The organism is Stenotrophomonas sp. YJH_SMC_53 (genome assembly GCF_059369995.1).
The window spans coordinates 1-57,199 of record NZ_JCAFTF010000016.1 but is presented as its reverse complement, the minus strand read 5'-3'; the positions used below and the strand labels follow the sequence as shown (position 1 = coordinate 57,199).

Here is a 57,199-nt window from a genome sequence, read left to right as displayed (position 1 = left end):
CTGCTGCGTACCACCATCGGCAAGGTCGCGCGCAGCCAGGCGCCGGTCTACATCCTCGGTGAATCCGGCGTGGGCAAGGAGCTGGTCGCACGCACCATCCATGCCCAGGGTGCCCGCGCGGCCGGCCCGTTCGTGCCGGTCAACTGCGGCGCCATTCCCGGCGAGCTGATGGAGAGCGAATTCTTCGGCCACCGCAAGGGCAGCTTCAGCGGCGCCCACGCCGACAAGCCCGGGCTGTTCCAGGCCGCGCATGGCGGCACCCTGTTCCTGGACGAAGTGGCCGAGCTGCCACTGCAGATGCAGGTGAAGCTGCTGCGCGCGATCCAGGAAAAGTCGGTGCGTGCGGTCGGCGCCGCCAACGAGGAGCCGGTGGACGTGCGCATCCTCTCGGCCACCCACAAGGACCTGGCCGAGCTGGTCGAGGACGGCCGTTTCCGCCACGACCTCTACTACCGCATCAACGTGATTGAGCTGAGGGTGCCGCCGCTGCGCGAGCGTCGCCAGGACCTGCCGGAACTGGCCGCGTCGGTGCTGGCACGGCTGGCCCGCAGCCATGGCCGCCCGACGCCGTTGCTGGCGCCATCGGCACTGGAAGCACTGGCCCAGTACGCCTTCCCCGGCAACGTGCGTGAACTGGAGAACATCCTGGAGCGTGCACTGGCACTGGCCGAAGAAGACCGCATCGGCGCCGACGACCTGCGCCTGCCGCAACATGCCCCGCGCACGCCCGGCAGCGCAGCACATGCCGAAGCCGTGGCTGACCTGCAGCCCGGCAACGCCGCCCTGCCCTCGTACATCGAACAGCTCGAGCGCAGCGCCATCCAGCGCGCGCTGGAAGAAAACCGCTGGAACAAGACCCGCACCGCCGCGCAGCTGGGCATCACGTTCCGTGCGCTGCGCTACAAGCTGAAGAAGTTGGGCATGGAGTAAGGGCAGGGCCCGACGCGGGCCCGCCAACCTGGTAGTGCCGGCCGCTGGCCGGCAAACTCATGCATCGCGGCATCCACGCATGGCGTGGATCTACTGTAGAGCCGAGCCCATGCTCGGCTGCTCTCCGGGCTACCTCAATCCTTGGTAACGCGGTTGATCTCGGCCAGGCTGGTGATGCCCGCAGCGGCCTTTTTCAACGCCGACTGGCGCAGATCGTTCACCCCGATCTGCTGCGCGGCCTCGGCAATCTGCAACGCATTGCCACCGGCCAGCACGATCGTGGCGATCTCGTCGGTCATCGGCATCACCTGGTAGATACCGGTACGGCCCTTGTAGCCCTCGGTGCACTCATCACAGCCGACCGCTTCGTACAGCTCGATACCCGCGTCCAGCTGCGCCTGGGTGAAGCCTTCGGCCAGCAGCGCATGCTCGGGCAGATTGGCCGGGCGCTTGCAGTTGTTGCACAGCCGCCGCGCCAGGCGCTGGGCGATCACCAGCGTCACCGAGCTGGTGATGTTGTACGGCGCGATGCCCATGTTCATCAGGCGCGCGATGGTCTGGGGTGCATCGTTGGTATGCAGCGTGGACAGCACCATGTGGCCGGTCTGCGCCGCCTTGATCGCGATCTCGGCCGTTTCCAGGTCGCGGATTTCGCCGACCATGATGATGTCCGGATCCTGTCGCAGGAACGAGCGCAGTGCCGCGGCAAAGGTCATGCCGCGCTTGTTGTTCTGCTGCACCTGGTTGACACCGGGCAGGCGGATTTCCACCGGGTCTTCGGCGGTGGAGATGTTGCGCGTCTCGTCGTTGAGGATGCCCAGCGCGGTGTACAGCGACACGGTCTTACCCGAACCGGTCGGGCCGGTCACCAGCACCATGCCGTACGGCTTGTGGATGGCTTCCAGGAACAGTTTCTGCTGGTCCGGCTCGTAACCCAGCTTGTCGATGCCCAGCTTGGCCGCGCTGCCGTCCAGGATACGCAGCACCACCTTCTCGCCGAACAGGGTCGGCAGGGTGCTCACGCGGAAGTCGATCTGCTTGGTCTTGGACAGGTTGAGCTTGATGCGTCCGTCCTGCGGCACGCGCTTCTCGGCGATGTCCAGCTGCGCCATCACCTTCAGGCGCGCGGCAATGCGCTGGTTCAACTTCACCGGCGCGCGCGCGACCATCTTCAGCAGGCCATCGATGCGCAGGCGCACGCGGTAGTCGTCTTCATAGGGCTCGAAGTGGATGTCCGAGGCGCCCTTGCGGATCGCGTCCACCAGCACCTTGTTGACGAACTTCACCACCGGGGTGTCATCACCCTTGGCATCGATGCCGGAGTCGCCGCCCCCGGAAATGTCCTCGTCACCGCCGGACACATCCAGGTTGCCAATGCCATCGTCGTCACCGCCCAGCGCGTCGCCCAGCGTGTCATGGCTGGCATGCCACTGCTCGAGCGTGCGGCGGATCTGGTCCTCATCCACCAGGATCGGCTCCACCACCAGATTGGTGTGGAACTTGATCTCGTCCAGCGAATGGGTCGGGTTGCTGGTGCCCACGAACAGCTTGCCGCCGCGCTTGAACAGTGGCAGCACGTTGTGCTTGCGCAGCAGCTCCTCGCTGACCAGGCTCATCGCGTTCTGGCTGGCGTCGAACGTGGACACGTCGAACAGCGGCATGCCGAACTCGACCGCATTGGCGGCCGCCAACTGTGCCGCCCCGACCACCTTGTTCTGCGCGAACCAGGTCGGCAGCGGCTGGCGGGCCGCAGCGGCCTTGGCCATGGCGTCGCGGGCGGAAGCCTCGTCCAGCGCACCATCCTGGACCAGGCGACGGGCCAGGCCGGTGATGCCGACGAGATTGGCGGTGGTTACGGCGTTCATATGGATCCTTGGCTCATCATGGGTCAGGCAGTGCGGCGCGCCTTCCAGGGGCACCGCACAGGGCAGCAGAACCTGCCGCGACCCGCTGGCCGACGACGACGCCAATCCTTCAGCATGACTGCCTCGCCCGGCACTCCCAGCCCGGCAGGCACGATCCTGACTCCCCCGGGGATGATAGCCCCGTCAACGGCCCGCCAACATCCCATTGGCAGGCCGAAGTGTGATCAACAGCCGGTTGGGCGATAGCGCGCTTCGAAGGCGCTGCCGTCGCAGGTCCAGGTGCCGTCGGCTGCGCGGCGGAGGATGAGATCTTTGCCGTTGATGGCAGGGCCACCAATGACGGTACAGCCTATGCTGGCCACGCCACTGGCCGCCAGCTCTGCCGAGACTTCCGAACAACGCGGAGAAGGCCTCAAACCCACATAAGTTGCGTCGATCAACGAACTGTCCCGACTATCCTGCACTGTCGTTTCAATTGTCGTCTTGCCCGGACGGATGTCGGCGAAAGCTGCCGACAACTGCGCCCTCGCGACATAGTCCTGATAGATCGGCAATGCAATTGCCGCGAGGATCGCAATGATCGCGACGACGATCATCAGCTCAATCAAAGAAAACCCACGCTCCCGGCTCATATGGAACACTCCCCAATGGTTCCAGACCTGCTTCAGCGAATCTGACTGCCCAAGCAGTCAGGCCCCAAAAAAGAGGCCCCGACGAGCGGGGCCTCTGATCAACCAATGCAGTTCACATTAGCCGGTGACGCAGCCGCTCGGGATGTACTTCTTGTCCGCTGCGGTGATATCGGTCTTGCAGGCCCAGGTGCCGTCGGCAGCACGTTCCACGCGGATCTTCTTGCCGATGATCTTGGTGTTGCCCTTCAGGGTGCACTCGATCGAGCCGGTCTCGGTCAGAGCGGTGATCGGGGTGATGGTGCAGCGATCGGAGTCCTTCAGACCCAGCTCGGCAATATTGGCGACAGTGGTCTTGCCTTCGTTCAAGGCAACTTCGTACTGGGTCTTGCCGGGGGTGATTTCAGCCAGGCCAGCAGTGACCTGCGACTTGGCCACATAGTCCTGGTACATCGGCAGGGCAATGGCGGCCAGGATGGCGATGATCGCAACGACGATCATCAGTTCGATAAGGGTGAAGCCCTTCTGGTTCTTCATTTGGTACATCCCCAAGATAGTGGTGGTTGATTTCAGAGCACAGGATCGGTCTGGCCAGCGGCCAGCTGAGCGGGTCCTGCCCCCTGCGGGTGGATCAACGCAGGTTGCGTGCCAACCCCGGCACGCCTCCCCCTGGATTTCCCCGCGCCCATGATGGCAGCTATTTCACGGATGGGAACCCCCCGGATGCGAATCTGCGATGGACGCGGCAATGTGACGCAGTGCGTCACCTTTGGTCGGCACCCGGCACGAATTCGCATCATCGCCCCCCTGGCAACTGCCCAGACGGGCATGAACCCGCTACCATCGACGGCTAGACGCCCGCCTGGGGATGGCGGGTCTTGGGGAGCCTATATGTCTGTCAGTCGCAGTGCGATCAAGAAGGAGCCCGTGGCGCGCAGCACCACGGAACTGCAGCCGTTTGTCTGGGTGGGGACCGACAAGCGCGGCGTGAAGATGAAAGGGGAGCAGGCCGCGAAGAATGCGAACCTGCTGCGGGCTGAGTTGCGCCGCCAAGGCATTACGCCAGGCACGGTCAAACTCAAGCCCAAACCGTTGTTCGGCGGCTCCGGCAGCCGAATCTCGCCGAAGGACATCGCGTTCTTCAGCCGGCAGATGGCCACCATGATGAAGTCCGGTGTGCCTATCGTGAGTTCGCTGGAAATCATCGCCAGCGGGCACAAGAACCCGCGCATGAAGAAGATGGTGGACGGCCTGCGAACCGATATCGAGGGCGGATCATCCCTGTACGAGGCTGTCAGCAAGCACCCGGTACAGTTCGACGAGCTCTACCGCAATCTGGTCAAGGCCGGCGAAGGTGCCGGCGTGCTGGAGACAGTGCTGGACACTGTCGCCAACTATAAAGAGAACATCGAAGCCCTGAAGGGCAAGATCAAGAAGGCGATGTTCTATCCGGCCATGGTGCTGGCGGTCGCACTTCTGGTGAGCGGCATCCTGCTGGTCTGGGTGGTGCCGCAGTTCGAGGACGTGTTCAAGGGCTTCGGCGCGGACCTGCCCGCCTTCACCCAGATGATCGTCAATCTGTCCCGCTTCATGGTCTCGTGGTGGTGGCTGATCCTGCTGGTCATCATCGGTTCGATCGTCGGCTTCATCGCGGCCTACAAGCGATCACCCAAGATGCAGCACGGCATGGACCGACTGGTGCTCAAGATGCCGGTCATCGGTCAGATCATGCACAACAGCTCGATCGCGCGCTTTGCCCGTACCACCGCCGTCACCTTCAAGGCCGGCGTGCCCTTGGTGGAAGCCCTGGGCATCGTGGCCGGCGCCACCGGCAATACGGTTTACGAGCATGCCGTATTGCGCATGCGCGATGACGTTTCGGTCGGTTACCCGGTCAACATGGCCATGAAGCAGACCGCCCTGTTCCCGCACATGGTCATCCAGATGACCGGCATCGGCGAAGAGGCCGGTGCCCTGGACGCCATGCTGTTCAAGGTGGCCGAGTACTATGAGCAGGAGGTCAACAATGCCGTTGACGCCCTGAGCAGCCTGCTGGAGCCGATCATCATGGTGATCATTGGTACCATCGTCGGCGGCATGGTCATCGGCATGTACCTGCCGATCTTCAAGCTCGCTTCCGTCGTCGGATAATCACTACATGGCATTTCTCGACCAGCATCCCGGCCTCGGCTACCCCGCCGCGGCCGCCCTGGGGCTGCTGCTGGGCAGTTTCCTCAACGTCGTCATCCTGCGCCTGCCCAAGCGGCTGGAGTGGCAGTGGAAGCGCGATGCGCGGGAGGTCCTGGAGGAACCGGACTTCTACGAGCCCCCACCACCGGGGATCGTGGTCGAGCCCTCGCACTGCCCGCACTGCAAGCACAAGCTGAGCTGGTACGAGAACATCCCGCTGTTCAGCTGGATCATCCAAGGCGGCAAATGCCGCCACTGCAAGGCGCCGATCTCGCTGCAGTACCCGCTGGTCGAGGCCCTGACCTCGGTGCTGGTGCTGGCCTGCGTCTGGCAGTTCGGCTTCGGCTGGCAGGGCTTTGGCGCCATCGTGCTGACCTGCTTCCTGATCGCTTTGTCCGGCATCGACCTGCGCACCCAGCTGCTGCCCGACCAGTTGACCCTACCCCTGATGTGGCTGGGCCTGATAGGCAACATCGACAACCTGTACATGCCGGCCAAGCCTGCATTGGTCGGCGCGGCGGTGGGCTATCTGTCGCTGTGGATGGTCTGGTGGCTGTTCAAGCAGCTGACCGGCAAGGAAGGCATGGGCCACGGCGATTTCAAGCTGCTGGCCGCCCTCGGCGCCTGGTGCGGGCTGAAGGGCATCCTGCCGATCATCCTGCTGTCGTCGGTGCTGGGCGCCATCATCGGCTCGATCTGGCTGTACACCCGGGGCCGTGACCGCGCCACGCCGATTCCGTTCGGCCCCTACCTGGCCATTGCGGGTTGGCTGTACTTCATGTGGGGCGCGCCCGTGGTCGAGCAGTACCTGGTGTTGAGCGGACTGCGCTGAGGGGAATCCCCATGAGCCGGTATGTGGTGGGCCTGACCGGTGGCATTGCCGCCGGCAAGAGCGAGGTGACCCGGCGCTTCGAGGCGCTGGGCATCGTGGTGGCCGACGCCGATCTGGCCGCCCGCGCGGTGGTTGCTGCCGGCAGCCCTGCCCTGGGCCGCATCGCCGAGCGCTTCGGCGCCGACATGCTGCAGGGGGATGGCAGCCTGGACCGGGCGCGCCTGCGTGCCCACGTATTTGCCGACCCGGCCGAACGGACCGCGCTGGAAGCGATCACCCATCCGGCCATCCGCCTTCTGATGCAACAGCAGTGCGAGCAGGCCACCAGCCCCTACGCGATTGCCGCCATTCCGCTACTGACCGAGGTCGGTGGGCGGACCGCCTACCCGTGGCTGGACCGGGTGCTGCTGGTGGATGCACCCGAAGCCGTGCAGCACGCCCGGCTGATGCAGCGCGACGGCATCGACGCCGCACTGGCCGACAAGATGATCGCCGCCCAAGCCAGCCGCACGCAGCGGTTGGCACTGGCCGATGATGTGGTGGTCAACGATGGCCATCCGGAGGACCTGCAGGTGCAGGTGGAAGCGCTGCATGAGCGGTATCTGGGGTTGGCTGGGGGCTGAGGCCTGGCTGCCGGCCAGCGGCCGGCACTACCGAAGCGCATCGCCCCATGGCGTGGATCCACTGTAGAGCCGAGCCTATGCTCGGCTTGATGATCGCAGCCGAACTGCCTTGCCTCTGCTTCAACTCAATCTAATCGAACAACATCACTGCGGCGTGGGCCTCGATCACGACTATCCCATTCCGCAGGTATAACCAGCAGACCCCTCGCTTTTCGTCGACGATGCAGCTCGCAACATTTCCAAGACGTTCGCTCCACTCCATTGTGGTTTCATCAAACCTCACGGTGCACGACTTGACGCCCTCGAAGCAGACAGACACGGGAATGCGCTCAGGCACCTCTGGCAAGCAGATCACATCTGTATCCGTCAGCACCAACAGCTGAGCTGAAAACTGCTTGCTGCCTACGGAATAGCTCAATCCCGTCAAGACAGCGAAACTCAGCCGCCCGGCAGCAACTCCATCGAGTCGTGTTCCAGAGGCCGCGGAAACGCTGGGTCGTGGAGAATGTCCAGACAGCGCAGGGAGCTCCGACCTAAGTGGACTGCCCCCCGCCTCCAGCATGCCTCCGGCCAGATAAAGCCGAAGCACGCCAGCGCAGTCTTCCCCATCCAAAAGGCCATCCTGAATGTTCCCGGGCCAAGCGTTGTCCGACAGCTCTTGACTGTCAAACAGCAGGAAGAACGATTGAAGGTTACGGCAACCAATGTCAGCCAAGGCCCCTTCCTGGAGGTCGCCACATACGCCAACAGTCCGTACCCGGCAGGATCTATCCAAGATCGACACCTGCACTGACTCGAGAGACGAGTCATGAAGTCCCGCCGCCTCCAATGGATTTCGAACCACCAACTCAGCCTCCAATAAGCCACCGGAAAATGCGCTCAACACTATCAGTGCGCCATCGGCTGCGGCTGCTTTTGAACCTAGGGTCCACTCAAACCTGTCGAATCCATCGCTTCGACGGATCAACCGCTCATTCAGATGAGCCTCGTCGCCTTCCCTGCACCCCAATCATTCGTTCAGTCACTTCGATCCGCTGGCGGCAGTATGGGCTGATGTGCTCCTGGATCAGGTCGTAGCTGCAAACCAATCAAGTGCAGTCGGTGAACATAAGACAATTGTTCGAACGCAGCCAGATTGGCTCACCGGGGTGACCGCTTCAACAAGGGACTCCTTCGTGCCCCTCCATCCGGCGGGTCATTGCAGCCCAGACCTACATCCCCAATCAATCAGGAAATCACCGGCCGCCACGAATAAGCAGAGCCACATCTTGATCAAAGAAGACGCTTTGGGCGATGTACTTCCTGACATCACCCGCCATTACCTGATCAGGATCCAGAAAGGAAAGCTCAACCAACTTCATCAGCAAATCCTTACTTGGCGACTGCCTCAACCACCAATGGAAGACACTGTTCCTATCGTGTTCGGAGGCGCTCTCCATCCCAGGCTGATATGAAGCCATGAGCGGATCGATCAACTCCGCTGGCAACAAGTCGTACTCCCGCCACTTGGCCGGGAATTCCATCATTTCCAGATACGCACTTTTATCCACAAATCACCCCCAATAGGGCGGACCAACACACTCGATAAGCTCCTCACACAACGCTGGACACGATCGACATGCACCCGCAAGGAACGTGCACCAACCGTTTGCATGGGGATCGTCTCAATCATGCACTGCCCGCACGCAAGGGAAGCCGCATATCAAGCAAAGCATGCAAATCCAAGCCCCCTGCTCTATGACTCAGGAACTCCTGATCGCCCGCGCTCGATCAAAGTGAAGTCGTGCTCAGCATCTGGACAGTGCAGCAGATCGAATCCAGGCGCTCGCAACAATGCACCTCGGCCGAGGTGCCGCCATTCTTCCGCAGAGAAGCCAACTGCATAAGCCTCATCATCGATCACGCCAACCACGATCCCGCGCGTTCCGCCCCCAAGATCAACGGTGTCGCCAAGCAGTACCTTTTCCCCATCCGGGTAGTTCATAGGAAGCACCCAGGGAAGTCCATGAATGTCGACGAGATCAGAGCGGGCTTCGAGCTCAAGCATGCCTTCGGATAGCGCCACACGGGGTGGTCGATTCGGATTTCCAACTGTCGGCCACCAACAGGACCGCGCTAGGCATACGGATCGAAATCCAATGAGACTCCACCAGACGCCATCCGTCTGATCACGTCACACGAAAGGTTGAAACCCGGCCACACCCCGCGCTGACTCGATAGGCGTACTCCCACCTGTAGCGCCCACAGCTTTGCCTCTCCCTTCACCTTCTCAAGGCCGCACTGCAACGCTTCATGAACTCCCCCTTGGATGTCACCAGTTCTGTATTGCTGGCGCTCGACTCTGGAAAGGATGACTTCTTCACCACTTACAGGAGAGTCACCCACGAGGACGACAACCAGCTCAGGTCGCGTAGATGGAGCAATTTCCCCCTCCAATTCCAATCCATCTGCGCCGCCGTCTCCAGTCAACTCGGGATCAAAATTCAATGAGGCAGATATAGATGCCATCTTTTCAAGGGTTGCGGAAGAGAGATTTAGACACGCCCTATCCCCCTCGCCTGCCCGAACTCGCACGATGATCTCAGGAGCCTGATGGGTCGACTCAGCCAGGGTTGCCGCACCGCGACATTCAATGACTTTCCTGATCAGAACGTCCGCAGCACCCAGCTCATTCACTTCGCGCGACAGCTGCGCCATCAAGTCACAGCTCGCACAGCCAGTTACCGAAGCCGTCAATTTCACTTCAATCTCAGGATGCATCACTTCCACCGATGATTGGCAACTTCCACGAATAGAGCAGCGGATTATACGAACACCAGAATGATGCAATCGAAGCTTCGCTGCGGACCGAGCCGCTTGCAATGCGCGAAAGCCCTTTCGCGCATGACTTGGATTTCCTGAGACATTCCATTCACTCATCTCTATCGACGTCGGCGTCCCTTCTTCCGCCTACGCCTTTCCGCGAGTCCTTTTCCGTGCCAAACCACAACGGAAACAAAAATGAACATCACTCCCGCAACAATCCAGGAAAAGCCCATCAATTTGTTATAGACCGACTGGCCGAACAAACGGATCAAGGCGCTATACAGACCACAGTTCGCTCGGCAAGGCCCTGTCCCAATCAATGCATCGTCCATGACTGCAACGCCATAGACGACCATCAATAGACCCACAAGAAAGCCGAATATCCGCAGGACCACCACTTATCTGCGCCCCTTCCAATTGATTAACGTGTCGCGCACTACCTCAATGATATCGGCAGACTCGACCTCGGGCCTTGATAGAAGTGGCGGATACGGATTTGTATAGTAGACGCTCGCACAAGAGCAGCCGCGCGCATGAACCTGCGCCACAGTTGGATCAGACGGAAATCCGCCCACCATTACGTCGCCACTGGTACAGCGGTCCTGAGATGCCCTGCAAATTTCAACGGCACAATACTGGGTGTAGTCATGCTCACTCACAAGACTTGCCGCGTTCTCCAATGACCCCACGTCCTCAGGCGAAAGCCCCCGTGAATAGATGGGCGAGGAGAGTGAGTTCGATTGAACCGCTCTTACTTGCGCACGAAGCGCCTGCCTTCTCTGTGCTGAGTTCCCGCCCCCATGTCTATTCATGTTCGGCGGGGCTCCGCCTCTCAGCCCCAGTGGGTCCACTAGTGACATCGGATCTCCTTCGACATAGGAAAACGTTGACAACCCACCCCATAGTCCAATGGGATCACTCTGCAGATATCGTCCCGTTTCAGAATCATAGTCGCGGCGGTAGTTGTAGAAGAGTCCATTTGCATCCGTGGTCTGTTGCCCAGGAAAGCGCAGCGCCAGTTCGAACGCCACACCATCGCCATCCGGATCAGCACTCGGAATCTGGTTGCCGAACACCTCGCTCTTGTTGCTCCACTCCCAGACCGCCACATCACGCGCCGGGTCGATCACCACGCGCGGCGTGCCCAGATGATCCGGCTGGACGTAGGCTAGGTCCGGCACGCCGGTAGCCGGCATGCTGATCAGCGCCACCGGATAGTTTTCCAGCCAGATGGCTTGCTGCTGTGCCTGGCCCGTGGCCGAATAGTTGCCCAGCCACTTCCCCGCTTCGTCATACAGGGTGATCTGAGCAGCGCCACCGGCTGGGGTGCGCAGCACGCGCTCACCGCGATGGTTATAACCGTAGCTTTCCAGTACGGCATCGTCCTGCTTCACCGCATTCATGCGGTTGGCATCGTTGTAGGTGAACATCTTGCTGCCGATGCTGGTGGTGTTACCCGCTGCGTCATGGCTACGTGCCTCGCCATCCACCGCGGTCAACCGGTGGCTGGTTGCTGGATAGGTGTAGCTGGCGGTGCCTGCCGAGGTGGTCAGCGCGGTCCGATTACCGGTGGCGTCATAGGCATAGGTTTCAATCGGCGTGCCGGTTGCACCATCCCGGGTCTGAGTCAGGCGGCCCAGCGCATCGTATCCATATCGCGCCAGCGTGGTCGTCCCGGTGCCGTCCTTGACTTCAACAATATTCCCATCCGCGTCGTAGCCGAATCCGATGGACAAGCCTCCGGGCGCCGCGTCATACACACGGGTCGGACGGTAATCGGCATCCAACTCCCGAAGCAGATGGCGGCCGTTACCGTACGCCCAACCCGTCATCGGGCCAAACGGTGCGTACGTGATGTTGGTAACGACCACCTTCCGAGCCTGCCCTGGAAGCGTCAGTCCTACCTCACTGGCACGGCCCAGACTGTCGTAGGCATAGTCGGTGATACTGCCATCCGGATAGGTCAACCGCTCCAGCCTCCCCGCCTTGGTGTAGGAGTAGCGCAGAGTCAAACCAACCCCATCGACCGTCTGTACCTTGCGTACCAACTGACCGAAACGGTCATAGCAGTATGCCGTACTGCCACCCGCATGCAGCACCTGACCCACGCGCCCCTCGCCGAAGCGCTCACCAGCCGGGCAAACCGCAGGGGCAGCATCATAGGCGTAGACCACATCAAGATTCGGGTCCGCATAAGTGATGCTCTTGAGGCGATTGATCACATCGTAGCTGTAGGACGCTTTCACACCACGCGCATCAGTGCGCGTGGTGCGGTTGCCCATGGCATCCACCGTAAAGGCATCAGTGCCAGTATCCGGGCTGAGCTGGCCTTGAGGAGTGCCAAATCCATCGTATACGTACCGTGTCGCAAGCCCCTTGGGATCGACGACCTGCTCTACCTGCCCGTTGGCGGAATAGGCATAGCGGACTTCGGCATTGATCCCACCCGCGTCTTGAATCTGCACTTTGGGGCGATCTGCACCATCGTAGGTACTCATTGAGATGACACCCAGCGGACTCTCGGTCTCCAGCACGTTGCCATTGGCATCATGACGGAAGAGGAAAGGCTGTCCGTCAGCACCCGCCTGTCGGGTCATCTGGCTATGGGTGTCGAACTGACGATCCCCGAACCGCTTCAACGCACCACTACTGTCCCGGACCTCTTCGCGGATACGGTTGCCTGCAGCATCCAAGGTATACGAAACACGATTGCCAGCGGCATCCTCGATGGCCACCAGTCGATCGGCCGTGTCATAGACCATGCGAACCCACACACCATCTGGCCCGGTGACACGAGTCCGCTTGCCAGTAGAGCTGTACTCGTAAAGGCTGATGCGATCATTGGCCGGCACATCGCCCTTGAGCGTCTCCGTCAGAACGCGCCCCATCGAATCGAACAACCGCTCGACTACGGAACCATCGATGCCACGGATCTGAACCGGGTTACCGAGCGCGTCATACTCCAGCAACTCGGTGCGCTGACCCAACGCATTGACGATTGCCCGCAGGTCGCCCTTGCGATGGGAACATGCGCCCCCTGCGTCACAGCCCGGATCATTTGCGCCGAAGTACTCAAACTGCGTGACATTGCCCGCCGGATCCTTGATCGAGCGCTGAAGGCCCACGAGGGGGCATAGCATTGCATTGGCGGCCACATCTGCATCCGTGCAATACGCACGTGCCGTCTGCCGGACATTGCCAGGCGCAACGGGTAGGGAGCCACACACGTAATCCGTGCTCTGCGTTGCATCGTACTGGCATGAATAGAGAGCACGCCCCGCTGTATCCAGCACTTCTCTATCAAGCGAAACGAGCTGTTCATCGCCAGCGTTCTTCTGGCTCACACGTTGTTCAATCACCCTGTTGCCCGAATCACGGACCGTCCGCGTCACCCGCCCCAATGATTCCTCTGTCGTCGTCAGCACCTGCGAAACCGGGCCGCTGCTGGAGTCGGCGTAGGCGTACGAAGTGCGATTCCCCAGCGCGTCCTGCGTATAGGAGGGGCGGCCATATGGCGTGAAACCGAACGACTTGCTCCCCTTGGAATCTGTGGTTTGGGTGATCTGCCGGAACTTCTCACCGCCAATGAAGTTCTGACGTACCTCACCCAAGCTGTTCACGGTCGTCGCCGAGCCATCATTGTTGTAGCTGATGGTGATGGCATCCACAGACTGCCCCGCCGACCAGAGATGGCTCCCCGTGACCTTGGCCTTCTCGTTGTACGAGAACGTTGCGTAACGCGCGCCGCCTTCGACGATGCCAGTCAACAGGTTACGCCCCGCCGCCGGGGCGAGCCCAGGCTCCGCGTACAGATATTGTCGAGAGGTGCCATCGGGCCTCACGACCCTTGTGAGGTTATCGAAGTCATCGTAGGTGTATGAAGCCGCTGAGCCGTCGGGGAGCGTAATTGAGATCAGCCTGCCACGTTCGTAGGCGAAGACCAGCGACCGGCCCAACCCATCAACGGCTCGATGCAGCCTGCCATTCACATCGTAGCTGAGCGACACTCCGTTCTTTGGATCCGGGTCGCCGATCGCAATCAAACGCCCCTGCGCGGTGAAGCGCCGCGTTGAACCTGACTCCTCAACGAGCTCGAATTCACCGCCAGGGAGCTTCTTGAGCGTTTCCGCAGAAGCGCGCTCACCACGTCCGGATGAGTAGGCTTCCAGATAGCCTCGCTCCGTGAAGCGTCCCTCCCCATAGGAGGACGTGAATGAACCCATATAGGAATGCGACCAGTTGGTACCCACATCTGGCGAAATTTGAATCTGCCCCAGCGAGTGATAGGAGCGAACGAAGTCCTTCCCGGCAAACTGGAAGTCCACCTCAAATCGCGCCTTATCACCCGTTGCAGGAAAACAGGGATTGCAGTTGCCTGGAGTCGACTCAGTCTGAGTGACGTTGTAGATGTAGATGGATTCATGTGCATCAACGGCCCGGCATACATTTGGCCAATCAATGAGCGTTGAATTCGGATTGTACTGAGGATGCCCACCATCGATGACCCGATAGCCAACTGGACAGTCAAAGTACTGAAATCTCCCGATACTGTTCTTCCTCTGATCAGGCACTCCAGTACCCCAGCCAGGACAGTAGACCTCATAGTGCAGTTCACGCGGGCTGGCGAGAGAGTAAAAAACTGCAGTCCCGTAGCCGTAGTGGGACGTTATGCTCGAGTACGGTTGCAGGTGTTCGCCTGACACTCCACGACTGACATGCGTACACTCCGGGAACAGTGACTGCATATATGCCATATAGCCACTGACCATCTCGTCTTCACTCTTGCAGTGGCTTTTTCCATGCCCTGCGGCGGCAGCTTGGCAGTAGCCCAGCTCTGGGCCGTCATTGCCCAGACCATAGCCAGGCTCGTACCAAACTTCAGGCTGCCGATCAGGTGCTTGGTAGAGAATTCTAAGCACATCACCAGTGGCGGGAGACCAACTGTCCCGAATGGTCCTTTCTTTGCGAAGTGCACTTCCGTACCGCGACTTCGACCGCATCAGAGACTCCGCTGCACCAATGTTGTCGAAGCAGCTCCCCTGATAACAGTATCTGGTTTCGGAAGGCGGCGTCTGCGCAAATGCGGCCCCGACAAACAGCATTACGCCAAAGCAGACGAAACTGCACAACGAAAAATAGAATCTGAACATATGCTCCAATCCCTGGACTAAAAAGGCCTACAGAAATACTGAATTCGTGCGATTGAGCTGGCCGCAGTGCAACTTGCGTCCCAACTGCTACCTCGGCCCCAGATGCCGACGGCCTTTCTGGACGTAGCAAGAGCGTAACGCGTCCGGAGGCCGTTCCCCCAACTTATACGTACCAGATCTCAACCGCCCAGCCCAGCCGCGCGCAGCGCTTGGCACTGGCCGATGATCTGGTGGTCAACGATGGACATCCCGAGGACCTGCAGGCGCAGGTGGAACAGCTGCATGAGCGCTATCTCGGGTTGGCTGGGAGCTGAGGCCGGGTTGCCGGCCAGCGGCCGGCACTACCGAACAGCATCCACGCATGGCGTGGATCTACCCGGCGCCAGCGCGGAACTGCTGCAGAGCCAAGCCCATGCTCGGCTGCGATCATCAAGCCGAGCATGGGCTCGGCTCTACAAAGCGTTCTGCATCCACGCATTGCGTGGACCTACTCCAGCTGCAGGCGGGCATAGCGGGCCAGTTCTCGTGCGCCAAGCAGCAATCCATCTACGACATCCGGGCTGAGCTGCTGTTGGGCACCGCCCTGTTCGCGGGCCGCCTCGGCGGCGTGCAGCACCTGCATGAGTGCATTCAAGCCGGCCAGGGTGCGGCTGAGGCCGGCCATGGTGGCCGCCTGTGCCGGGCTGAGGCCCTGTGCTTCCAATCGCCGCCCGTCGGCTGCATCGCGACCGTCCATGCGGGCCAGCAACGCAGGCAGCAGATCCTTGGGATCATCGAGCAGGACTTCGATGCGCTCGGCGACGTCGGCCGGCAGCAGGTCGGCGGCTTCGCCGATCAGGGCGTGCAGCTGGGGGAACAAGGGGCGTGCGGACATGGTGAATCTCCTCGCAGACGGCAGGCCACCCGCTGATGCAAGGTGGCGGACGGTGCGGGTTGGCGTACCGGAGACCCAACAACTCAAGCGCGAGGAAAAAGACTCCAGCGGATTCTGATGAATCCCCACGCACCATCCGCCGAAACAAGGCAGCCGATGCATTTTCCGTGATGAGCCGCAGCACACCCGGAGCGCTTGAGTTGAAGGTTTTTTTCAGGACGCCAATCCCGGCCAGGGCACCTGCCCCGGCCGACCCATCTGGCCATCACGTAGCGCTGTGATCTGTAAGGAAATTCTCAAGCCGCAGTTGAGGGTACGAATGCGTGCATGCGGACACGCACGTGGCGTGGCGGCGATCACGGTGATGTCGTGTTGGGCTTCTGGCCCATCACGACTGCAAAGCTAATTTGATGGCACAAGCGACACAGGGCGCAACACGAACCCGGTGTAGAGCCGAGCCAATGCTCGGCTCCGGGAAGCCACCGCAGCCGAGCGCGGGCTCGGCTCTACAAACGTGGAGCACCCACCAGAGTAAAGCCCCTTACAACGGCTTCGGCGAGAACGTCAGGGTGGCGATCACGCCGCGCTCGCCACCGGGGCGCACGCTCACCTGCCAGCCATACAGATCGCACAGGCGGCTGACGATCGACAGGCCGATGCCGCCGCCCTGCGAATGGCCGGCATGCGTGCCGCGATAGCCGCGCTGGAACAGCTTGGCGGCATCCTCTTCGCTCAGCCCCGGTCCGCTGTCGGTCACCGACACTGAATTGCTGCCGACAAAGACGCGCACTTCGCCATCCTGCGAGTACTTCACCGCGTTGCCGATCAGGTTGCCCAGCGCCACCGACAACGCGGCTTCCGGCGCATCGATCACCAGGTTGCGCTCGCCTTCCAGTGCCAGTTCCAAGGGCTTGCCGCCCAGCTGTGCACGGTGGGCGTCCAGCAGCTGTTCGGCTACGCGGGCGACGTTACTGGTGCCCTGCCCGCGTTCGTTGCGCGACAGCAGCAGCAGTGCGCCGATCAGGTCGCTGCACTGCTGTTCGGCGCGCTGGATGCGCTGCAGACGCTGCAGCACCTTCTCATCCAGGCCGGGCCGGGTCAGCAGCAGCTCGGTGGCGCCACGGATCACCGCCAGCGGCGTGCGCAGCTCGTGGCTGACGTCGGCATTGAACTCACGGTCGCGCTGCACCACTTCGGTCAGCCGCGACGAATAATCATCCAGCGCCTGCGCCAGCTGCCCCACTTCGTCATCGGGGAAACGTGGCGCCAGCGGCTCGGGCTCGCTCGTGCCGCCGCGATAGGCACGCAGCCGCGCGGCCAGGTCCGAAACCGGCTTCATCACCTTCGAGGCCGACCACCAGCCCAGCACCAGCGACAACAGGCTGAACACCAGCACCGACAGTACCAGCGCGCGGTTGAGCTGCTGCCCGCCGCGCACGCTGTCGGTCATGTCGTAGGCCAGAAATGCCCAGGCGTCGGGCGTCTTGCGCACGGCCAGCTTGTACGAATAGCGCTGGCCGCGCTCATCCACGCCGCCCATGTTGTACAGGCCATCCTTGAACTCGTACCAGTCTGGCTCTTCCTCGCGCAGCGCCTCGAACTTGTCAGGCTTGATCAGGCGCGCACGCATCTGCTGCACGGGCAGGTCGGGGTTGCGATCCGGGCTCTCGTAGAACCGCCGCACGTACTCGTTGATGTTGCGGTTCATCACGTCTTCCACCAGCTGGTTTTCCACGCGCATGCGGGCCCAGTTGGTGGCGAACGCGAACAGTGTCGTCAGGCAGAAGCCCAACAACACGAACGAGACGATGATGCGGCTGCGCAGGCGCCGCCGATACGGCGAACGCCGGCGCTCCCCCTTGGTTGCCACGGAATCAGGCTTCCGGGGTAGCGATGCGGTATCCGATGCCATGGCGGGTCTGGATCAGCGGCACTTCAAACGGCTTGTCGACCACCGCACGCAGGCCGTGGATGTGGACACGCAGCGAATCCGAATCGGGCAGCTCTTCGCCCCAGACGCGGGTCTCCAGTTCCTGGCGGGTAACCACGGCCGGCGCGGCCTCCATCAGGGCCTGCAGAATCTTCAGCGCGGTCGGGTTGAGCTGCAGCAGCTTGCCCTGGCGACGCACTTCCAGCGTGTCCAGGTTGTATTCCAGATCGCCGGTTTCCAGCACGCGGGTCTGCACGCCCTTGCCGCGGCGCGACAAAGCGTTCAAGCGCACTTCCACTTCCTGCAGCGCGAACGGCTTGATCAGGTAGTCGTCGGCGCCGGAATCGAAACCGGCCAGCTTGTTGTCCAGCGAGTCGCGGGCGGTCAGCATCAGCACCGGGGTCTGCTTGCGCGCTTCGTTGCGCAGCTTGCGGCAGACTTCAATGCCGTCCATGCCCGGCAGGTTCAGGTCCAGAACGATGGCGTCGAACTCGTGGACCACCGCCAGGTGCAGGCCGGTCACGCCGTCGGCGGCGAAGTCCACGGTGTGGCCACGATCCTCAAGGTAGTCGCCAAGGTTGGCGGCGATGTCGCTGTTGTCTTCGATTACGAGAATGCGCACTGGGACCTCTGGTTCTTGAAGGGTCGTCGGGGGGCCAGGCCCACCTGCTCAGGATGCCCCTGTGCGGGTGGACGCGACGTCTACCTGCTGAACGATACAGGTTCCATTCTTAACATTTCGTACCGGAGGGAGGACACCGGCAAACGCCCCCGGGGCGAGCGCTCAGCGGCTGATGCGCTGCTGGTCGGTCAGCGCCCGGCGGCTCTCTTCCTGGGCTTTGCGACGCTGGGCCACGGTCAGGCAGACGCTGGTCGGCATGTTGCTGCCGGTCAGGCGCTCGCGGCGGCAGATCATGCGGCTGTCGGCCTGGGCGCGGGTCATGATGGTGTTGACGATCTCCTGCTCGTTGAACAGGTCGTTGCGCTCCTGCGGGGCCAGCTCATCCACCTTCTCGCGGCCATTCATCTTGATCCGGATCCGGTTCAGCGCCTGCTGCACGCGGCTCTTGTCCTCCAGCCCGATCTCGCTGTAGTCCTCGCTGCCCATGGCCGTTTCAACGCGGCGGATCTGTTCGGATACCGGGGTGAAGGAATCCATCTGCACGGTGTCCTTCTGCGCCTTGGCCTGCACGGTGGCCACCAGGCCGAGCGACAGCATCAGGGCGAGCGTAGTGATGCGGTACATGACGAGCTCCATGTTCGTCCATGAATAGGGTCTCGACTTTACGGTTCCGCCGATGCGTCCACAAGGGACGCACGGCAGGGTGACCGATGGCGGCCTGCGACCGGTCCAACCACGGTTACGGCTTGTAGTTGTTGAAACGCTGGTTGTCGTTGAGGGCCTTGCGGCTGTCTTCCTGCGCCTTGCGGCGCTGGGCCACGGTCAGGCAGACGCTCTGCGGCATGTTGCTGCCGGTGGTGCGCTCGCGGCGGCAGACCATGCGGCTGTCGGCATGGGCGCGGGTCATGATCGTGTTGATCACTTCCTGGTCGTTGAAGATCTCGGTGCGGTCCTGCGGGCTCAACTGCTCTACCCGTTCGTGGTCGCCCATCTTGATCTTGATACGGCCCAGCGCCTGCTGCACACGGCTTTTGTCTTCCAGCCCGATCTCGCTGTAGTCCTCGGTGTTGATCGCCGTCTCAACGTTGCGGATCTGTTCGGCCACCGGTGCGTTGGCGTCGAACTTCACCTGCCCTTTCTCGGGCTTGGCGTGCGCGGTGGTGGCCAGTGCCAGGCCCAGCATCAGGGCGAAGGGGGTCATGCGCTGCATTGTTACCTCCAGGTTCTTCCATGAGTGGAACACCGACCCTGCGGTGCCACCGATACGCCGTTACGGCACCCCGGTGGACCGAAAGGCGGTGCGGTCAACGCCCGGCGGGCGGTGGGCTGAGCGTGTTGTAGCTGCGCTGGTCGTTGATCAGCGCCTTGCCTTTCTCTTCGATCCGGCGCCGTTCGGCCACGGTCAGGCAGCGGCTCCTGGGCATGTTGCTGCCGGTGGTGCGTTCGTACCTGCAGATCTGCCGGCTGTCGTCATGGCCACGCGCCATCAGGGTGTTGATGCGTTCCTGCTCGTTGAAGACCTCGGCCTGCAACTGCGGCGGCAGCTCCTGCACGGTCTGGCGTTCGCCCATGTGCTGGCGGATACGCGACAGCGCCTGCTGCACCTGGCCGCGATCCTCGGCAGACAGTTCGGCATAGTCGGGGGCAGCCAGCGCGGTTTCCACCTGGCGCATCTGCTCGGCGACCGACCCCTGCCGGTCCATCTGTACAGCGACTTTCTCCGGCTTGGCGGCAACAGCGCCAGACAGGCCCAGCAGCAACGCGATCGTCATGATGCGGTACATCGCCAACCTCCCGATCCATCCCGGAACGAAGGGCCAACTCTACGACCGTCACGCGGCCTCCACAAGAGACCTTGGGCACAGAGCCGACAGGCATAAAAAAGGCCCAGGCGGTGCACCCGCCTGGGCCTGAAGTCGTATCCCGATACCGATCCTGCTGAGAGGCAGAGCTGCGGTTCGCTGAAGCCTACGCCGGGGCCGATTAAAGCCTCGTTAAAGCCCCGGATCATTTACCCATGAGAATCACAACCCCATGAATAATCAAGGCTTTTTGATCTTCTCTACGTGTTCGATGATGCGTGTGGCCACGTCCACACCGCAGGCCGCTTCGATGCCCTCCAGCCCCGGCGTGGAGTTGACCTCCAGCACCAGCGGGCCGCGCGCGGAGCGGATCAGGTCCACGCCGCACACCGACAGGCCCAGCGCCTTGGCCGAACGCACCGCCACCTGCTGCTCGGCGCGACTGGCCTTGGCCGCCACGGCGGTGCCGCCAGCGTGCAGGTTGGAGCGGAAGTCACCCTCCGGTGCCTGCCGCTGCATCGACGCCACCACCTGGTCGCCCACCACGAAGCAGCGCAGGTCGGCGCCCTTGGCCTCGCCGATGAATTCCTGCATCAGGAAGTTGGCGTACAGGCCGCGCAGCGCTTCGACAATGCCGCGCGAGGCACTGGCCTTTTCGGTCAGGATCACGCCGCGACCCTGGGTGCCTTCATTGAGCTTCACCACATGCGGCGGCGGGCCGAGCATGGACAGCAGATCGACGGTGTCATCGGGGTTGTCGCCGAACACGGTAACCGGCATGTCGATGCCCTTGGCCGCCAGCAGCTGGTGCGCGCGCAGCTTGTCGCGCGAACGCAGGATGGCATCGGACGGATTGGGCGTGCGTGCGCCCATCAGTTCGAACTGGCGCAGCACGGCGGTGCCGTAGCGGGTGATCGAGGCACCGATGCGCGGAATGACCATGTCCACGCCGGTCATCGGCCGGCCCTTGTAGTGCATGGAAAAGCCATCGGCGGCGATGCGCATGTAACAGCGCAACGGGTCGAGGATGCGCACGGTATGGCCGCGCGCGCGCGCCGCCTCGACCAGCCGACGGGTGGAATACAGGGAGCTGTTGCGGGACAGGATGGCGAGCTTCATCGCGGAGGGATCGGTCGGCAGGCGCGCAGCATAGCGCGGGCGTGTGGCGGGCGGATGATGCCCGTCGTCGACGATCTCGAGCGTTGTGGATGAAGCTTCAGCTGTCCCGATCAGCACTGAGCTGGAAGCCACGGGCCGCTTCGCCCAGCGCCGCCACGCAGGCCATCTGCAGGGCAGAATTGCTGAACGCCTGCTGGTAGATCTGCTCGAGCAGTTCCGCGGCCTTGGGACCACCGGCACGCCCCAGCGCGCGCACGGCTTCAAGCTGCTTGTTCGAGCCGACGCCGGCGGAAAGAAAGATCCGATGGATGCGCTCGACGACGTCGTTCCGGCAATTCATGGAAGGCAGCTCCTTGTCAGTATCCGCTCACGCTAGTCGGTCAGTGCCGGCCTGCCCATGGGAAAAGTTTGAAGCGTTACGCGCCATCTCGGCAGCACCGCTTCCGCTTCGGCTGCCAGGGAGCGGGGATGTTCTGGTCAGGAAAAGCCCGTAGTACCTGCACACAGTCACCATCAGGGACACCTGCTGGGCGCCGAGGCCCGGGGCCGGCGCGCTCGCGGCGTAGTAAGGCACCCGCGGGAATGGCTGACGTAGCGCTGCAGGCCGAACGCCCGCGCCACATGCGCCGCCATCGAATCCCGGCTGGACTCAGACGCTTGATCAGCGGGCGCTTTGGCAATGTTCGGGCACCGCAGGCCCGAACAGTCTGTCCGCACCTCGGTTGGAGATATCCACCGCATGCCGGGCCCTCTCACGCATATCCGACTGGTACTGCGCCAGCGCACTCGGAATGGAGAGCGCGCCACTATCGGCTTTCAGCATCAGCTCGGCCAGAGCGGCCGCGTCGGCGAGTGCAGTGTTTGCACCCAACCCACCTGCTGGCGTCATCGCGTGGACAGCATCGCCCAGCAGCGTTGCCGGCCCAACGGGCCATGGCACGTCAGGACGTCCACTGCGGATCGGGAGCATCGCGGTGTCCGCGACCTTGCTCTGCTGCAGGATTTCCCGAAGATCGGGGTGCCAATCATCGGTCGCAGCCACTATCGCCTTGCGGATGTGATCCGGATCCGACCGATGATCCGACGCGACCCCGAAGCGGTGAGCTGGCCCGATCAGGCACCAATAGAGGTAGTCAGGTGTCGGCGTGACGCTGCAGCCGAGGTGAGCGCACGCATGCTCCAGGAAGTGCCGGTCAAACTGCATCTGATCGAAGATGGCGGCGAATCCGTCTGCAAAGACGATAGTGGTTCCTTCGAGACGTGAAGGGTTGCCGCCCAACCGGTCCAGATCTACTTTCCCGTAAATGCAGACTGCGCCGGTATCCACCGGCTGCGCATCCGGCGCCAGCTGGGAGCGGACCCGAGAATTGACACCGTCCGCACCTACCAGCACGTCACATGTCGACGCAGGACCACCGGACCGGAAACGCACTTCGGCCCTGCCATCGCTGGTCAATGCGTAGCGATCGAATGCGCGGTCGAAATGGACACGGTCTTCGATCCCGCACATCAGGATCTCGCGCAGAGTGCGTCGATTGACGCTTACGTCCCCGCCCCCCTGTGCACCATCGTCCTTGCTGTCGGTCGAGCGCCAGCTATCGGGCTTGCGGCCCGGGGCAGGCAACAAACCTGGCGTGAGAAAGCGGCCTGATGTCGCCGTTGTCGAAACGGTTCCGCGGAAGAGATCGTACAGTTCTGGGGGGAGCGTTCGCGCCAGGGCCCGTTGACCTTCGGCGTCGATCCGGATGCGATAGCCCTGTGGCCGCGAGTTGAGCGTCCTGTCCGCCTCGAACACGTCGAATGCAACCCCGCCGCGCTTCAGCGCCTGCGCCAGCGCCAAGCCACCCAGCCCGGCGCCGATGATGCTCACATGGATTCTGCTCACGGATTCTCCTGATAGTGGCCCCTCGGTTGCAGCTCGATGCCAGAGCCACGAGGTGATGGCTGAAGGGTTGCACGCGCGCCGCATAGCCAAGTAACGTCATTCGGACCACATATAGTGAAATGCGGCCAGCATGAGCAATGACGCTACACGCGGCACGGAAGACTTCAGTGAGATGCCTGACGGCCCGCTTCTTGTTGGTCTCAGGGGAGACGACAGCCCGGCGCATGAGTTCCGGCTGGGGACGCGCGAATACGACTGGCACCAGCATGTGCGTGGCCAGTTGTTCTGTGTTGAAACCGGGTTGATCCAGGTCAATACACCGCGGGGCTCCTGGCTTCTTCCTCCCTATCGCGCAGGGTGGATACCACCCGGTGTGCGTCATGAGGTTCGCGTGAGTGGCGCGCTGAGTGGCTGGACATTGCTGATGGCGCCCTCGTTCTGCAGCAACCTCCCTGCAACACCCTGCGTTGTCGCAATCAGTGACGTGCTGCGGGCACTGGCGCAGAGGACCACGGAATGGGACAAGCGCGCTTCGTTGACGCCTGAGCAGGAGCGCATCGCCACAGTCATACAAGACGAAATCCGTCGGGCTCCGCACGAGTCCTTGCATGTGCCGATGCCCAGGGACCCCCGCCTTCTTCGCGTGGCCCGCGCTGTCCTGCGGGATCCGGGAAATTCCCGTACCCTCGAGGCGTGGGCATCGTCCGGGGCAATGTCATCGCGCACCCTGCGCCGCTTGACGCTTGCTGAGACCGGATTGAGTTTCGGCCAGTGGCGGCAACAGGTGAAGCTGATGCACGGTCTGGAGATGCTAGCGCGGGGCGTCCCGGTGGCGGAGATTTCGGATGTTCTTGGCTATTCTTCGCCGAGCAACTTCATTGCGATGTTCCGCAGAGCCTTTGGCGATTCTCCGGCGCGCTACTTCTCCAGCAGAAATCAGCATGGCGCCTTCCGCTGACGGTATACGACCCACTGCATAAACGGGTCGTGCCCGGCATGCAATGGGACCATGCGCTTCAGGAAGAGTGCTGACGTCAGTACCGACGTCACGGCTGCCGACGCTCCAAGGCGTGGCGTGATTGGAGCGGGCGATGGGAATCGAACCCACGTCAGTAGCTTGGGAAGCTACAGCTCTACCATTGAGCTACGCCCGCAGCGCGGATGAAAGTCTATGCGGAGGGACCGGTACAGCGCAATGGTGGCCACCGTATCCGCGAGGGGGCAGAGCCCTTTCCTCGCGGAAAGGGCTCCGACCCCGGCGATTGCTGCTTAGAACGTGCCGCTGAAGTTGGCGAACAGGGTGGCGTCCTGCGCACGCTTCTGGCCGGTCGACGCGCTCAGGCCGAAGTTGCTCTGCAGCCCGAACAGTTCGGTGCGGGCACCCAGCACGACGGTGGCGTAGTTCTTGTCGAACTTCAGGCCCGGCACGCGGTAGCTGCCCAGTTCCGGCAGGGTCTGCAGCCAGGCGCTGGCCTGATTGGTGTCCTCGAACTCGTGGTCGTAGGTCACCTGCGCGTACGGCTTGAGGGTGCCGCCATCGAAGCGGGCCTGCCAGCCGATGCGGCCGACGGTCGAATCGACGTTCTGGCGCTCATAGCCCAGTGCGGTTGCCAGCGTGCCGGCCGCGGCGCTTTCGGTGTAACCGTCGATCTTCACCTTCTGCCAGATCACCGAAGCGATCGGGCCGTGACGGAAGCCGCCTTCGGTGCCGAACTCGTAACCGGCGTTCAGGGCGGCGGTCAGGTTGCTGCCGTCCGGCGAACCACCATGCTCACGGGTGGCCGGGCCCAGCTGGACCTTGCGGTTCACGTCATAGGACAGCCAGGTGTAGCTGACCTGACCGTTCACCCAGATGCGGTCGCCGTACCAGCCAGCGAACAGACCGGCCGAGGTGTCCTTCTGGGTGAAGTCGCCGCGGTTGTTGCCGAAGTCGGCGTTGAGGCGACCGAAACCGGCGAAGCCGCCGAACACCATGCCGTCGCGTGCCCAGTCGATACCGAACAGGCCGGCCGGGGCCAGCCCGTCGTACAGGTCGGCGTGGTCGTAGCGCTGCAGGTCACCCCGCACGCCTCCCCACCAGGACAGGCCGTCAGCCGGACGGCCGCCCAGGTGCATGCTGACCTGGTCGGCGCGCGAGCGGCCGATGGTCTGCGCCGAGTGACTCAGCACCTGCTGCAGGCGCGGCGCTTCCAGCACCGACACGGCGTACTGGCCCAGCAGCTGATGGCCGGCGGTGGTCGGGTGCACGCCATCGGCGAACAGGTAGGTGTTGGCCGCATCCGGGCTGACGTAGCTGGTCGGGTTGCAGGTCAGGATGCTCTGCGTCGAGTTGGCCGGGTCGATCTTGCAGGCGGTGCTGGTGACGTTGGTGAAACCGTACATGCCCGGGTTGGCGGTCACTTCACGCAGGATGCTGAAGGTATCGAGCGGAATGAACTCGATGCCCGCCTGCTTCAGGCCACCGTACAGGGCCTTGTTGTAGCCGGCCGACAGTGCGGTGGCGGCGGCGGCATTGGGGCCGCGGAACTGTGGGGTGATGCCCACATCCGGCAGGTTCGGTACCAGCACGTACTGGGCGCCGGCCTGCTTCAGCGCACCCACCAGCGCGATCTGGTCGGTGACCGCTGCGCCGATGATGCCCTGCACCTGGGCCTGCGACGCGCCACCTGCCGCCGCGCGGGTGGCCGCGAACAGATCATTGGCGCCTCCCCATACGGTGTACAGGGCGTTGCCGTCAGCCTTGCCACCGTTCGCGGCAAGGTAGCGGGTTGCTTGCGACTTCAGCGACGGAATCACGCCCAGGCCACCGGCCTCGTCCACCGACACGCGGGCACCGCCGACTGCATAGTTGTCACCGCTCTGGCCGTTGCCGTTGGCGGCGCCATTGAGGCCATAGTAGTTGGCGACCTGCTGCGACCACACCCAACCCGGGTTGGTGGTGAACTGGCCGGTCACCGGACGCACATCGGCCGGCAGCAGCGGGCGGAAATAGCCGGCATCGGTCAGGCTGTCGCCGAAGAACACGGCCTTGGAATACGGGGATTCGCCTGCCATGGCCGGAACCGCGGCCAGCGCGATCGCGGCCGCCATCAGGGAGCGGATCGGGCGTTTGCTGAGCAGCATGTAAGAAACTCCTGTGGGGATATCGTTGAGGACCCGGCGGACGTACGCCGGCGCACGGTGAATGGTTTCACTGCGCCGCGTTTTGCTCACGCTGCGCCGCCGCATGGATTGTCGCCCGGCAGCGTCGGACAACGCTGTGCCGGGGCTGGCGGCCGAGGCAATTTGCAAGGGTTCCGATCCGCGCAGGCCGTAGGCGACAATGCGGCGATGAACATCCAGCTCAACGGCGAACCCCGTACCCTGCCCGCCTCGGCGACCCTCCACGATCTGCTGCAGGCCGAGCAGTTGCTGCAACGCCGGGTCGCGGTCGAGGTCAACGGCGAAATCGTCAGCCGCAGCCGCCATGGCGAGCACGTCCTGGCCGAGGGCGACGTGGTGGAGATCGTGCACGCGCTGGGTGGGGGCTGAGGCTGCGCGGGTGTTCAGGGGTCAGATCCCTTTGCCACCGGCAAAGGGATCTGACCCCACGCTCGACCCCGCCCTCTACGTGACCCCATCTTCAGGCGGATAAGCGATAATCGCGCCATGAACGTTCATGTCTCCCCCGATTCGCTGGTGATCGCCGGCAAGACCTATGGCTCGCGGCTGCTGACCGGCACCGGCAAGTTCAAGGACCTGGAAGAAACCCGCCTGGCGACCGAGGCCGCTGGTGCCCAGATCGTCACCGTGGCCATCCGCCGCACCAACATCGGGCAGAACCCGGGCGAGCCGAACCTGCTGGACGTGCTGCCGCCGGAGCGCTTCACCATCCTGCCCAACACCGCCGGCTGCTACACCGCCGAGGACGCGGTGCGTACGTGCCGCCTGGCCCGTGAACTGCTGGACGGCCACAACCTGACGAAGCTGGAAGTGCTCGGCGACCAGAAGACCCTGTACCCGGACGTGATGCAGACCCTGAAGGCCGCCGAGCAGCTGGTCAAGGACGGTTTCGAGGTGATGGTCTATACCTCCGACGACCCGATCCTGGCCAAGCGCCTGGAAGAGATCGGCTGCGCTGCGGTGATGCCGCTGGCCGCGCCGATCGGTTCGGGCCTGGGCATCCAGAACAAGTACAACCTGCTGCAGATCATCGAAGACGCCAAGGTGCCGATCATCGTTGATGCCGGCGTGGGTACCGCGTCGGACGCGGCGATCGCGATGGAGCTGGGCTGCGACGGCGTGCTGATGAACACCGCCATTGCCGGTGCGCGCAGCCCGGTGCTGATGGCCAGCGCGATGCGCAAGGCGGTCGAGGCCGGCCGCGAGGCCTTCCTGGCCGGGCGCATCCCGCGCAAGCGCTACGCCAGCGCCTCCTCGCCGGTGGACGGGCTGATCGGCTGATGACCAATCCTTTTGACAGCGCCGGTTCCAAGGCCCCGCCCAAGCCCTTCACCGTGAGCGAGGGCCGACGCGAGGTGCGCAGCTTCGTATTGCGCCAAGGCCGCTTCACTCCCGCCCAGCAGCGCGCGTTCGACGAACGCTGGCCGCGCTTCGGCATCGATTACAACGGCCAGCCGCGCGACCTGGACGCCACCTTCGGCCGCCCGGCACACAAGGTGCTGGAAATCGGCTTCGGCAACGGTGCCGCGCTGCGCTTCGCGGCCCAGCACGACCCATCGCGCGACTACATCGGCATCGAGGTGCACGCCCCGGGCGTGGGCCGGCTGCTGAACGCGCTGGCCGAGGACAATGCCGACCACGTGCGCCTGTACCACCACGACGCGGTGGAAGTGCTGCAGAACGAGATCGCCGACGGCGCACTCGATGAAGTGCGCATCTACTTCCCGGACCCGTGGCACAAGAAGCGCCACAACAAGCGCCGCCTGCTGCAGCCGGCATTCGCCGAACTGCTGGTGCGCAAGCTGCGCCCGGGGGGCCGCCTGCACTGCGCGACCGACTGGGAAGACTACGCCGAGCAGATGTGGGACGTGCTCGACGCAACCGCCGGGCTGGTCAACCGCGCCGGCCCGCGGGGCAGCGTGCCGCGCCCGGACTGGCGCCCGCAGACGCACTTCGAGACCCGCGGCCAGAAGCTGGGCCACGGCGTCTGGGACCTGCTGTACGACCGCACCTGACGATCGCCTGAGGACGCCGCGCCCCACATGGATACCGCGCTGACGCTGACCAACGACATGAAGCTCGTGCTCGGGCTGGTCGGCTTCACGATGGCGATGTTCCTGTTCGAGCGCATCCGCGCCGACGTAGTCGCGCTGGTGGTGCTGGTGGTGCTCGGTGTCACCGGGCTGATCGCGCCGGAGGAGATCTTCGGCGGTTTCTCCGGTAACGCGGTGATGAGCATCATCGCCACCACCATCCTCGGTGCGGGCCTGGACCGCACCGGGGCGCTGAACCGGCTGGCGGCCTGGCTGCTGCGGCGCGGCCACGGTGTCGAGCAACGGCTGCTGATGATGACCACCGCCATCGCCGGCCTGAACTCCTCCTTCATGCAGAACCCGTCGGTGATGGCGTTGTATCTGCCGGTTGCCTCACGACTGGCAGCGCGCACCGGGCTGACGATGCAGCGCCTGCTGCTGCCGATCTCGGCGGCGATCGTGATGGGCGGTGCGCTGACCATGGTCGGCAATTCGCCGCTGATCCTGCTGAACGATCTGCTGGCCTCGGCCAACAACAACCTTCCCTCCGGCCTGGCCACCATCGAGCCGCTGCGCATGTTCGCGCCGCTGCCGATCGGTGTGGCGTTGCTGATCGCTTCGTTGCTGTACTTCCGCTACTACGGCGACCGCAAGCTGATCGAAGAGGAAAGCCTGGTCAATGACGGGGTCACCCCGGCGCGCACCGAGAGCTACTTCGCCAAGACCTATGGCATCGAAGGCGATGTGTTCGAGCTGGTGGTGACCGCCGAGAGCCCGCTGGTGGGCATGACCCTGGGCGAGGCCGAGACCCTGCACGATGCGCCGCTGCTGCTGGCCCTGAAGACCGGCAACGACACCCGCCTGGCACCGCCGGCGGAGATGCGCATCTGGGTCGGCAGCGTGCTCGGTGCGATGGGACCGCGCCAGCAGATCAGCGACTTCGCGCAGAACCAGTTCCTGCGCATGTCCTCGCGCCTGAAGCACCTGGGTGACCTGTTCAACCCCAGCCGCGCCGGCATTTCCGAGGCAGTGGTGCCACCGACCTCGAACGTGATCGGCAAGAGTGCGGCCGATCTGCGACTTCGCAAGGAGCGCGGCATCAGCCTGCTGGCGATCAACCGCGACAAGCAGGTGATCCGCGAGGACGTGCGCGACGTGCAGCTGCGCGCCGGCGACATGCTGGTGTTCCACAGCATCTGGACCGACCTGGCGCAGGCCGCGCGCAGCCGCGACTTCGTGGTGGTGACCGACTATCCGACCGGCGAGCAGCGCCCGCACAAGTTCAAGATTGCGATGGCGATCTTCGCGCTGACCATCCTGATCGCGCTGACCAGCAAGCTGCCGGTGGCGCTGACGCTGATGACCGGCGTGGCCGGCATGCTGCTGACCGGCGTGCTGCGCATGGACGAGGCGTATGCCTCGATCAACTGGAAGACGGTGTTCATGATGGCCGGGCTGATTCCGCTCGGCTGGGCGATGGACTCCAGCGGTGCGGCCGCGTGGGTGGCCGGCCATACCATCGACAAGCTGCCGACCGGCATTCCGGTGTGGGTGCTGGAGGTGGCGCTGGCGCTGCTGACCACGGCGTTCTCGCTGGTGATCAGCCATGTGGGTGCGACCATCGTGATGGTGCCGATCGCGGTGAACCTGGCACTGGCGGCGGGGGGCAACCCGACCGCGTTCGCGCTGATCGTGGCGCTGTCGGCGTCCAACAACCTGATGACGGCCTCCAACCCGGTGATCTCGATGATCACTGGCCCGGCCAACTACACCCCGCGCGAGATGTGGCGGGTCGGCGGCCCGCTGTCGCTGATCTATACCTGCGTGGTGGTGCTGATGATCAACCTGATGTTCTGAGGTTGGGGGCTGTTTGCAGGGCTGCGCCCTGCACCTGCAGAAGCCAAAGCAACGGCAACAGCGTGCATTCCGTGGGATGGCGGGGTGGGTCCGGTTGCGGGGGACGCCGTGAACCCGTCCATGGGGGCTTGGCCGCGGCATCCATGCCGCGGACACCCCCGCAACCGGACCCACCCCGCCTTCGACAGATTTCTGCCATCTGCCGGAACGGCATTCTGTGCTGCTGGTGGGTGTCGACCTTGGTCGACACGGTGGATCCACGCCATGCGTGGATGCCTTTGTAGAGTCGAGCCGTGCTCGACTGCTTCCGGCCTCAGGCCAGGTAGACCAGCCCGTCGCGTACGTCCACCGGCACCGTACGCAGGCGGTCACCCTTGCACGGGCCGGCGATGCAGTCGCCGCTGTCCAGCGTGAACGAGGCGCCATGCGCGGCGCATACCAGGTGGCCCTCACGGCTCTTCAGGAACTGGCCTGGGGCCCAGTCCAGGCGGCGGCCAGCGTGCGGGCAGATGTTCAGGAACGCGCGCACCTGCGCGCCGTCGCGGTACAGCACCAGCGATTCGGCATCGCCATCGACCACCGCTTCGACCTCGGCAAACGCGCCATCGGCAATGGCATCAAGGGCGATCAGGGCAGCAACGATAGTCATGGCGAAGGCTCGGACGGTAAACCGGAATTGTCGCATGCCTGCTCAGGTGACTGGCTGCGACATGAACACAAGTCATTGATCCGTAATAAGCACAGGCTATATTTAACGAGTTTTTCACTCAATGACAGTGGCGCGTCCCGATACTCTGTTTTCGCTGATCCCAGCCTATCGAGCCGCCATGTTCAATCGCGCATCCGCCTTCAACCAGTTCCGCACCCTGTTCGCGCCGCGTAAGCCGCGTCATCCGCTGGTGCGCGTCGCCGTGGGCCTGCTTGGCCTGGCGATCCTGGCGGCGATGGTGTTCATCGGTGTGTTCGTTGGCGCGGCGATGATCCTGGTCGGCCTGGCGTGGAAGCTGCTGGCTTCGCGCAAGCCGGGCGTTGTGCGTCCGGTTGACCCGACCGTGGTTGAAGGCGAGTACCGCGTGGTGCGCAAGCCGGTGTTGCCGGCCTCGCGCTGATCCAGGCCTTCCGCGCCCGCTGACGGCGGGCGCCATGCGTTCTAGACTGCGGGCACGCCCTTCCTGGATGCCCGCATGTCCGATGTCTCCGATGTGATCCCTGCCGTAGCCCTGCCGCGTGTACCGGTAGCCGGTGGCGGCAGCTTCCCCGTGCACCGCATCTACTGCGTCGGCCGCAATTTCGCCGACCACGCCCGCGAAATGGGCGCGGCGGTGCCGGCGGCCGATGACCGCGGCCGCCCGATGTTCTTCAGCAAGCCGGCCGATGCGATCGTGGTCGGCCACGACGATGCCATCCCCTACCCGCCGGCGACCGCCAACCTGCACCACGAAGTGGAACTGGTGGTGGCGATCGGGCGCGATGCGCCCACCGGCGAGCTGGCCGTGGCCGACGCCGATGCGCTGGTCTATGGCTACGCCGTCGGCCTGGACCTGACCCGCCGCGACCTGCAGGCCGCAGCCAAGGACAAGGGCCACCCATGGGACGCAGCCAAGGGCTTCGACGCCTCCGCGCCGATCAGCGAAATCGTCCACGCCGAGGAAGTCGGCGACCTGGCCGCGCTGAACCTGTCGCTGGAGGTCAACGGCGAAGTGCGCCAGCAGGCACTGCTCGACCAGATGATCTGGAACGTGCCGGAGATCCTGCATGAGCTGTCCAAGCTGTGGCAGCTGCGTGCCGGCGACCTGGTGTTCATGGGCACCCCATCCGGGGTGGCTGCGTTGAAGCCCGGCGACCGCTTCAGTGCCCGCCTTGAAAACGTGGCCGAGCGCCACGGCGTGATCGCCGGCTGACATCACCTGCGCTACCCTGCGCGCTGTCCACTTCCCCACCGGAGAAAAACAACAATGGGAATGCTCACCGAGTTCAAGGAATTCGCCATGCGCGGCAACGTCATCGACCTCGCCGTCGGTGTGGTGATCGGCGCAGCCTTCGGCAAGATCGTGACGGCGCTGGTCGAGAAGATCATCATGCCGCCGCTGGGCTACCTGATCGGGCGCGTGGATTTCTCCAGCCTGGCCTGGACGTTGTCGCCAGCCCGGCTCGGACCGGATGGCAAGGAGATCCCGGCGGTGGTGGTTGGCTACGGCGACTTCATCAACACCGTCATCCAGTTCGTGATCGTGGCTTTCGCGATCTTCATCGTGGTCAAGGCGATCAACCGACTGTCGCGGAAGAAGGAAGCTGCCCCGGCGGCGCCGGCCGAAGAAGTGGTGCTGCTGCGCGAGATCCGCGACAGCCTGAAGAAATAAGGTGTCGGGCGCCTATGGGCGCCCCTCCCACCTGTAGAGCCGAGCCCACGCTCGGCTGATCTGCAAAAGGCAGCCGAGCATTGGCTCGGCTCTACAGAAGCAGGCGAAAGCCCCGCCCTGGCGGGGCTTTCGCTTTGCCGGTCATGGCGGAAAACAGCGTTCGCGCCAGCCATGACCTCCCGCCCATGCGCCGGGCTGAACGACTGTTAAGCTCCAAGGCTTAGGTCCCTTCCCGGAGTTGTCCATGCGTCGCCGCCTCCTTGCCATCGCATCCTCCCTCGCCCTGCTGGCCGGCCCAGCCTTCGCGGCGCCGCGCACCACCACCCTGCCCCCGGCGTCGCTGGCCACCGCCGCGCAGCTGCGCGACCAGGCATTGGCCGATGACACCGGCTGGAAGGTCGTCGAATCGCTGACCACCGAGATCGGCCCGCGCATCGCCGGCAGCGAGGCCGACGCCCGCGCCGTGGCCTGGGCCGAAGCCAAGTTCAAGGCGCTCGGTTTCGACAAGGTCTGGAAAGAGCCGGTGACCTTCCCGAAGTGGGAGCGCCGCAGCGAACATGCTGCTGTGACCGGCAGGAACCCGCAGCCGCTGCAGATCACGGCACTGGGCGGCAGCCCGGGCGGCACCGTGGAAGCTGAAGTGGTGCGCTTCGCCGACCTGGCCGCGCTGCAGGCGGCACCGGCCGGTTCGCTGAAGGGCAAGATCGCCTTCGTCGACTACCAGATGCTGCCGTTCCGCGATGGCCGCGACTACGGCCGCGGCGGTGCGATCCGCAGCAAGGGGCCGTCCGAAGCGATCCGCAAGGGCGCGGTCGGCTTCCTGATGCGCTCGGCCGGTACCGACTCGCACCGCGTGCCGCACACCGGCATCACCCGCTTCGACGATGGCCTCACCCCGGTGCCGTCGGCGGCGCTGTCGGTGCCCGATGCCGACCAGCTGGCCCGCCTGCTGGCCCGTGGCAGCACCACGGTGAAGGTGGCACTGGATTGCGGTTGGGACGGCACCGCCACCTCCTACAATGTGATCGGCGAGATCACCGGCCGCAGCCTGCCGAAGGAAGTGGTGGTGATCGGTGGTCACCTGGATTCGTGGGACCTGGGCACCGGCGCGGTGGATGACGGCGCGGGCGTGGGCATCACCATGGCCGCAGGCCACCTGATCGGCCAGCTAAAGCAGGCGCCGAAGCGCACCATCCGCGTGATCGCCTTCGCCAACGAAGAACAGGGCCTGTACGGCGGCAAGGCCTATGCCGAGGCACACGCCAAGGACGTGGCCCTGCACCAGCTGGCCGCCGAGAGCGACTTCGGTGCCGGCCGCATCTATGCCTTCAACACCGGTTCGCCGAACCCGGAAGGCTCGCGCGAGGCAACAAAGCAGATTGCCGAAGTGATGAAGCCGCTGGGCATCGAGTACCAGGCCGACAAGGGTGGCCCGGGCCCAGACGTCGGCCCGCTGGCCGCCAAGGGCGGTGCGTGGGCGTGGCTGGCGCAGGATGGCTCGGACTACTTCCACCTGCACCACACCGCCGACGACACGCTGGACAAGATCGACCCGAAGGCACTGGCGCAGAACGTGGCCGCGTACACCGTGTTCGCGTACCTGGCGGCGGAAGCCGACGGCAGCTTCGGCAGCGAGGCCAAGGCGACCACGCCGCCGAACGAATGATGCGGTGACACAGGGGGGTCAGAGCCCTCGCCCTTGGCGAGGGCTCTGACCCCTGATCGTATTAGCTCTCCCAGACCCGGGTGTTACTTACCCCGATCGCCTGCGGCCTGAACAGCGGATCACGCTGCTTGCGCTTCTGCGCTTCGTAATCGCGCAGTGCGGCCAGGGCAGGCCCTTGCAGCAGCAGGATGGCGATGATGTTCAACCAGCTCATCAGGCCGACGCCGATGTCGCCGAGCGACCAGGCCACCGTTGCACTGTTCACCGCCGAGTACCCGGTCGCCGCCAGGAACAGCAGCTGGAAACTGCCCATCACCCACGGCGTCGGCCGATCGCGGCACAGATAGCTGACATTGGTCTCGGCCATGTAGTACAGCGCCAGGATGGTGGTGAACGCGAACGGCAGCATCGCCAGCGCTACGAACGAACGGCCGAAGCCCGGCAGCGCGGATTCCACCGCATGCTGCACGAAGCGTGGCCCGGCTTCGACGCCCGGCAGATTGCCCAGCAGCAGGCGCGCCTCATCCGGAATGCCGTTCACCGCCGGGTTGTAGACGTTGTACAGGCCGGTGGACAGGATCAGGAAGGCGGTCGCACTGCACACCACCATCGTGTCGATGTAGACCGAGAACGACTGCACCAGGCCCTGCTTGACCGGATGCGAAACCTCCGCGGCGGCGGCCGGGTGCGCGCCACTGCCCATGCCGGCCTCGTTGGACAGCACGCCACGGCGTACGCCCCACTGGATGGCAGTACCGATCATTGCGCCGAACGCCGCATCCACGCCGAATGCACTGCGCAGCACCAGCATGATCACCTCCGGCACCTTGTCCGCGTTGAGCACCATCACCAGCGCCGCGACCAGCAGATAGGCCACCGCCATCAGCGGCACCATCCATTCGGCCACGCGCGCGATGCGCCGCACACCGCCAATGAGGATGACACCCAGCACCACCAGCAGAACCGCGGTGGTGGTCATCGTCGGCACGTCCCAGGCTTCGTTCACTGCGCTGGTGATCGCATTGGACTGGGTGCCGGCCAGCATCGCGCCCGCCAGCACCGCCACCAGTGCGAACAGCACGGCATACCAGCGTTGGCCGAGGCCATTTTCGATGTAGTACGCCGGGCCGCCCCGGTACTGCCCCTTGCCGTCGCGGTCCTTGTAGATCTGCGCGAGCGTGGATTCGATGAAGGCACTGGATGCGCCGAGGAAGGCAACGATCCACATCCAGAAGATCGCACCGGGGCCACCGAAGGCGATGGCCATGGCGACGCCCGCGATGTTGCCGACACCCACGCGGCTGGACAGCGAAAGGGACAACGCCTGGAACGGTGAGACGCCGGCATCGGAACGCTCATGCCGGAACATCAGGCGCAGCATGTCCGGCAATGCACGCAGCTGGATGAAGCGTGTGCGCACGCTGAAGTACAGGCCGGTAAGCAGGCACAGCACCACCAGGTAGGGGCTCCAGACGACGCCCAGAATCGTGTTGACGATCGATTCGATGTTCATCGGCGGCCCCTCAGAAGAACATGCCCAGGGCAACCTGGGGGCTGACGATACGACTGGTGTTGCGGCCCGCCACGCTGAACTCCACGCCGGCGATCAGGCCCAGCGCCGGGCTGAAGTGGTACTCCACGGCCGGCGCCAGGGTGAGGCTGCGGCTGGCCGGGCGATGTTCGTCGATACGCTCGAAGGCACCGCTGGCGTTGCGCGCGAATCCACTCAGGCGCTGTCCGGTCTCACGGCTGGCGGCTACTTCCATCACACCTACCCAGCGCGAGTTGAAGCTGTACTCGGCACCCACCGACAGGCCCAGCACCGAGCCGCGGGAGATGTGCCCCTGGAAGCTGTCATCGGTGCCGTAGACGCTGGCCCCGGAAATCGCCGTGCGCGACGGCGCCGGCCCGGCGCTGAGCTGGGCACGCCAGCGCAGCGGACGCTCGTTGCCCAGCCACATCACCTGCTGCATGCCCAACGCGGCGGTGGTGCGCTGCACGCCGTCGCCCTGCGCATCGAGGGGATTGCCGGTGATGCGGTCGTGGCTGCCGGTGCTGAAGCGCTGCACCAGCGCGACCGAGATGGCCGGGCGCGTGCCATCGGCGTTGGGCGCCTGCAGCAGGTACTGCAGGCGCGCGGTGGTATCGCCAGCACGGAAACCGCTGCTGCGTGCGCTGCCCTGTTCGGCACGCGATGCACTGAGATTGACCTGGCCCATCACCCGGTCGCTGAAGCCGTAGATGATCGGCACCACCGTGGCCCATGCACCGCTGTGCTGCCCACTGCGGCGGCGATGGCCGCCATCGTCGTAGTGATCGCGACTGTCGACCCGCACCAGATAGGGTTCGATGTACCAGTTGCCCTGTGGCAGTCCGGCCGGGTTGGGGGTGATCAACGGGCCGGTGAAGTTGACACCGTCAAGACTGCGTTCGTCAGCCGCTGCGTGGGCACTGGCAAGGACGTTGGCCAGCACCAGCAATGCGACGAGGGTACGGCGAGGATGATGCATGACAGCCACTCCTGGACAGCATGGGATGGAATTCCACCCTGCGTCGCCAGAAGCGGCTGACCAATAAGGAAACTTTCAAAACGTCATGCGTGCTTGACGCAATTGCCGGCCCCGGAAGGGGTCAGAGCCCTCGCCTGCGGCAAGGGATCCGACCCCGAACGTGGCGAGCCGCTGGGGTCGGATCAGCCGCGGCGACTGGCCCATTGCGCCAGCAGTACCGCCGTGGCCGAGGCTACGTTCAGGCTCTCCACTGCGCCGCTGCCGGGAATCGAGACCTGCAGGTCGCACGCCCCCGCCAGGCTGCGGTCCATGCCCTCGCCTTCGGCACCCATCACATACACCAGGCGGGCCGGCAGCGAGCTGCGGAACACGTCATCACCGCCCTCGACCAGGGTCGCGGCCAGGCCGAAACCGGCTGCGCGCAATTGCGCCATTGCCTGATCGGTCTCCGGCAGCTGCACCAGCGGCACCGCTTCGGCACCGCCTTCGGCAACGCGCGCGGCGGCGCCGGACAGGGCCAGCGTGCTGCCGGCCGGCAACAGCAGCGCCTTGGCACCGAAGTGCGCGGCCGAGCGCAGGATCGCGCCGAGGTTGTGCGGGTTGCCCACACCATCCAGCCACAGCGCCAGCGCCGGGCCATCACCGACCTGCTGCAGCCACTGCGCCAGCGGCAGTGCCGGTGTGCGCAGCATGTCAGCCACCACCCCTTCGTGATGGGTGGTGCCGGCGAGCTTGTTCAGATCGCCATCCTCGACCACGCGGTAGCCCACGCGGTTGGCAACGCACCACTTCAACAGCGGCTGCAGGCGCGGGATGCGTGCTTCCAGCAGGTACAGCTTGCGCAGCGCCTGCGGCCGCGCTTCGAACGCAGCCAGCACGGCATTCAGGCCGTACAGACGCAGCTCATCGCTGCCACCGCGCCCACCACCGCCCGTGGCCGGCACCTCCGGGCGCGGCAACGGCGTTGCGCGCGGCGGACGGGCGGACGGGCGGCGGTTGTTCCAAGGGTTTTTCACTTACACACTCTCCTGCTTGCGCTGGCGCCAGAAATCGGCGTTCTTGATGCCCAGGGCATCAGGGTCGAACACCGGATCCAGGCCCAGCTTCTTCTGTCGTTCGTAGTCACGCAGGGCCAGCATCGCCGGCTTCTGGATGATGAGGATGGCGATGATGTTCAGCCAGGCCATCAGGCCGACGCCGATGTCGCCCAGCGCCCAGGCCAAGGTGGCATTGTGGAACGCGCCGAACACCACCATGCCGATGATGCCCAGGCGCAGCAGCAGCACGGTCAGCGGCCGCTTCCTGTTGTGGTTCACATAGCTGAGGTTGGTCTCGGCCATGTAGTAGTACGCCATGATGGTGGTGAAGGCGAAGAAGAAGATGGCCACCGATACGAACGCCGAACCCCAGCCCGGCAGCACCGCTTCCACGCCGGCCTGGGCGTAACCGGCGCCTTCCGGAATGCCGGCCAGGCCCTGGAAGATCGGCGCGGCGCCCTCCACCGGCGAGTACACGTTGTAGGTACCGCTGGCCAGGATCAGGAACGCGGTGGCGGTGCACACCATCATGGTGTCGAAGTAGATGGCGAAGGCCTGCACATAGCCCTGCTTGGCCGGGTGCGAGACTTCCGAGGCGGCCGCTGCATGCGGGCCCGAACCCTGGCCGGCTTCGTTGGCGTAGATGCCGCGCTTGATGCCCCACTCCACGGCCAGGCCCATCATGGCGCCGAATGCGGCATGCGTGCCGAAGGCACTCTTGAAGATGATGCCGAACATTTCCGGCACGCGGTCGTAGTTGATGACCATGATGATGATGGCCATCAGGATGAAACCGGCAGCCATGAACGGCACCACCACTTCGGCGAAGTTGGCGATGCGTTTGACGCCACCGAAGATCACCACGCCCAGCAGCAGCGCGACCACGATGCCGATGCCCAGCTTCAGCGCCTGCACCGATTCCATGCCGAAGGCCTGGCCGTCGAGCGGCCCGCACAGCGCGGTGCCACGGCAGGCGTTGATGATGCTGTCGGCGATGGCATTGGCCTGCACGCCCGGCATCAGGAAACCTGCGGCGATGATCGTGGCGATGGCGAAGGCCAGCGCATACCACTTCAGGCCCATCGCCTTCTCGATGTAGTACGCCGGGCCACCGCGGTAGCGGCCTTCGGCGTCCTTGGTCTTGTAGATCTGCGCCAGGGTGCATTCCACGTACGAGGTGGACGCGCCGAGGAAGCCCATCACCCACATCCAGAAGATCGCCCCGGGGCCGCCGAAGGCGATGGCGGTGGCCACGCCGGCGATGTTGCCGATGCCCATGCGGCCGGCCATCGACATGGCCAGCGCCTGGAACGAGGACACACCGGCGTCGGATTTCTCCCCCCTGACGGTGAGGCGGCACATCTCGAAGAAGCCACGGATCTGCATGAAGCGCGTGCGCAGGCTGAAGAACAGGCCGGCGCCCAGGCACACGAAGATCAGTGCCTTGCTCCAGATGATGCTGTTGATGAAGTGTACGGTTGCTTCCACGCGCGCTCTCTCCAGTCGGCGGGTTGTAAGGACGTCCCGTCGGCTGGAGGGGACCGGTCGATTCTCCCTGATCGAAGGCCGCTGCGGTAGCGCCAGAAGACAAGGGATCGGATCCCTTGCGCGCCGCGCGAGGGCTCCGACCCCGGTTCGCCCTTATGGCGGGTTGGGGTCAGAGCCCTTTTCTGGCGAAAAGGGATCTGACCCCGAGGGCTCACGGCAGCTGCGTGCGCACCCGGGCGAAACGGCGCAGGTCGTGCAGCACGCCGCGCTTGTAGACCGCACAGCGCTCCACGCCCTCTTCCTGGAAGCCGTTCTTCTCCAGCACCCGGGCCGAGCCGAGGTTGAAGTCGACCACGGTGGCCTGCAGCCTGAACAGGCGCAGCTCATCCATCACCCACGGGGCAAACAGGCCGACCACGCGGGTCATCAGGCCCTGCCCCCAATAGGCCCGGCCCAGCCAGTAACCCAGCTCGGCGGTATGCCCACGCTCGGCCAGGCCCTGTTGGGCACCGACGCTGCCGCAGGCCTGGCCGTCGATCTCGATGGCCAGGTTCAGGGTGCCGGGAGCCAGCACGCGGCCGGCGAGGAAAGCCTCGCCATCCCCGCGCGTGTACGGGTAAGGAAAGCGGTCGCGCAGGCCGCGCGATACCTCGGCATCGTTGGCGTGGCGCAGCAGGGAGTCCAGGTCATCCGGGCGCCAGGGGCGCAGCTGGAAGCCGTCGCCTTGCAGGTCTGGGGTCAGAGCCCTTTCCCTTTGGGAAAGGGATCCGACCCCGCCGGCGTACCGGTCAGGCATGCCCGCCCACCGACGGCGATTCCGCTTCCTGCTTCTCCAGCTCGCGCTTCACCGCTTCCGGCGAACGGGTGTACGGCGCCAGCCGCGCGTAGAACGCCGGCACCACGAACAGCGACAGGAAGGTCGAGAGGGTCACACCGAAGATGATCACGATGCCGATCGTGCCACGGCTGGCCGAACCAGGACCACCGGCGACCACCAGCGGGATCGCGCCGACCACGGTGGCGATCGAGGTCATCAGGATCGGGCGCAGGCGCACCATCGCCGACTCGATGATCGCCTCGCGCACGCTGCGCCCATCGTCGCGCAGCTGGTTGGCGAATTCGACGATGAGGATGCCGTTCTTCGCGGCAAGGCCGACCAGCATCACGATGCCGATCTGGCTGAACAGGTTCACGGTACCGCCACTCACCCACAACCCGACCAGCGCGCCGAGTACGCCCAGCGGCACGGTCAGCATGATGGTGAGCGGATGGATGAAGCTCTCGAACTGCGCCGCCAGCACCAGGTACACCACCAGCAGCGCCATCGCGAAGGTCAGCAGCACCGCGCCGCCGGCGCTCTGGTACTCGCGTGATTCGCCCTTCCAGTTCACCTGCGCGTACTGCGGCAGCTCCTCCTGGGCTACGTTCTGTGCCCACGCAATGGCCTCGCCCAGCGGATAACCGGGCGCCAGGCCGGCACTGATGGTGATCGAGCGCAGTCGGTTGAAGCGGTTCAGGGTGCCGGCCTCGGCCACTTCACTCAGCGTGACCAGGTTGGACAGCGGCACCAGCTCGCCGGAGTTGGCGCGCACGCGGATCGCGGCCAGGTCGGCCGGGCTGGCACGACCATCGCGACCGGCCTGCACCAGCACGTCGTACTCCTCGCCGTTGTCGACGAAGGTGGTGACGCGACGCGAGCCCATCATGGTTTCCAGCGCCGAACCGATCGCGGTGACCGGCACGCCGAGATCGGCCGCACGCTGGCGGTCAATGTTCACCCGCATCTGCGGCCGGGTTTCCTTGTAATCGGAATCGGGGCCGACCAGGCCGGGATTGTCGGCCATGCGCAGCAGGATGCGGTCGCGCCACTGCGCGATCTCGGCATATTCCGGGCCGCCCAGCACGATCTGGAACGGTTGGCCGCCGCTGCGCACCAGGCCACCACCCACCTGCGTGCGTACGCGCACGCCGCGGATGGTATCCAGTTCCTTCTGCAGTTCGTTGGCGACTTCGGGCGTACCCTCGCTGCGCTGGCGCCACGGCTGCAGGAAGATGCTGACGCGGCCGGTATGCATTTCCTCGCTGGCGCCCCAGCCGCCCGGCACGCGGGGGTTGGCACGCACGATCGGCTTGTCCGGGCCGACATGCGGTGCCAGCAGCGCTTCCACCTGCTGCACCTGCTGCACGGTGTAGTCGTAGCCGGCGCCTTCCGGGCCGTCGATCATGATCTGGAACGAACCACGGTCTTCGGCTGGCGCCAGTTCCGAGGGCAGCAGCTTGAGCAGGCCCCAGCTGGCGGCCAGCGCAGCCACCATCACCAGCAGGTAGATCCAGGTGCGGTCGACATGGTGATCGAGCACTCGCCCATAGGCACCCGCAAGGCGTTCCAGGTTGCGGTTGATGAAGCCGTGCAGGCCTCGCGGGGCCTGCCCGGTATGCGGCTTGAGCAGCTTGGAAGCCATCATCGGCGTCAGTGTGAGCGCAACGAACGCGGACAACGCCACGGCAGCGGCCAGCGCCACGGCCAGTTCGCGGAACAGTCGCCCGGTGTTGCCCTCCAGGAAGCCGACCGGCAGGAACACCGCCACCAGCACGGCAGTGGTGGCGATCACCGCGAAGGCGACCTGCGCGGTGCCGCGCTTGGAGGCCACCAGCGGTGGTTCGCCCAGGTCGATGCGGCGCTGCACGTTTTCCACCACCACGATCGCATCGTCCACCACCAGGCCGATGCACAGCACCAGCGCCAGCAGGGTCAGCAGGTTGATCGAGAAGTCGAACGCATACAGCGCGATGAACGCCGCCACCAGGCAGACCGGCACCGTCACCGCCGGAATCAACGCGGCGCGGAAGCTGCCGAGGAACAGCCAGATCACCGCCAGCACCAGGATCATCGCTTCCACCAGGGTGGCGTAGACGCGGTCCACTGCAGCTTCGATGAAGGTGGTGTTGTCGAAGGCGACGAAGATCTGCGTGCCCTTGGGCAGGGTCAGCGCCACCCGCTCGGCCTCAGCGCGCGCAGTGCGTGCCACGTCCAGCGAGTTGGCGGTGGAGGTCTTGACGATGCCCAGGCCGATGCCGGGCTCGCCGTTGCTGCGGTAGTACGCGCGGCGTTCGGCCGAGGCCAGCTCGATCTTCGCCACGTCGCCCATGCGCACCACGTAGCCGTCGCGGCCCTTGCCCAGCGGGATGGTCGCGAAATCCTCGGGCTTGATGTAGTTGCGTTCCACGCGCAGGGTGAAATCGCGGTCGGTCGACTCGATGCGGCCGGCCGGCAGCTCCACGTTCTCGTTGCGCAGTGCGGTTTCCACGTCGCCGGTGGTCAGCCCGCGCGCGGCCAGCTGGTCACGGTCCAGCCAGATCCGCATCGCATAGCGCTGGCGGCCGCCGATGCGGACCTGGGCCACGCCATCGAGGCTGGAGAAACGATCGACCACGTAGCGGTCGGCGTAGTCGCTCAACTCCAGCGTGTCCATGGTCGAGGACACCATGTTGAACCAGATGATCGGGTCGGCATCGCTCTCGACCTTGGCAATCTCTGGTGGCCGCGCCTCTTCCGGCATGCGGTCGGCGACGCGGCTGACCGCATCGCGCACGTCGTTGGCCGCCGCTTCGATATCACGGTTGGAGGTGAACTCGATGCTGACCTGCGAGCGGCCGTTGGTGCTGCGCGCGTTGATCGTATCGATGCCTTCGATGCCGGCCAGCGCATCTTCCAGCACCTGGGTGATGCGGCTTTCGATGACCGCCGCCGACGCGCCGGTGTAGTCCACCGACACCGAAACGATCGGAGGGTCGATGGCGGGCAGTTCGCGCAGGGTCAGGCGGGTGAAGGACATCACGCCCAGCACCAGCAGCAACAGGCTCATCACCACGGCGAACACCGGCCGCTGGATGGAGATGTCGGACAGCTTCATCCGCCGCGGCCCTCGGTCGCGACCGGCGCCGGCGCGTCAGCCGGTTTGGCGCCAGAGGCCGGTGCGGCGTCCTTCGCAGCGACCTTCAGGCCCGGGCGCAGCTTGCCGGTGCCATCGACCACGATGCGCTGGCCTGCTTCCAGGCCCTGCCGGATCTCGACCACGCCGGCACGGCGCGCGCCGGTGACCACGTCCACCCGCTCGACGCTGTCGTCGGCCTTGATGCGGTACACGAAGGTATCGCGGCCGACCTGTACCACGGCGATTTCCGGGACCACCAGCGCCGGGCGCTCGGGGCGGAACAGGCGCACGTCCAGCAGCATGCCCGGGCGCAATGCGTGGTCGCCATTGGCGAAATCGGCGCGCACGGTCACCGCACGGGTGGCCGGATCGATGCGCGCATCGATGGTGCTGACCACGCCCTCGAAGGTGCGACCCGGCCAGGCCACGCTGGTGGCACTGACCTTGTCACCAACGCCCAGCGCAGCCAGCTCCACTTCCGGCACCTGGAAATCGACATGCATGTGCTCGATGTCGTCGAGCGTGGCGATGACCGTGGTCGGGGTCAGCAGCGATCCCGGACTGACCTGGCGGATGCCAAGCACACCGGCAAAGGGCGCACGCACGCGGCGGTCGCCAATGTCTGCCTGCATCTGCATCACGCGCGCCTCGGCGGCGTCGCGGATCGACTTCTGCGTATCCAGCGTGGCGCTGGACACCAGCCGCTGGGCGGCCAGTTCGCGCTGGCGCTTGTACAGCTGATCAGCTTCATGGAAGGTGGCCTGCGCCTGCACCAGTGCGGCTTCCTGGGCCTGCCCGCGCAGCGTCACGATCGGCGCACCGGCGGCAATGTGCTGGCCACTCTCGAAGTGCACTTTCTCGACGATCTCGCTGACTTTGGCAGTGACGCTGATCGACTCGCGCGCCTTGGCCGTGCCCAGTGCCTGCAGGGTGTCGTTCCACTGCGTGGGCTGCACGACCTGCGCGGTGACCGGCACCGCTTCGCCCTGCCGACGTGCGGCGGCCTCCTGTTTGCCTGCGCACCCGGCCAGCACGGCCAGGCTGAGGCCAAGGGCCAGGGTCGAAGCGATACGAGCCAACATGAACGGTCCTGATTGATCCACGGCCGCCGAGTGTAGGCAAGTGCCCATAAAAGCGGTATGTGCCAAGCGTTTACCGGCGTGGAACCTAGGCTGCGATAGCGCCTTGAACCCGTTCCGTGCAAGGCTGCCATGGGCAGTGTCGGCGTGTGTCGGGGTGTATCCAGTGGTGCACCACCGCGGCCGTCATCGTAGAGTCGAACCTGCCCGACCGAGGGCGTCGGGCGGGGACGGATCCTGGCGGGGATCCGGCCCCGTTTTTTTATGCCCGGCGGATCAATACCGGTAGTTCAACTTCATCCACACGCTACGCCCCGGCTCGTTGATCCGCACCGGGTCGGCCGGGAAGCCGAAGTCGGCGCTGCCGGCCAGGTTCAGGTGCTCGCTGTAGGCGCGGTCGAACAGGTTGTCGACGCCGGCGCTGAGCTGCAACTGCGAACTGAAACGGTACGCGGCATTGAGCGCGAAGGTGGCAAACCCGGCGCTCGGCCCGAGGTCCTGCGCGACCACGTTGCCCTGTCCATCTGCGACACGATGCTGATGGGTCACCGCGCGCAGCAATGCGCCTGCACTCCAGCGCTGGCCCTCCCAGTTCGCGCTCAGGCGTGCTTCCAACGGCGGCATCTGCGGCAGCGGACGCTGCTGGTCGCGGTTCTCTCCCCAGGCATAGGCCAGCGTGCCGCCCAGCTTCCACTGCTCGGTCAGGCTCACTTCCAACCCGGCCTCGGCACCGGCAATGCGCGCCTCGACGTTGCTGGCCTGGCTCATGCCCATCATGCCGCTGCCGTGGTAGGTGAACAGGATGTAGTCCTGGAACTGCCCGGCATAGGCCGAGACCCAGGCCTGCACGCGCGGTCCCTTGTACTGCAGGCCCACGTCGAGCTGCGTGGTGCGCTCGGGCTGGATGCCGGCAAACGCGTTCACTGCACCGGCCGGTCCGTGGTCGGGCGAGAACAGCTCCCAGTAGTCGGGCATGCGTTCACTGTGGCCGAGGCCGGCGTACCAGGTCAGGCCGTCGGCCAGGTCCTGCTCGTAGCGCAGGAAGCCACTGCCGAGCCACGCCTTGCGCTTTTGCTCGGCCGTTGGGTTGGGCCGGCTGCCCATCATTCCACGGATCGACTGCCGCTCATCACGCACGCTGGCACGATCGATGCGCAGGCCGCTGATCCAGCGCTGATCGGTGCCGGCCCCGAGGGTCAACTCGGTGAAAACGCCATAGCGGCGGAAGCTGGCATCGGTCTGCCACGCCGCCTGGCTATAGGTGCCCCGGCCCATGCCCATTCGCCCACGATGGCGGCTGTCCTCGCCATCCACACCCGCCACCAGTTGCACGTCCTGCCAGCGCCACTCGGAACTGACCCGGCCGCCCTGGGTGCGTCGGTCCACGTTCGATGCCATCGGCATCGGCATCATGCTGTGCGAATTCGGCGTTCGCAGCGTGTAGTTGTCCATCACGTGGTCGGCCTCGTTGTAGTACACGTTGGCCTGCACTGTGTCCCACGCACCCGGCAGATTGCGCTTCTCGAAGCGCGCGGCGTAGCTGGTGCGTTCGAACGCGGCACCGTCCATGCCGCGCCCCGCGTAGCGTGCGATCGCATCGCCGGCACCGGCAGAAATTTCCAGCAGCGTGTCGGCATCCGGCGTCCAGCCGATCGCCACGTCACCGTTCCACTTGCGCCACTTCGACGGCACCACATCGCCGTTGCCGTCCTTGTAGTCATCGGCTTCGGAACGGTTGCCGCTGGCGCGCACATAGCCGGTCGGGTTGCCCAGGGTCAGGTCCAGCACCTGGTCGTTGCGGTTGCGCGAACCGACCAGCGTACTGGCATCGGCACGCAGGCCCGGTTCCTCGAAGCGCGGTGTATCGCGTTCGAAGCGCACGGTGCCGGCCGAGGCACCTGCCCCCCAGCGCACGCTCTGCGGGCCCTTGATGATGGTCAGGCGGTCGAAGCTCTCCGGTGCGATGTAGGACAGCGGGTTGTCCATGCGCGAGGGGCAGGCACCGATCAGGTTGCCGTCATTGCTGAGGATGTTCAGGCGCGAACCCAACATGCCGCGCAGCACCGGGTCACCGTTGGTGCCGCCGTTGCGGATGGCGGAGAAGCCAGGAACGGTCTTCAGGTAATCGGCGCCGTCACTGGCCGGGACCGGCTGCCGCGGCAGGCGTGGATCGGTCACCCAGTGCAGTGGCGACGAAGGCGCGGCGGCGGTGACCACCAGCGTATCGAGAGTGCGCGCCTCTTCGGCGGGCGCGGCATGGGCCAGCGTTGCAGCTGCGGCCAGGCCAAGGGCAACCGGCAGGCGCACGCAGGCGCCTGCGGGGCGGGAAGTCATTTTCATCGGAACAGCTCCAAGGTACGCACGCGCGCACGGCGCCCGGTCAGGCGTCGTGCGGCAGATTCGACAGGAAAATCAGCGGACGATGGAGGCGCGCGGTGGCCCACGCGCGGCGTGTGCCGGCCAGCGCAGTGCCGGCAGTACCTGCTGCGACCACGGGAATACCAGCCGCGGCCGCCACAGCAGTGGCAACAGCACCACCAGTACAGCCAGCCACGGCAGCAGGCGCATGGCCAGCACGCAGTATTCGCAGGCTTCGCCATGCATGGCATGGGGATCGGCCGGTGGGGTCGGACTCCGTTGCCCGTGCAGAGGGCTCTGACCCACTGCGGCAGCGTCGTGGTGCATGTGCGCGTGGTCCATGCCTGCCATCGCCGCGTGGTCCATCGGCGGCGCCTGCAGCGCGCGGCTGACCAGTGGCGCAAGCACCATCAGCAGCGTCGCCAGGACGGCGAGCTGCAGCAGGAGGCGCTGCGGGCGGGACAGGCGGGTCACCCCGCTAGTGTAGAGGCGGGTCCAGGGGTGCCCGTGCGACGAACCGTCGCAGGAGGGGGTTTATCGGCAGGGCTTGCAGCCCTGCACCTGCAGAGGCCACGGCAAGAGCCGAAGCAACAGCAAAAGCAAAAGCGGTTTCCTGTGGGTAGGCGGGGTGGGTCCGGTTGCGGGGGACGCCGTAAATACGTCCATGTAGCCTCGGTCGCGCCATCCATGGCGCTCACGCCCCCGCAACCGGACCCACCCCGCCTTCGACAGTTTTCTGCGGTCTGTTGGAACGGCTCTTGGGGTCAGATCCGTTTTCCGCAGGAAAAACGGATCTGACCCCAGATGCATTTCGATATCTGACAGATTTCATCTACGCATGGCGTGGATCTACCGTGTCGACCAAGGTCGACACCTACCAACAGCCATCGGAATCTGTCAGAGGCGGGGCGGTATGGGCAGGCAGGACCGTTGGCGCCATGGATGGCGCCATCGAGCCCCCAGGGATGGGTTTACGGCGTGTCCTGCCTGCCCACACCGCCCCGCCGCCCCACGGAAGCCAGCAGTTGCTGTTGCTTCGGCTTTTGCCTTTGATTCGGCAGGTGCAGGGCTGCACGCCCTGCTCGACCCACCTCACACCGTGATGGTCTGGGTCAGCGACTCCCAGGTCGGTGGCACCGGCCACGCTGCGGCCTGGTTGCCATCCAGCACCCGCCGCAGGTCGCGCGGATCAATCTGTGGGGCCAGCACGTGCACGAGCTCCAGCGCGTAATCACGCAGCACGCGGTCGCGCGGCAACACCGCCCAGGCGATGCACTCGCTGATCGGATCCGGCGCCGGCCACGACCTCAGGTCTTCGTCATTGGAACTGACCGCCATCTCGGCCAGCAGGCCTACGCCCAGGCCCGTGCGCACGTAGGTCTTGATCAGGTCGGCATCGAGCGCGGTCAGCGCCAGGTCGGGCACCAGCCCATTGGCGGCGAAGGCGCGTTGCAGGGAAGAGTTCGGTCGGGTCGAGGATTCGTAGCTGATCAACGGCTGGCGGGCCAGCGCGGCCAGGTCCGGTGCACGGCCGGCGCGGTCCAACGGGTGGCCCTTGGGTACCACCACCAGGCGCCGCCAGCGGAACAGCGGCACTGCGATGCCGTCGGTTGGCTCACCGCCTGCGGTGCTGATGATGGCGATATCGGCGTCACCCTGGTTCAAGCGGTCCAGCGCGTCGGTTTCACCGGCCTGCTGCAGGTGCACGCTGACCTGCGGATAGGCCTGCTTGATCGCCGCCACCGCCGGCGGCAACACGAAGCGCGCCTGGGTGTGCGTGGTGGTCAGGATCAGCTGGCCCTGGCTTTCGCGCCGCTGGTTTGCCGCATACGTACGGATGTTGTTGGCTTCGGCCAGCACTGCGCGGGCACGCGCGATGACTTCGGTTCCGGCCGGGGTAACCGACTCCAGGCTGCGCCCCTTGCGCACGAACAGCAGGAAGCCGAGCTCGTCCTCCAGCTGCTTGAGCTGCTTGGACAGGCCGGGCTGGGTGGCGTGCACGCGCGAGGCGGCCAGCGTGATGTTCAGCTCGGCGTCGGCGATGGCTACCAGGTAGCGCAGCTGGGTCAGCGTCATGGGCAGGCAGGCGGCATGGGGCGGAAGTCCACTCTAGGGTCAATTGCCGTCACCAGCTTATAACCAAAGGTTGTTTAAGAAAGGTATCTGGTCATTTCCGGGCGTCATATGCCGGCGCTACGGTCAGCCGGCAGCCGCTGGCCTGAACGGCCAGCCCTCCCCCCTTCGCCCGCCGTGACCCGTCGCGGCCCCGTTTCCGGAGCGCTCCCATGGCCCTGTACGACTCCATCCTCGATACCGTCGGCAACACCCCCATCGTCAGGCTGCAGCGCCTGGCGCCGCCACAGGTCAGCGTCTACGCCAAGGTCGAGTCGTTCAACCCGGGCGGCTCGGTGAAGGACCGCCTGGCGCTGGCGATCATCCTCGATGCCGAAGCACGCGGCCTGCTCAAGCCGGGCGACACGATCGTGGAGGCCACCTCGGGCAACACCGGCGTGGCACTGGCGATGGTCGCCGCCGCGCGCGGCTACAAGTTCGTGGCCACCATGGTCGAAACCTTCTCGGTCGAGCGCCGCAAGCTGATGCGTGCCTACGGCGCCAAGGTGATCCTGACCCCGGCCGCCGAGCGCGGCAGCGGCATGGTGCGCAGGGCGGCTGAGCTGGCCGAGCAGCACGGCTGGTTCCTGGCCAGCCAGTTCGCCAACCCGGCCAACCCGGCGTATCACCGCAACACCACCGCTGCCGAGATCCTGCGCGACTTCGCCGGCAAGCGGCTGGACTACTTCGTCAGCGGCTGGGGCACCGGCGGCACGCTCACTGGCGTAGGCGAAGTGCTGAAGGTGGCACGCCCGCAGACCCGCATCATCGCCACCGAACCGGCCGGCGCCGCCCTGCTCAAGGGGGATGACTGGAAGCCGCACAAGATCCAGGGCTGGACCCCGGACTTCGTGCCGGACGTGCTCAACCGCGACGTGGTGGATGAACTGGTCTCGGTCGAAGACGATCGTGCGATCACCACCGCGCGTCGCCTGGCCGCCGAGGAAGGCATCTTCGTCGGCATCTCCGCCGGCGCCACCGTGGCCAGCGCGCTGGACATCGCTGCCCGCGCTGAACCGGGCTCGGTGATCCTTGCGATGCTGCCGGACACCGGTGAACGTTACTTCTCCACGCCGCTGTTCGCCGATGTGAACGAAGGATCCGACGACGACTGGCTGGCCGGCCTACCGTGATGCGATCCGCCGGGCATGGCCCGGCGCTACCGACGTCCGACTGCAGGTAGCGCCGGGCCGTGCCCGGCGTGCGCCCTGCTTCAGCCTGCGTGAAGGCGTCGCCCGCCATCGTGCGCGAAGGCCGTTGGATCGCAGCGCGTGAGACGGTCATGACGCAGCATCGATGCCCTGTCCCCTACCGTGGGAACAGCCGGCGCAGATGCTGCGCGGATCACCTCACAGGCAGGAGACGGACGCATGAAGATCGAGGTTTGGCAGGGCGACATCACGACCCTGGCGGTGGATGCGATCGTCAACGCGGCCAATGAAACGCTGCTCGGTGGCGGCGGTGTCGACGGCGCGATCCATCGTGCGGCCGGCCCCGCCTTGCGGGCAGAGTGCGAGCGGTTGCCGGAGCTGCGCCCGGGCGTGCGTTGCCCGACGGGTGAAGTGCGCGCCACCGGTGCCCATGCGTTGCCGGCGCGCCATGTACTGCACACGGTAGGCCCGGTCTGGCACGACGGCCAGCGCGATGAACCGGCGTTGCTGGCCAACTGCTACTGGAAGTCACTGCAGCTGGCCGAATCACTGGGCGTGCAGTCCATCGCCTTCCCGGCGATCAGCTGCGGCGTGTATGGCTATCCGTTGTACCAGGCCGCGCAGATCGCTGTCACCGAAACACTGGCCTGGCAGCGCAGCCATGCGCAACCGATGCGCATCGTGCTGGTGGCGTTCAATACCGCGACGGCCAAGGCCTACCAGCAGGCGTTGAGCGCCGCCGGGCAAAGCGCGGACAGCGAACCGCGCGGGTCGCTGCTGCCGCCGCTGGGGGATGCGGGCTTTGCCGCCGCGCACTGAACCGTGGTGCTTCAGGTAAAAGAAAAGGCCGGGCATTGCCCGGCCTTTTCCGTTGCAGCGTAGTGCTCTTCCACGCACGGCGTGGATCACACTCAGCGACTGGAGGCTTCCACCGCGGCGGCATCATCGGCCACGGCGGCTGCGTCGGCCGCGGCACGTGCCGCCGAGGCTGCGGCCCCGTCGGCGCTCGCGCCATCCACCTGCACGCGCACTTCCACCATGCCTGCGCCATTGTTCAGGCTGGACACATCGACGGTGTAGTGACCGGCCGGCAGGGTGTCTTCCAGGCGTGAATTGGTACCGTTGCCGCCGTCGTCGTCGGTCAGCTCGACATCGCCGCCAACCACGCGCAGCAGGGTATCGACCTGGCTGGAGATCGCATCCAGGCGCACATCGGCCGGGCGGTCCAGGGACAGCAGGAAGCGGCGGCGGCCATCGTTGTCGAGCATCGTGTACACGCTCCCCGACTTCGGCAGTGCCGTGCCATCGCGCTCGACCAGATTGCCGGGCAGCTCGATGCGGGTGGCCGACAGGGTGAACATGCCGCTGACGCCGTCGCCCAGGCCACGCGCGGTCAGGGTGTACTTGCCCGGCTTCAGCGACAGGGTCAGGCGCGAGTTGGTGCTGTCACCGCCGTCGTCATTCTCGGCATCCACGCCCTGGCCCGACAGCTTCAGCACTGGATCGAAGACATCCGACACCAGGCGGATCTCGTACAGGCCGGCCTTGTCCACCTGCAGGGTGTAATCCTGGGAACCACCGGCCAGCATGTCGACGATCTCGCCGCTGCCCGCCAGCGGCTTGCCGTCGTACGGCACCAGCTTCTCGGCACGCAGGCGGTACGGACCATAGTCGGTCGAGCCGTTGGCGTTGACCGCCACCTGGTAGATGCCGCCACCGTTGGCACGGAAGGCCAGCGAGACGTCGCCTTCGCGCTCGTAGCCGGTGTTGCTGCTGGCCACCAGGCTGCCGTTGTTGAACACGGCAATCGAGCCGCTCAGCGAACCGGTCAGCTTCAGACCGACCAGTTGCTTGTCTTCCAGCTTGATCTGGTAGAGCTGGTGGTGGCTGCCGTCGTTGTAGTTGATGCCGCTGCGCGAGGTGATCTCGCCGGATACCGGCTTGTCGAAATCGAGCGACGCGGCCTTGCCCGCATCCGCGCCGCCGCCGATGCGGTTGCAACCGCCGGCGACCAGGACCGTGGCGACGGCCAGTGTGATTGCTGCCAAACGCATGTTGTTTCTCCTTGGCCTTCCATGTGGTTCCCACGCACCGGCCAGGCGCATGGGGGCGGAAAAGATACCCGCAAAAGCAAACGCCGGCGTGATGCCGGCGCTGCCTTGTTCATCCAGCGATGGGACGGATCAACCGTTCCACTTGCCCAGCGCCGCCAGGCCGTTGTCCCTGGCGCGCTCGTACACGGTCTTCTGGGCAGCAGCATAGTTGCCCTTCATGTCCTTGGCCCACAGCTTCAACGCGGCCTGCTGCATGGCGCGGCCGTAGGAGAAGCTCAGCGGCCACGGCAGGTTGCCCAGCTGGTTCATCGCGTTCAGGTGCTCGGTGGACTGCTCGTCGCTCTGGCCACCGGACAGGAACACGACGCCCGGCAGGATCGCCGGCACGGTGCTCTTCAGGCACATCACGGTCGACTCGGCCACTTCCTCGACATCGGCCTGCTCATCGCAGCCCTTGCCGGAGATGACCATCGACGCCTTCAGGATGGTGCCTTCCAGCAGCACGTTCTGCTGATACAGGGCGTCGAACAGCGAACGCAGGGTGGCTTCCGTGACTTCGTAGCAGGTCTCGATGTCATGATCGCCGTCCATGATCACTTCCGGCTCGACCATCGGCACCAGGCCGCATTCCTGGCACAGCGCTGCATAGCGGGCCAGCGCATGGGCGTTGGATTCGATGCAGGTACCCGACGGGATGCTCTCGCCGATGTTGATGACTGCACGCCACTTGGCGAAGCGCGCGCCCAGCTTGTAGTACTCCTGCAGGCGCTCACGCAGGCCATCGAGGCCTTCGGTCACCAGCTCGCCCGGGCAGCCGGCCAGCGGGTGCGCACCCTTGTCCACCTTGATGCCCGGAATCATGCCGTGGTCGGCCATGTACTTGGCGAACGGCACGCCGTCCTTGGTCGACTGGCGGATGGTTTCGTCAAACAGGATGGCGCCGGAAATGTGCTCGTTGAGCTTCGGCGTGGTCAGCAGCAGCTCGCGGTAGGCGCGACGGTTCTCCTCGGTGTTCTCGATACCGACGCCGGCGAAACGCTTGGCGATGGTAGCGGTGGATTCGTCGATCGCGATGATGCCCTTGCCCGGGGCGACCATGGCCTGGGCGGTTTCAGCCAGCTGTTCGATGCTCATGTATTTCCTGTGGCGGGTGCGGGAAAAACACAAGTATAGCCCCGCGGCCCGTTGCCTCGGTGTCGAGGTCAGGATGGAAACGATTCCAATGTCCGCACAGGACAACGGATGTCCTGCTGGGTTGGGGTCAGAGCCGCTGCGCGGATCTGACCCCGGGTCGGATCCGCGCAGCGGCTCCGACCCGATGTGGCCAGCGCTTATAGGTCGCCCAGGCCGATGGCGCGGCCGTCCTCACCCACTTCCAGCAGGCGCAGGGTATTGGTGGCACCGTGGGTTTCCATGTGCTCGCCACTGGTGAACACGACGCGATCACCAGCCTGCAGCAGTTCCGATTCCACCAGCAGGCGGATGCTGCCGCGCGCGGCTTCACGCGGGGTCAGGCCGCGGCTGTCGAAGTTGATCGGGAACACATCGCGCATCAGCGCCATCTGCCGGCGCGCACCGTCATGGCGGGTCACCGCGAACACCGGCGCCTTGGCCCGGAAACGCGACAGGTAACGTGCGGTGCCACCGGATTCGGTCATCGCCACGATCGCGCGCACGCCCACATGCTGCGACAGGAACATGGTGGCCATGGCAATCGCCTGGTCGGCACGTTCCAGGTTGCGCGGCGACGCGTTGAAGTCGGTCTCGGTCTGGAACTGGCGCTCGGCCCCCAGGCAGATGCGTGCCATCGCCTCCACGGCCTTGACCGGGTAGGCGCCAGCGGCAGTTTCCGCCGACAGCATCACTGCGTCGGTGCCGTCGATGACCGAGTTGGCCACGTCCAGTACTTCGGCGCGGGTCGGGATCGGGCTTTCCACCATCGACTGCAGCATCTGCGTGGCGGTGATCACCACCTTGTTCTGCGCCAGCGAGGCCTTGATGATCTTCTTCTGCAGGCCCGGCAGCTCGGCATCGCCGATTTCCACGCCCAGGTCGCCACGGGCGACCATCACCACGTCGCTGGCCTCGACGATTTCTTCCAGGTTCTCGATTGCCTCGGTGCGCTCGATCTTCGACACCAGCGCGGCATCACAGCCGTGCGAACGGGCGATGTCGCGCGCATCGTTCATGTCCTGCGCATTGCGGCAGAACGACACGGCGATGAAGTCCACGCCGATCTTGGCAACGATGCCGATCAGCTCCTTGTCGCGCTCGGTCAGCGCACCCAGCGAGAGGCCGCCGCCCTGCTTGTTCAGGCCCTTGCGGTCGGACAACACACCATCGTTGAGCACGGTGTTGACGATACGGTCGCCCTGTACTTCCACCACCTGCAACTGCATCAGGCCGTCGTCGAGCAGCAGCACATCACCCGGGCCGACGTCCTGCGGCAGGCCGAGGTAGCTCACGCCCACCTCGCTGGCAGTGCCCGGGCCGGCGTTCTCGCTGGCGATCAGGTCGAAGCGGTCGCCCGCCTTCAGCTGCACCTTGCCTTCGGCGAAGCGCTCGATGCGGATCTTCGGGCCCGGCAGGTCGGCCAGGATGCCCACTTCCACACCCACGCGGGCCGCAGCGGCACGCACTTCGGCGGCACGCTTGGCCTGGCCGGACGGATCGCCATGGCTGAAGTTCAGGCGCACCACGTTGACGCCGGCGCGGAACAGATCCTCCAGCACGCCCGGCGGGTCAGTGGCCGGACCGAGGGTGGCAAGGATCTTGGTGCGACGCTGACGCTCGAACATGGTGGATGGGCCTCTCCCGATAAAGAACGGAAATTAGCACATCCTTCACGCCGCATGTATACGGTTACAGCCTTGTGCCGCCTGACTTCGCGGGTCATGGAACGGACATCATCCGGACATACGCTGGCGCAGGGGGGCGGTTCTGTGGAGCCGAGCATGGGCTCGGCTCCACAGGAAGCTACGCCAGCAGCGCTTCCAGCTGCGCCGGCTCACGTGCCAGCTGGCTGGCACCGGCTTCGGTCAATTCCGCCTCTCCGCCAAAGCCCCACAGCACGCCGACACTACGCAGGCCGTGGTGGCGCGCGCCTTCGATGTCCATGCGCCGGTCGCCGATCATCCAGCACTGTGCAGGCTGCACCTGCAGCCGGCGCAGTGCCTCGCCGACCAGTTCCGGCTTGTGGCTGCGCGAGCCATCCAGGGTTGAACCGACGATCTCCTCGAACAGCCCACCGAACGGCAGGTGGGCGAGGATGCGGCGCGCGTGCGGCTCGTTCTTGGCGGTGACCACCGCCAGCCGGTGTCCACGGCCATGCAGCGTGCGCAGCGTGCCTTCCACCTGCGGGTACACCGTGTGCTCGCGCCAGCCTTCGACGTCGAAGCGCTCCCGGTAGTAGCCCACGGCCTGTTCCACCCGCGCCGGTTCGACGAACAACGGCGCGAAGGTGGTGCGCAGCGAAGGACCGATCCAGCCCAGCAGGGTTTCCTGCGGCGGCACCGGATGGTCCATCTTCTGCAGCGCATAGGCGATGCAGGCGGTGATGCCCACCTGCGAATCGATCAGCGTGCCGTCAAGATCGAAGAACAGCACATCCTTGCCGCGCTCGGCGCTCATGCGCCGCGCGCGTCGAGTGCGGCGACAGCCGGCAGGGTCTTGCCTTCCAGGAATTCCAGGAACGCACCACCACCAGTGGAGATGTAGCTGACGTCGCCGGCGATATCGAACTTGTCGACTGCGGCCAGGGTGTCGCCACCGCCGGCGATGGAGAACGCCTTCGAGCTGGCGATCGCGCGGGCCAGCGCTTCGGTACCCTTGCTGAAGGACTCGAACTCGAACACGCCGACCGGGCCGTTCCAGACCACGGTGCCGGCCTTCTCGATCAGCTGCGCGTACTGCGCGGCGGTCTGCGGGCCGATGTCCAAGATCAGGTCGTCTTCGGCAACGGCATCGACCGCCTTCACTTCCGCGGCAGCGTCGGGCAGGAACTGCTTGGCGGTGACCACGTCAACCGGCAGCGGAATGTCGGCGCCGCGTGCCTTGGCATCGGCCACGATCTTCTTCGCGGTATCCAGCAGGTCCGGCTCGTACAGGGACTTGCCGACGTTGTAGCCAGCTGCGGCGATGAAGGTGTTGGCGATGCCGCCACCGACGATCAGCTGGTCGACCTTGCCAACCAGATTGGCCAGCAACTCCAGCTTGGTGCTGACCTTGCTGCCGGCGACGATGGCCAGCAGCGGCTTGGCCGGTGCATCCAGCGCCTGCGCCAGCGCGTCCAGCTCGGCCATCAGCAGCGGGCCACCGGCCGCGACCGGTGCGAAGCGGATGACACCATGGGTGGAGGCCTGCGCACGGTGCGCGGTACCGAAGGCATCCATCACGAACACGTCGCACAGGGCGGCGTACTTCTTCGACAGGGCCTCGTCATCCTTGCCCTCGCCGACGTTCATGCGGCAGTTTTCCAGCAGCACCAGCTGGCCCGGCTGCACGTCGACGCCGTCGACCCAGTCGCGCACCAGCGGAACGTCGCGGCCCAGCAGTTCGGACAGGCGCTGGGCGACCGGTGCCAGCGAATCGGCCTCGCTCCACACGCCTTCCTTCGGGCGCCCCAGGTGCGAGGTGACCATCACCGCCGCGCCCTGCTCCAGCGCGCGCTTGAGCGTCGGCAACGAAGCGGTGATGCGCTGTTCGGAGGTGATGCGGCCATTCTCGATCGGCACGTTCAGATCCTGGCGGATCAGCACGCGCTTGCCGGAGAGGTCGAGGTCGGTCATGCGGACAATGGACATGGGCAACTCTTTGGCTCGGGGACGGGATGCCGGTCTGCGGCAGACGGCCATTGTATCGGGTGGCGATGCCTGCGGCAGGCAGAGGCATACGGCAACAGCGAACTGCAACAGCCAAAGCGCTGGCGCTTCTTGGTGCTGAGGGTGAGCCGGGGTGCTGTGGGGTGGCAGGGGACGCCGTAAACCCGTCCATGGGGGCTTGGTCGCCGCATCCATGCGGCTCACTGATCTGGCCCCCCGTCAGCGGACGCCAAGAAGCGATACTTTGATCGCACCTGGAGGTCCCTTATGTCCCGTATCACCCGTCGTAGCTACACCGATGAGTTCAAGCACCAAGCCGTG

The 57,199-nt window shown here is 65.0% G+C and carries 49 protein-coding genes, 1 tRNA gene and 1 pseudogene (1 of these 51 cut by a window edge); 16 read left to right on the top strand and 35 right to left on the bottom strand.

Features of this window, described 5'->3' with window-relative positions; all coding sequences use genetic code 11:
• On the top strand, positions 1-930 hold the 3' portion of the coding sequence (locus AC5P7X_RS19135; protein ID WP_053499190.1) for a sigma-54-dependent transcriptional regulator. It extends 444 nt beyond the left edge of the window; only the last 930 of its 1,374 coding nucleotides appear in the window; its start codon lies beyond the left edge, outside the window; its stop codon occupies positions 928-930.
• A 134-nt stretch (positions 931-1,064) separates the two neighbouring features.
• Here the strand turns inward: AC5P7X_RS19135 and pilB are convergent, their stop codons facing one another.
• From pilB to AC5P7X_RS19120, 3 genes are all read right to left on the bottom strand, one after another.
• Positions 1,065-2,795 carry a type IV-A pilus assembly ATPase PilB gene (pilB, locus tag AC5P7X_RS19130; RefSeq protein WP_070490405.1) on the bottom strand — a complete coding sequence of 577 codons (1,731 nt, stop codon included), beginning with the start codon at positions 2,793-2,795 and terminating at the stop codon, positions 1,065-1,067.
• Between the two features lie 224 nt (positions 2,796-3,019).
• Positions 3,020-3,427 (bottom strand): pilin, encoded by a 408-nt coding sequence (locus AC5P7X_RS19125; RefSeq protein ID WP_032954436.1) that lies wholly within the window; start codon positions 3,425-3,427, stop codon positions 3,020-3,022.
• A gap of 117 nt (positions 3,428-3,544) precedes the next feature.
• Positions 3,545-3,961 (bottom strand): pilin, encoded by a 417-nt coding sequence (locus AC5P7X_RS19120; protein ID WP_005418622.1) that lies wholly within the window; start codon positions 3,959-3,961, stop codon positions 3,545-3,547.
• Positions 3,962-4,315: 354 nt separating this feature from the next.
• On the opposite strand from AC5P7X_RS19120, the gene AC5P7X_RS19115 reads away from it, so the two are divergent.
• From AC5P7X_RS19115 to coaE, 3 genes are read left to right on the top strand one after another with little or no spacing between them, the layout of a single operon-like run.
• On the top strand, positions 4,316-5,575 hold the full coding sequence (locus AC5P7X_RS19115; protein ID WP_005418624.1) for a type II secretion system F family protein: 1,260 nt from the start codon (positions 4,316-4,318) through the stop codon (positions 5,573-5,575).
• A gap of 7 nt (positions 5,576-5,582) precedes the next feature.
• Positions 5,583-6,446: a prepilin peptidase gene (locus AC5P7X_RS19110; RefSeq protein WP_005418626.1), complete on the top strand. Its 864-nt coding sequence runs from the start codon at positions 5,583-5,585 to the stop codon at positions 6,444-6,446.
• An 11-nt stretch (positions 6,447-6,457) separates the two neighbouring features.
• A complete protein-coding gene (gene coaE, locus AC5P7X_RS19105) occupies positions 6,458-7,069 on the top strand; it encodes a dephospho-CoA kinase (protein WP_005418634.1) in 612 nt (203 codons plus the stop codon).
• Positions 7,070-7,199: 130 nt separating this feature from the next.
• On the opposite strand, the gene AC5P7X_RS19100 is transcribed toward coaE, so the two are convergent.
• The 5 genes from AC5P7X_RS19100 to AC5P7X_RS19080 all read right to left on the bottom strand — a co-directional run bounded on the left by AC5P7X_RS19100 (position 7,200) and on the right by AC5P7X_RS19080 (position 14,643).
• Positions 7,200-7,784, bottom strand: coding sequence for a hypothetical protein (locus tag AC5P7X_RS19100; RefSeq protein WP_329843354.1), 585 nt, complete (start codon positions 7,782-7,784; stop codon positions 7,200-7,202).
• Positions 7,785-8,304: 520 nt separating this feature from the next.
• Positions 8,305-8,595: a hypothetical protein gene (locus tag AC5P7X_RS19095; protein ID WP_152427467.1), complete on the bottom strand. Its 291-nt coding sequence runs from the start codon at positions 8,593-8,595 to the stop codon at positions 8,305-8,307.
• Positions 8,596-8,804: 209 nt separating this feature from the next.
• A complete protein-coding gene (locus AC5P7X_RS19090; RefSeq protein ID WP_495215263.1) occupies positions 8,805-9,116 on the bottom strand; it encodes a hypothetical protein in 312 nt (103 codons plus the stop codon).
• A gap of 68 nt (positions 9,117-9,184) precedes the next feature.
• Positions 9,185-9,829, bottom strand: a complete 645-nt coding sequence (locus AC5P7X_RS19085; RefSeq protein WP_262220788.1) for a hypothetical protein — start codon at positions 9,827-9,829, stop codon at positions 9,185-9,187.
• Between the two features lie 443 nt (positions 9,830-10,272).
• Entirely contained in the window at positions 10,273-14,643 is a 4,371-nt protein-coding gene (locus AC5P7X_RS19080; protein ID WP_495215264.1) for an RHS repeat-associated core domain-containing protein, read from the bottom strand.
• Positions 14,644-15,209: 566 nt separating this feature from the next.
• On the opposite strand from AC5P7X_RS19080, the pseudogene AC5P7X_RS19075 reads away from it, so the two are divergent.
• Positions 15,210-15,338, top strand: a pseudogene (locus tag AC5P7X_RS19075) (dephospho-CoA kinase); the annotation flags it as partial.
• 173 nt (positions 15,339-15,511) lie between these two features.
• Here the strand turns inward: AC5P7X_RS19075 and AC5P7X_RS19070 are convergent.
• From AC5P7X_RS19070 to AC5P7X_RS19030, 9 genes are all read right to left on the bottom strand, one after another.
• Positions 15,512-15,898, bottom strand: coding sequence for a hypothetical protein (locus AC5P7X_RS19070; protein ID WP_329843349.1), 387 nt, complete (start codon positions 15,896-15,898; stop codon positions 15,512-15,514).
• 541 nt (positions 15,899-16,439) lie between these two features.
• The gene (locus AC5P7X_RS19065) at positions 16,440-17,810 is read right to left on the bottom strand and encodes a sensor histidine kinase (RefSeq protein ID WP_053499207.1); all 1,371 of its coding nucleotides are present in this window, start codon (positions 17,808-17,810) and stop codon (positions 16,440-16,442) included.
• On the bottom strand, positions 17,773-18,450 hold the full coding sequence (locus tag AC5P7X_RS19060; RefSeq protein WP_005410804.1) for a response regulator transcription factor: 678 nt from the start codon (positions 18,448-18,450) through the stop codon (positions 17,773-17,775). Before AC5P7X_RS19060 ends, AC5P7X_RS19065 begins: the two co-directional genes overlap by 38 nt.
• 162 nt (positions 18,451-18,612) lie before the next feature.
• Entirely contained in the window at positions 18,613-19,074 is a 462-nt protein-coding gene (locus tag AC5P7X_RS19055; protein WP_329843347.1) for a hypothetical protein, read from the bottom strand.
• Positions 19,075-19,189: 115 nt separating this feature from the next.
• Complete coding sequence (locus AC5P7X_RS19050) at positions 19,190-19,660, bottom strand: hypothetical protein (RefSeq protein ID WP_005418647.1); 471 nt, start codon at positions 19,658-19,660, stop codon at positions 19,190-19,192.
• A 94-nt stretch (positions 19,661-19,754) separates the two neighbouring features.
• Positions 19,755-20,234: a hypothetical protein gene (locus AC5P7X_RS19045; RefSeq protein ID WP_005418649.1), complete on the bottom strand. Its 480-nt coding sequence runs from the start codon at positions 20,232-20,234 to the stop codon at positions 19,755-19,757.
• A 258-nt stretch (positions 20,235-20,492) separates the two neighbouring features.
• Positions 20,493-21,371 (bottom strand): 30S ribosomal protein S6--L-glutamate ligase, encoded by an 879-nt coding sequence (rimK, locus tag AC5P7X_RS19040; protein ID WP_005418651.1) that lies wholly within the window; start codon positions 21,369-21,371, stop codon positions 20,493-20,495.
• 97 nt (positions 21,372-21,468) lie between these two features.
• Positions 21,469-21,711, bottom strand: a complete 243-nt coding sequence (locus AC5P7X_RS19035; RefSeq protein WP_495215262.1) for a hypothetical protein — start codon at positions 21,709-21,711, stop codon at positions 21,469-21,471.
• 321 nt (positions 21,712-22,032) lie between these two features.
• On the bottom strand, positions 22,033-23,256 hold the full coding sequence (locus AC5P7X_RS19030) for an FAD-dependent oxidoreductase (RefSeq protein WP_329843344.1): 1,224 nt from the start codon (positions 23,254-23,256) through the stop codon (positions 22,033-22,035).
• A gap of 130 nt (positions 23,257-23,386) precedes the next feature.
• Between AC5P7X_RS19030 and AC5P7X_RS19025 the strand changes: the two genes are divergently transcribed.
• Positions 23,387-24,214, top strand: coding sequence for an AraC family transcriptional regulator (locus AC5P7X_RS19025; protein WP_329843343.1), 828 nt, complete (start codon positions 23,387-23,389; stop codon positions 24,212-24,214).
• A 122-nt stretch (positions 24,215-24,336) separates the two neighbouring features.
• Here AC5P7X_RS19025 and AC5P7X_RS19020 read toward each other — a convergent pair.
• Positions 24,337-24,410: transfer RNA gene (locus AC5P7X_RS19020), tRNA-Gly, on the bottom strand.
• Between the two features lie 115 nt (positions 24,411-24,525).
• Positions 24,526-26,379, bottom strand: a complete 1,854-nt coding sequence (locus tag AC5P7X_RS19015) for an autotransporter outer membrane beta-barrel domain-containing protein (RefSeq protein ID WP_329843341.1) — start codon at positions 26,377-26,379, stop codon at positions 24,526-24,528.
• Positions 26,380-26,586: 207 nt separating this feature from the next.
• On the opposite strand from AC5P7X_RS19015, the gene thiS reads away from it, so the two are divergent.
• The 4 genes from thiS to AC5P7X_RS18995 all read left to right on the top strand — a co-directional run bounded on the left by thiS (position 26,587) and on the right by AC5P7X_RS18995 (position 30,308).
• Positions 26,587-26,787, top strand: a complete 201-nt coding sequence (gene thiS, locus AC5P7X_RS19010; protein WP_005418796.1) for a sulfur carrier protein ThiS — start codon at positions 26,587-26,589, stop codon at positions 26,785-26,787.
• Between the two features lie 117 nt (positions 26,788-26,904).
• Positions 26,905-27,699, top strand: a complete 795-nt coding sequence (locus AC5P7X_RS19005) for a thiazole synthase (RefSeq protein WP_005418798.1) — start codon at positions 26,905-26,907, stop codon at positions 27,697-27,699.
• A complete protein-coding gene (trmB, locus tag AC5P7X_RS19000) occupies positions 27,699-28,433 on the top strand; it encodes a tRNA (guanosine(46)-N7)-methyltransferase TrmB (protein WP_053501092.1) in 735 nt (244 codons plus the stop codon). Before AC5P7X_RS19005 ends, trmB begins: the two co-directional genes overlap by 1 nt.
• A gap of 27 nt (positions 28,434-28,460) precedes the next feature.
• Complete coding sequence (locus tag AC5P7X_RS18995) at positions 28,461-30,308, top strand: SLC13 family permease (RefSeq protein WP_005418803.1); 1,848 nt, start codon at positions 28,461-28,463, stop codon at positions 30,306-30,308.
• Positions 30,309-30,621: 313 nt separating this feature from the next.
• On the opposite strand, the gene AC5P7X_RS18990 is transcribed toward AC5P7X_RS18995, so the two are convergent.
• On the bottom strand, positions 30,622-30,957 hold the full coding sequence (locus AC5P7X_RS18990; protein WP_053501270.1) for a Rieske (2Fe-2S) protein: 336 nt from the start codon (positions 30,955-30,957) through the stop codon (positions 30,622-30,624).
• A 178-nt stretch (positions 30,958-31,135) separates the two neighbouring features.
• Here AC5P7X_RS18990 and AC5P7X_RS18985 point away from each other — a divergent pair, with 178 nt between their 5' ends.
• From AC5P7X_RS18985 to AC5P7X_RS18970, 4 genes are all read left to right on the top strand, one after another.
• A complete protein-coding gene (locus AC5P7X_RS18985; protein ID WP_065179501.1) occupies positions 31,136-31,417 on the top strand; it encodes a hypothetical protein in 282 nt (93 codons plus the stop codon).
• A 75-nt stretch (positions 31,418-31,492) separates the two neighbouring features.
• Complete coding sequence (locus tag AC5P7X_RS18980; RefSeq protein WP_005418807.1) at positions 31,493-32,209, top strand: fumarylacetoacetate hydrolase family protein; 717 nt, start codon at positions 31,493-31,495, stop codon at positions 32,207-32,209.
• A 54-nt stretch (positions 32,210-32,263) separates the two neighbouring features.
• Positions 32,264-32,668 carry a large-conductance mechanosensitive channel protein MscL gene (gene mscL / locus AC5P7X_RS18975; RefSeq protein ID WP_005418809.1) on the top strand — a complete coding sequence of 135 codons (405 nt, stop codon included), beginning with the start codon at positions 32,264-32,266 and terminating at the stop codon, positions 32,666-32,668.
• A gap of 244 nt (positions 32,669-32,912) precedes the next feature.
• Complete coding sequence (locus AC5P7X_RS18970) at positions 32,913-34,334, top strand: M28 family peptidase (RefSeq protein ID WP_329843337.1); 1,422 nt, start codon at positions 32,913-32,915, stop codon at positions 34,332-34,334.
• Between the two features lie 61 nt (positions 34,335-34,395).
• Here AC5P7X_RS18970 and AC5P7X_RS18965 read toward each other — a convergent pair whose 3' ends face one another.
• From AC5P7X_RS18965 to AC5P7X_RS18920, 10 genes are all read right to left on the bottom strand, one after another.
• Positions 34,396-35,847, bottom strand: a complete 1,452-nt coding sequence (locus AC5P7X_RS18965) for an alanine/glycine:cation symporter family protein (RefSeq protein WP_346608106.1) — start codon at positions 35,845-35,847, stop codon at positions 34,396-34,398.
• Positions 35,848-35,857: 10 nt separating this feature from the next.
• Positions 35,858-36,844 (bottom strand): transporter family protein, encoded by a 987-nt coding sequence (locus AC5P7X_RS18960; RefSeq protein ID WP_329843334.1) that lies wholly within the window; start codon positions 36,842-36,844, stop codon positions 35,858-35,860.
• 182 nt (positions 36,845-37,026) lie between these two features.
• Positions 37,027-37,860 (bottom strand): TrmH family RNA methyltransferase, encoded by an 834-nt coding sequence (locus tag AC5P7X_RS18955; protein ID WP_329843333.1) that lies wholly within the window; start codon positions 37,858-37,860, stop codon positions 37,027-37,029.
• Positions 37,861-39,369 carry an alanine/glycine:cation symporter family protein gene (locus AC5P7X_RS18950; RefSeq protein ID WP_049412709.1) on the bottom strand — a complete coding sequence of 503 codons (1,509 nt, stop codon included), beginning with the start codon at positions 39,367-39,369 and terminating at the stop codon, positions 37,861-37,863.
• Positions 39,370-39,580: 211 nt separating this feature from the next.
• A complete protein-coding gene (locus tag AC5P7X_RS18945) occupies positions 39,581-40,165 on the bottom strand; it encodes a GNAT family N-acetyltransferase (protein ID WP_005418816.1) in 585 nt (194 codons plus the stop codon).
• Complete coding sequence (locus AC5P7X_RS18940; RefSeq protein WP_005418827.1) at positions 40,158-43,283, bottom strand: efflux RND transporter permease subunit; 3,126 nt, start codon at positions 43,281-43,283, stop codon at positions 40,158-40,160. Before AC5P7X_RS18940 ends, AC5P7X_RS18945 begins: the two co-directional genes overlap by 8 nt.
• Positions 43,280-44,386, bottom strand: coding sequence for an efflux RND transporter periplasmic adaptor subunit (locus AC5P7X_RS18935; protein WP_053500562.1), 1,107 nt, complete (start codon positions 44,384-44,386; stop codon positions 43,280-43,282). Before AC5P7X_RS18935 ends, AC5P7X_RS18940 begins: the two co-directional genes overlap by 4 nt.
• Positions 44,387-44,659: 273 nt before the next feature.
• The gene (locus AC5P7X_RS18930) at positions 44,660-46,723 is read right to left on the bottom strand and encodes a TonB-dependent copper receptor (protein WP_495215261.1); all 2,064 of its coding nucleotides are present in this window, start codon (positions 46,721-46,723) and stop codon (positions 44,660-44,662) included.
• Between the two features lie 72 nt (positions 46,724-46,795).
• Positions 46,796-47,215, bottom strand: a complete 420-nt coding sequence (locus AC5P7X_RS18925) for a DUF2946 family protein (protein WP_053500558.1) — start codon at positions 47,213-47,215, stop codon at positions 46,796-46,798.
• Between the two features lie 618 nt (positions 47,216-47,833).
• Positions 47,834-48,817 carry a LysR family transcriptional regulator gene (locus AC5P7X_RS18920; RefSeq protein WP_005418854.1) on the bottom strand — a complete coding sequence of 328 codons (984 nt, stop codon included), beginning with the start codon at positions 48,815-48,817 and terminating at the stop codon, positions 47,834-47,836.
• 209 nt (positions 48,818-49,026) lie between these two features.
• On the opposite strand from AC5P7X_RS18920, the gene cysK reads away from it, so the two are divergent.
• Entirely contained in the window at positions 49,027-49,986 is a 960-nt protein-coding gene (cysK, locus tag AC5P7X_RS18915) for a cysteine synthase A (RefSeq protein WP_005418856.1), read from the top strand.
• A gap of 237 nt (positions 49,987-50,223) precedes the next feature.
• The gene (locus tag AC5P7X_RS18910; protein ID WP_049413164.1) at positions 50,224-50,823 is read left to right on the top strand and encodes an O-acetyl-ADP-ribose deacetylase; all 600 of its coding nucleotides are present in this window, start codon (positions 50,224-50,226) and stop codon (positions 50,821-50,823) included.
• A 92-nt stretch (positions 50,824-50,915) separates the two neighbouring features.
• Here the strand turns inward: AC5P7X_RS18910 and AC5P7X_RS18905 are convergent, their stop codons facing one another.
• The 5 genes from AC5P7X_RS18905 to AC5P7X_RS18885 form a co-directional block, all read right to left on the bottom strand.
• The gene (locus AC5P7X_RS18905) at positions 50,916-52,058 is read right to left on the bottom strand and encodes an ABC transporter substrate-binding protein (protein ID WP_495215260.1); all 1,143 of its coding nucleotides are present in this window, start codon (positions 52,056-52,058) and stop codon (positions 50,916-50,918) included.
• Between the two features lie 129 nt (positions 52,059-52,187).
• The gene (locus tag AC5P7X_RS18900; protein ID WP_005418861.1) at positions 52,188-53,192 is read right to left on the bottom strand and encodes a class I fructose-bisphosphate aldolase; all 1,005 of its coding nucleotides are present in this window, start codon (positions 53,190-53,192) and stop codon (positions 52,188-52,190) included.
• Between the two features lie 197 nt (positions 53,193-53,389).
• Positions 53,390-54,856 (bottom strand): pyruvate kinase, encoded by a 1,467-nt coding sequence (pyk, locus tag AC5P7X_RS18895; RefSeq protein ID WP_005418863.1) that lies wholly within the window; start codon positions 54,854-54,856, stop codon positions 53,390-53,392.
• Between the two features lie 178 nt (positions 54,857-55,034).
• On the bottom strand, positions 55,035-55,688 hold the full coding sequence (locus AC5P7X_RS18890) for an HAD hydrolase-like protein (RefSeq protein WP_065179512.1): 654 nt from the start codon (positions 55,686-55,688) through the stop codon (positions 55,035-55,037).
• Positions 55,685-56,860, bottom strand: coding sequence for a phosphoglycerate kinase (locus AC5P7X_RS18885; RefSeq protein ID WP_005418866.1), 1,176 nt, complete (start codon positions 56,858-56,860; stop codon positions 55,685-55,687). The genes AC5P7X_RS18890 and AC5P7X_RS18885 overlap by 4 nt, the downstream gene beginning before the upstream one ends.
• Positions 56,861-57,199: the final 339 nt, after the last annotated feature.

What these genes read in the sequence shown, in the direction of transcription:
- AC5P7X_RS19045 (WP_005418649.1), bottom strand. Translation starts at nt 20,234, where the DNA reads ATGTACCGCATCATGACGATCGCGTTGCTGCTGGGCCTGTCTGGCGCT.
- AC5P7X_RS18940 (WP_005418827.1), bottom strand. Translation starts at nt 43,283, where the DNA reads ATGAAGCTGTCCGACATCTCCATCCAGCGGCCGGTGTTCGCCGTGGTG.
- AC5P7X_RS18935 (WP_053500562.1), bottom strand. Translation starts at nt 44,386, where the DNA reads ATGTTGGCTCGTATCGCTTCGACCCTGGCCCTTGGCCTCAGCCTGGCC.
- AC5P7X_RS19025 (WP_329843343.1), top strand. Translation starts at nt 23,387, where the DNA reads ATGAGCAATGACGCTACACGCGGCACGGAAGACTTCAGTGAGATGCCT.
- AC5P7X_RS18930 (WP_495215261.1), bottom strand. Translation starts at nt 46,723, where the DNA reads ATGAAAATGACTTCCCGCCCCGCAGGCGCCTGCGTGCGCCTGCCGGTT.
- AC5P7X_RS18980 (WP_005418807.1), top strand. Translation starts at nt 31,493, where the DNA reads ATGTCCGATGTCTCCGATGTGATCCCTGCCGTAGCCCTGCCGCGTGTA.
- AC5P7X_RS18960 (WP_329843334.1), bottom strand. Translation starts at nt 36,844, where the DNA reads ATGCATCATCCTCGCCGTACCCTCGTCGCATTGCTGGTGCTGGCCAAC.
- AC5P7X_RS19065 (WP_053499207.1), bottom strand. Translation starts at nt 17,810, where the DNA reads ATGGCATCGGATACCGCATCGCTACCCCGGAAGCCTGATTCCGTGGCA.
- AC5P7X_RS18890 (WP_065179512.1), bottom strand. Translation starts at nt 55,688, where the DNA reads ATGAGCGCCGAGCGCGGCAAGGATGTGCTGTTCTTCGATCTTGACGGC.
- AC5P7X_RS19085 (WP_262220788.1), bottom strand. Translation starts at nt 9,829, where the DNA reads ATGCATCCTGAGATTGAAGTGAAATTGACGGCTTCGGTAACTGGCTGT.
- AC5P7X_RS18945 (WP_005418816.1), bottom strand. Translation starts at nt 40,165, where the DNA reads ATGCCTGACCGGTACGCCGGCGGGGTCGGATCCCTTTCCCAAAGGGAA.
- AC5P7X_RS18905 (WP_495215260.1), bottom strand. Translation starts at nt 52,058, where the DNA reads ATGCGTTTGGCAGCAATCACACTGGCCGTCGCCACGGTCCTGGTCGCC.
- AC5P7X_RS18920 (WP_005418854.1), bottom strand. Translation starts at nt 48,817, where the DNA reads ATGACGCTGACCCAGCTGCGCTACCTGGTAGCCATCGCCGACGCCGAG.
- AC5P7X_RS19050 (WP_005418647.1), bottom strand. Translation starts at nt 19,660, where the DNA reads ATGCAGCGCATGACCCCCTTCGCCCTGATGCTGGGCCTGGCACTGGCC.
- AC5P7X_RS19015 (WP_329843341.1), bottom strand. Translation starts at nt 26,379, where the DNA reads ATGCTGCTCAGCAAACGCCCGATCCGCTCCCTGATGGCGGCCGCGATC.
- trmB (WP_053501092.1), top strand. Translation starts at nt 27,699, where the DNA reads ATGACCAATCCTTTTGACAGCGCCGGTTCCAAGGCCCCGCCCAAGCCC.
- AC5P7X_RS18885 (WP_005418866.1), bottom strand. Translation starts at nt 56,860, where the DNA reads ATGTCCATTGTCCGCATGACCGACCTCGACCTCTCCGGCAAGCGCGTG.
- AC5P7X_RS19115 (WP_005418624.1), top strand. Translation starts at nt 4,316, where the DNA reads ATGTCTGTCAGTCGCAGTGCGATCAAGAAGGAGCCCGTGGCGCGCAGC.
- AC5P7X_RS18965 (WP_346608106.1), bottom strand. Translation starts at nt 35,847, where the DNA reads ATGAACATCGAATCGATCGTCAACACGATTCTGGGCGTCGTCTGGAGC.
- AC5P7X_RS19125 (WP_032954436.1), bottom strand. Translation starts at nt 3,427, where the DNA reads ATGAGCCGGGAGCGTGGGTTTTCTTTGATTGAGCTGATGATCGTCGTC.
- AC5P7X_RS18910 (WP_049413164.1), top strand. Translation starts at nt 50,224, where the DNA reads ATGAAGATCGAGGTTTGGCAGGGCGACATCACGACCCTGGCGGTGGAT.
- coaE (WP_005418634.1), top strand. Translation starts at nt 6,458, where the DNA reads ATGAGCCGGTATGTGGTGGGCCTGACCGGTGGCATTGCCGCCGGCAAG.
- AC5P7X_RS18995 (WP_005418803.1), top strand. Translation starts at nt 28,461, where the DNA reads ATGGATACCGCGCTGACGCTGACCAACGACATGAAGCTCGTGCTCGGG.
- AC5P7X_RS18970 (WP_329843337.1), top strand. Translation starts at nt 32,913, where the DNA reads ATGCGTCGCCGCCTCCTTGCCATCGCATCCTCCCTCGCCCTGCTGGCC.
- AC5P7X_RS19110 (WP_005418626.1), top strand. Translation starts at nt 5,583, where the DNA reads ATGGCATTTCTCGACCAGCATCCCGGCCTCGGCTACCCCGCCGCGGCC.
- AC5P7X_RS19120 (WP_005418622.1), bottom strand. Translation starts at nt 3,961, where the DNA reads ATGAAGAACCAGAAGGGCTTCACCCTTATCGAACTGATGATCGTCGTT.
- AC5P7X_RS18900 (WP_005418861.1), bottom strand. Translation starts at nt 53,192, where the DNA reads ATGAGCATCGAACAGCTGGCTGAAACCGCCCAGGCCATGGTCGCCCCG.
- AC5P7X_RS18990 (WP_053501270.1), bottom strand. Translation starts at nt 30,957, where the DNA reads ATGACTATCGTTGCTGCCCTGATCGCCCTTGATGCCATTGCCGATGGC.
- pilB (WP_070490405.1), bottom strand. Translation starts at nt 2,795, where the DNA reads ATGAACGCCGTAACCACCGCCAATCTCGTCGGCATCACCGGCCTGGCC.
- mscL (WP_005418809.1), top strand. Translation starts at nt 32,264, where the DNA reads ATGGGAATGCTCACCGAGTTCAAGGAATTCGCCATGCGCGGCAACGTC.
- rimK (WP_005418651.1), bottom strand. Translation starts at nt 21,371, where the DNA reads ATGAAGCTCGCCATCCTGTCCCGCAACAGCTCCCTGTATTCCACCCGT.
- AC5P7X_RS19090 (WP_495215263.1), bottom strand. Translation starts at nt 9,116, where the DNA reads ATGCTTGAGCTCGAAGCCCGCTCTGATCTCGTCGACATTCATGGACTT.
- cysK (WP_005418856.1), top strand. Translation starts at nt 49,027, where the DNA reads ATGGCCCTGTACGACTCCATCCTCGATACCGTCGGCAACACCCCCATC.
- thiS (WP_005418796.1), top strand. Translation starts at nt 26,587, where the DNA reads ATGAACATCCAGCTCAACGGCGAACCCCGTACCCTGCCCGCCTCGGCG.
- AC5P7X_RS18985 (WP_065179501.1), top strand. Translation starts at nt 31,136, where the DNA reads ATGTTCAATCGCGCATCCGCCTTCAACCAGTTCCGCACCCTGTTCGCG.
- AC5P7X_RS19055 (WP_329843347.1), bottom strand. Translation starts at nt 19,074, where the DNA reads ATGTACCGCATCACTACGCTCGCCCTGATGCTGTCGCTCGGCCTGGTG.
- AC5P7X_RS19005 (WP_005418798.1), top strand. Translation starts at nt 26,905, where the DNA reads ATGAACGTTCATGTCTCCCCCGATTCGCTGGTGATCGCCGGCAAGACC.
- AC5P7X_RS19070 (WP_329843349.1), bottom strand. Translation starts at nt 15,898, where the DNA reads ATGTCCGCACGCCCCTTGTTCCCCCAGCTGCACGCCCTGATCGGCGAA.
- AC5P7X_RS19080 (WP_495215264.1), bottom strand. Translation starts at nt 14,643, where the DNA reads ATGGTCAGTGGCTATATGGCATATATGCAGTCACTGTTCCCGGAGTGT.
- AC5P7X_RS19035 (WP_495215262.1), bottom strand. Translation starts at nt 21,711, where the DNA reads ATGAATTGCCGGAACGACGTCGTCGAGCGCATCCATCGGATCTTTCTT.
- pyk (WP_005418863.1), bottom strand. Translation starts at nt 54,856, where the DNA reads ATGTTCGAGCGTCAGCGTCGCACCAAGATCCTTGCCACCCTCGGTCCG.
- AC5P7X_RS19095 (WP_152427467.1), bottom strand. Translation starts at nt 8,595, where the DNA reads ATGATGGAATTCCCGGCCAAGTGGCGGGAGTACGACTTGTTGCCAGCG.